This is a genomic window from Phytobacter palmae (assembly GCF_039409775.1).
Classification (GTDB): Bacteria; Pseudomonadota; Gammaproteobacteria; order Enterobacterales; family Enterobacteriaceae; genus Phytobacter; species Phytobacter palmae.
This window is the reverse complement of record NZ_JBCIVJ010000022.1, coordinates 1-51,887: the sequence shown is the minus strand read 5'-3', so window position 1 is coordinate 51,887 and position 51,887 is coordinate 1. Positions and strand designations below refer to the sequence as shown.

49 protein-coding genes and 1 pseudogene are annotated in these 51,887 nt (G+C 51.5%); 30 read left to right on the top strand and 20 right to left on the bottom strand.

Features of this window, described 5'->3' with window-relative positions; translation table 11 throughout:
• The 3 genes and pseudogenes from AAIG39_RS21285 to AAIG39_RS21275 form a co-directional block, all read right to left on the bottom strand.
• Nucleotides 1-593 (bottom strand): hypothetical protein (locus AAIG39_RS21285; RefSeq protein ID WP_425503339.1); only part of this gene is annotated, 593 nt, incomplete at its 3' end.
• Nucleotides 594-1,308: 715 nt separating this feature from the next.
• Nucleotides 1,309-1,473: pseudogene (locus tag AAIG39_RS21280) on the bottom strand (integrase core domain-containing protein); the annotation flags it as partial.
• A gap of 259 nt (nt 1,474-1,732) precedes the next feature.
• The gene (locus tag AAIG39_RS21275) at nt 1,733-2,284 is read right to left on the bottom strand and encodes an NAD(P)H nitroreductase (protein ID WP_090086459.1); all 552 of its coding nucleotides are present in this window, start codon (nt 2,282-2,284) and stop codon (nt 1,733-1,735) included.
• 162 nt (nt 2,285-2,446) lie between these two features.
• Here AAIG39_RS21275 and sppA point away from each other — a divergent pair, with 162 nt between their 5' ends.
• The 3 genes from sppA to pncA all read left to right on the top strand — a co-directional run bounded on the left by sppA (nt 2,447) and on the right by pncA (nt 6,098).
• The gene (gene sppA / locus AAIG39_RS21270; RefSeq protein ID WP_090086457.1) at nt 2,447-4,300 is read left to right on the top strand and encodes a signal peptide peptidase SppA; all 1,854 of its coding nucleotides are present in this window, start codon (nt 2,447-2,449) and stop codon (nt 4,298-4,300) included.
• Nucleotides 4,301-4,429: 129 nt separating this feature from the next.
• Complete coding sequence (ansA, locus tag AAIG39_RS21265) at nt 4,430-5,446, top strand: asparaginase (protein ID WP_090086455.1); 1,017 nt, start codon at nt 4,430-4,432, stop codon at nt 5,444-5,446.
• A 10-nt stretch (nt 5,447-5,456) separates the two neighbouring features.
• Complete coding sequence (gene pncA, locus AAIG39_RS21260; protein ID WP_343194662.1) at nt 5,457-6,098, top strand: bifunctional nicotinamidase/pyrazinamidase; 642 nt, start codon at nt 5,457-5,459, stop codon at nt 6,096-6,098.
• A 75-nt stretch (nt 6,099-6,173) separates the two neighbouring features.
• Here the strand turns inward: pncA and AAIG39_RS21255 are convergent, their stop codons facing one another.
• Both AAIG39_RS21255 and msrB read right to left on the bottom strand, forming a co-directional pair.
• Complete coding sequence (locus tag AAIG39_RS21255; RefSeq protein ID WP_090086451.1) at nt 6,174-6,452, bottom strand: YeaC family protein; 279 nt, start codon at nt 6,450-6,452, stop codon at nt 6,174-6,176.
• A 40-nt stretch (nt 6,453-6,492) separates the two neighbouring features.
• Nucleotides 6,493-6,906: a peptide-methionine (R)-S-oxide reductase MsrB gene (gene msrB / locus AAIG39_RS21250; protein ID WP_090086449.1), complete on the bottom strand. Its 414-nt coding sequence runs from the start codon at nt 6,904-6,906 to the stop codon at nt 6,493-6,495.
• Between the two features lie 342 nt (nt 6,907-7,248).
• Between msrB and gapA the strand changes: the two genes are divergently transcribed.
• Nucleotides 7,249-8,244, top strand: a complete 996-nt coding sequence (gene gapA, locus AAIG39_RS21245; RefSeq protein WP_047369922.1) for a glyceraldehyde-3-phosphate dehydrogenase — start codon at nt 7,249-7,251, stop codon at nt 8,242-8,244.
• A gap of 198 nt (nt 8,245-8,442) precedes the next feature.
• Nucleotides 8,443-9,327, top strand: a complete 885-nt coding sequence (locus tag AAIG39_RS21240; RefSeq protein ID WP_090086447.1) for a D-hexose-6-phosphate mutarotase — start codon at nt 8,443-8,445, stop codon at nt 9,325-9,327.
• A gap of 84 nt (nt 9,328-9,411) precedes the next feature.
• Here AAIG39_RS21240 and AAIG39_RS21235 read toward each other — a convergent pair whose 3' ends face one another.
• On the bottom strand, nt 9,412-10,269 hold the full coding sequence (locus tag AAIG39_RS21235; RefSeq protein ID WP_343194661.1) for an aldo/keto reductase: 858 nt from the start codon (nt 10,267-10,269) through the stop codon (nt 9,412-9,414).
• Nucleotides 10,270-10,360: 91 nt separating this feature from the next.
• Entirely contained in the window at nt 10,361-11,107 is a 747-nt protein-coding gene (locus AAIG39_RS21230; RefSeq protein ID WP_090086444.1) for a MipA/OmpV family protein, read from the bottom strand.
• Nucleotides 11,108-11,540: 433 nt separating this feature from the next.
• On the opposite strand from AAIG39_RS21230, the gene yeaG reads away from it, so the two are divergent.
• The 3 genes from yeaG to AAIG39_RS21215 all read left to right on the top strand — a co-directional run bounded on the left by yeaG (nt 11,541) and on the right by AAIG39_RS21215 (nt 15,759).
• Nucleotides 11,541-13,475 carry a protein kinase YeaG gene (yeaG, locus tag AAIG39_RS21225; RefSeq protein ID WP_085006506.1) on the top strand — a complete coding sequence of 645 codons (1,935 nt, stop codon included), beginning with the start codon at nt 11,541-11,543 and terminating at the stop codon, nt 13,473-13,475.
• A 202-nt stretch (nt 13,476-13,677) separates the two neighbouring features.
• Nucleotides 13,678-14,961: a YeaH/YhbH family protein gene (locus AAIG39_RS21220; protein ID WP_090086443.1), complete on the top strand. Its 1,284-nt coding sequence runs from the start codon at nt 13,678-13,680 to the stop codon at nt 14,959-14,961.
• A 297-nt stretch (nt 14,962-15,258) separates the two neighbouring features.
• Nucleotides 15,259-15,759, top strand: a complete 501-nt coding sequence (locus AAIG39_RS21215) for a YbaK/prolyl-tRNA synthetase associated domain-containing protein (RefSeq protein ID WP_090086441.1) — start codon at nt 15,259-15,261, stop codon at nt 15,757-15,759.
• 28 nt (nt 15,760-15,787) lie between these two features.
• On the opposite strand, the gene yoaI is transcribed toward AAIG39_RS21215, so the two are convergent.
• Nucleotides 15,788-15,898: a small membrane protein YoaI gene (gene yoaI, locus AAIG39_RS21210; protein WP_283776198.1), complete on the bottom strand. Its 111-nt coding sequence runs from the start codon at nt 15,896-15,898 to the stop codon at nt 15,788-15,790.
• A 311-nt stretch (nt 15,899-16,209) separates the two neighbouring features.
• On the opposite strand from yoaI, the gene AAIG39_RS21205 reads away from it, so the two are divergent.
• From AAIG39_RS21205 to AAIG39_RS21195, 3 genes are all read left to right on the top strand, one after another.
• Complete coding sequence (locus AAIG39_RS21205) at nt 16,210-17,544, top strand: glycoside-pentoside-hexuronide (GPH):cation symporter (RefSeq protein ID WP_343194660.1); 1,335 nt, start codon at nt 16,210-16,212, stop codon at nt 17,542-17,544.
• 15 nt (nt 17,545-17,559) lie between these two features.
• Complete coding sequence (locus tag AAIG39_RS21200) at nt 17,560-19,599, top strand: glycoside hydrolase family 31 protein (protein ID WP_343194659.1); 2,040 nt, start codon at nt 17,560-17,562, stop codon at nt 19,597-19,599.
• A 115-nt stretch (nt 19,600-19,714) separates the two neighbouring features.
• Nucleotides 19,715-20,161, top strand: coding sequence for a DUF441 domain-containing protein (locus tag AAIG39_RS21195; protein ID WP_090086435.1), 447 nt, complete (start codon nt 19,715-19,717; stop codon nt 20,159-20,161).
• Here the strand turns inward: AAIG39_RS21195 and AAIG39_RS21190 are convergent.
• From AAIG39_RS21190 to AAIG39_RS21170, 5 genes are all read right to left on the bottom strand, one after another.
• Nucleotides 20,144-20,836: an amino acid ABC transporter permease gene (locus AAIG39_RS21190; protein WP_090086433.1), complete on the bottom strand. Its 693-nt coding sequence runs from the start codon at nt 20,834-20,836 to the stop codon at nt 20,144-20,146. The genes AAIG39_RS21195 and AAIG39_RS21190 overlap by 18 nt on opposite strands.
• Nucleotides 20,826-21,581, bottom strand: coding sequence for an amino acid ABC transporter permease (locus tag AAIG39_RS21185; protein ID WP_090086431.1), 756 nt, complete (start codon nt 21,579-21,581; stop codon nt 20,826-20,828). The genes AAIG39_RS21190 and AAIG39_RS21185 overlap by 11 nt, the downstream gene beginning before the upstream one ends.
• Complete coding sequence (locus AAIG39_RS21180; protein ID WP_090086430.1) at nt 21,581-22,402, bottom strand: amino acid ABC transporter ATP-binding protein; 822 nt, start codon at nt 22,400-22,402, stop codon at nt 21,581-21,583. The genes AAIG39_RS21185 and AAIG39_RS21180 overlap by 1 nt, the downstream gene beginning before the upstream one ends.
• Nucleotide 22,403: 1 nt before the next feature.
• Nucleotides 22,404-23,225 carry an ABC transporter substrate-binding protein gene (locus tag AAIG39_RS21175; RefSeq protein ID WP_090086428.1) on the bottom strand — a complete coding sequence of 274 codons (822 nt, stop codon included), beginning with the start codon at nt 23,223-23,225 and terminating at the stop codon, nt 22,404-22,406.
• Between the two features lie 205 nt (nt 23,226-23,430).
• Nucleotides 23,431-24,216, bottom strand: a complete 786-nt coding sequence (locus AAIG39_RS21170) for an AraC family transcriptional regulator (RefSeq protein ID WP_090086426.1) — start codon at nt 24,214-24,216, stop codon at nt 23,431-23,433.
• Between the two features lie 99 nt (nt 24,217-24,315).
• Between AAIG39_RS21170 and AAIG39_RS21165 the strand changes: the two genes are divergently transcribed.
• Nucleotides 24,316-25,503: a CynX/NimT family MFS transporter gene (locus tag AAIG39_RS21165; RefSeq protein WP_343194658.1), complete on the top strand. Its 1,188-nt coding sequence runs from the start codon at nt 24,316-24,318 to the stop codon at nt 25,501-25,503.
• Between the two features lie 33 nt (nt 25,504-25,536).
• On the opposite strand, the gene AAIG39_RS21160 is transcribed toward AAIG39_RS21165, so the two are convergent.
• Nucleotides 25,537-26,244 (bottom strand): CTP synthase C-terminal region-related (seleno)protein, encoded by a 708-nt coding sequence (locus AAIG39_RS21160; RefSeq protein ID WP_343194657.1) that lies wholly within the window; start codon nt 26,242-26,244, stop codon nt 25,537-25,539.
• A 306-nt stretch (nt 26,245-26,550) separates the two neighbouring features.
• On the opposite strand from AAIG39_RS21160, the gene AAIG39_RS21155 reads away from it, so the two are divergent.
• Nucleotides 26,551-26,907 carry a DUF488 domain-containing protein gene (locus tag AAIG39_RS21155; RefSeq protein WP_249573159.1) on the top strand — a complete coding sequence of 119 codons (357 nt, stop codon included), beginning with the start codon at nt 26,551-26,553 and terminating at the stop codon, nt 26,905-26,907.
• On the opposite strand, the gene AAIG39_RS21150 is transcribed toward AAIG39_RS21155, so the two are convergent.
• Both AAIG39_RS21150 and AAIG39_RS21145 read right to left on the bottom strand, forming a co-directional pair.
• Nucleotides 26,897-27,202 carry a hypothetical protein gene (locus AAIG39_RS21150; protein WP_343194656.1) on the bottom strand — a complete coding sequence of 102 codons (306 nt, stop codon included), beginning with the start codon at nt 27,200-27,202 and terminating at the stop codon, nt 26,897-26,899. The genes AAIG39_RS21155 and AAIG39_RS21150 overlap by 11 nt on opposite strands.
• Nucleotides 27,203-27,277: 75 nt before the next feature.
• Nucleotides 27,278-27,520 carry a putative hemolysin gene (locus tag AAIG39_RS21145; RefSeq protein WP_343194655.1) on the bottom strand — a complete coding sequence of 81 codons (243 nt, stop codon included), beginning with the start codon at nt 27,518-27,520 and terminating at the stop codon, nt 27,278-27,280.
• Nucleotides 27,521-27,835: 315 nt separating this feature from the next.
• On the opposite strand from AAIG39_RS21145, the gene AAIG39_RS21140 reads away from it, so the two are divergent.
• The 3 genes from AAIG39_RS21140 to AAIG39_RS21135 all read left to right on the top strand — a co-directional run bounded on the left by AAIG39_RS21140 (nt 27,836) and on the right by AAIG39_RS21135 (nt 30,967).
• Nucleotides 27,836-28,864 (top strand): GGDEF domain-containing protein, encoded by a 1,029-nt coding sequence (locus tag AAIG39_RS21140; RefSeq protein WP_343194654.1) that lies wholly within the window; start codon nt 27,836-27,838, stop codon nt 28,862-28,864.
• Between the two features lie 100 nt (nt 28,865-28,964).
• Nucleotides 28,965-29,039 carry a protein YoaJ gene (yoaJ, locus tag AAIG39_RS25750; protein ID WP_107222887.1) on the top strand — a complete coding sequence of 25 codons (75 nt, stop codon included), beginning with the start codon at nt 28,965-28,967 and terminating at the stop codon, nt 29,037-29,039.
• 104 nt (nt 29,040-29,143) lie between these two features.
• Nucleotides 29,144-30,967, top strand: coding sequence for a sensor domain-containing phosphodiesterase (locus tag AAIG39_RS21135; protein ID WP_343194653.1), 1,824 nt, complete (start codon nt 29,144-29,146; stop codon nt 30,965-30,967).
• Between the two features lie 818 nt (nt 30,968-31,785).
• On the opposite strand, the gene AAIG39_RS21130 is transcribed toward AAIG39_RS21135, so the two are convergent.
• The 3 genes from AAIG39_RS21130 to icd form a co-directional block, all read right to left on the bottom strand.
• A complete protein-coding gene (locus AAIG39_RS21130) occupies nt 31,786-32,046 on the bottom strand; it encodes a hypothetical protein (protein ID WP_090086413.1) in 261 nt (86 codons plus the stop codon).
• 842 nt (nt 32,047-32,888) lie between these two features.
• Nucleotides 32,889-33,140: a hypothetical protein gene (locus AAIG39_RS21125; protein WP_090086411.1), complete on the bottom strand. Its 252-nt coding sequence runs from the start codon at nt 33,138-33,140 to the stop codon at nt 32,889-32,891.
• A gap of 576 nt (nt 33,141-33,716) precedes the next feature.
• On the bottom strand, nt 33,717-34,967 hold the full coding sequence (icd, locus tag AAIG39_RS21120; RefSeq protein WP_041851685.1) for an NADP-dependent isocitrate dehydrogenase: 1,251 nt from the start codon (nt 34,965-34,967) through the stop codon (nt 33,717-33,719).
• A 116-nt stretch (nt 34,968-35,083) separates the two neighbouring features.
• Here icd and rluE point away from each other — a divergent pair, with 116 nt between their 5' ends.
• The 10 genes from rluE to AAIG39_RS21070 all read left to right on the top strand — a co-directional run bounded on the left by rluE (nt 35,084) and on the right by AAIG39_RS21070 (nt 46,356).
• A complete protein-coding gene (gene rluE / locus AAIG39_RS21115) occupies nt 35,084-35,734 on the top strand; it encodes a 23S rRNA pseudouridine(2457) synthase RluE (RefSeq protein ID WP_090087858.1) in 651 nt (216 codons plus the stop codon).
• 70 nt (nt 35,735-35,804) lie between these two features.
• On the top strand, nt 35,805-36,731 hold the full coding sequence (locus tag AAIG39_RS21110) for a hypothetical protein (protein ID WP_343194652.1): 927 nt from the start codon (nt 35,805-35,807) through the stop codon (nt 36,729-36,731).
• A 22-nt stretch (nt 36,732-36,753) separates the two neighbouring features.
• Entirely contained in the window at nt 36,754-37,203 is a 450-nt protein-coding gene (locus AAIG39_RS21105; protein WP_090087860.1) for an NUDIX hydrolase, read from the top strand.
• A gap of 331 nt (nt 37,204-37,534) precedes the next feature.
• Nucleotides 37,535-39,487: a methyl-accepting chemotaxis protein gene (locus AAIG39_RS21100; protein WP_343194664.1), complete on the top strand. Its 1,953-nt coding sequence runs from the start codon at nt 37,535-37,537 to the stop codon at nt 39,485-39,487.
• Between the two features lie 187 nt (nt 39,488-39,674).
• Nucleotides 39,675-40,817 (top strand): tRNA 2-thiouridine(34) synthase MnmA, encoded by a 1,143-nt coding sequence (mnmA, locus tag AAIG39_RS21095; protein ID WP_343194663.1) that lies wholly within the window; start codon nt 39,675-39,677, stop codon nt 40,815-40,817.
• A gap of 35 nt (nt 40,818-40,852) precedes the next feature.
• Entirely contained in the window at nt 40,853-41,482 is a 630-nt protein-coding gene (gene hflD / locus AAIG39_RS21090; protein WP_041851690.1) for a high frequency lysogenization protein HflD, read from the top strand.
• A 19-nt stretch (nt 41,483-41,501) separates the two neighbouring features.
• Nucleotides 41,502-42,872: an adenylosuccinate lyase gene (gene purB, locus AAIG39_RS21085; protein WP_041851691.1), complete on the top strand. Its 1,371-nt coding sequence runs from the start codon at nt 41,502-41,504 to the stop codon at nt 42,870-42,872.
• Nucleotides 42,873-43,009: 137 nt separating this feature from the next.
• Complete coding sequence (gene phoP / locus AAIG39_RS21080) at nt 43,010-43,684, top strand: two-component system response regulator PhoP (protein ID WP_041851692.1); 675 nt, start codon at nt 43,010-43,012, stop codon at nt 43,682-43,684.
• On the top strand, nt 43,681-45,144 hold the full coding sequence (phoQ, locus tag AAIG39_RS21075; RefSeq protein ID WP_249572194.1) for a two-component system sensor histidine kinase PhoQ: 1,464 nt from the start codon (nt 43,681-43,683) through the stop codon (nt 45,142-45,144). Before phoP ends, phoQ begins: the two co-directional genes overlap by 4 nt.
• Before the next feature lie 90 nt (nt 45,145-45,234).
• Nucleotides 45,235-46,356 (top strand): ribosomal protein uL16 3-hydroxylase, encoded by a 1,122-nt coding sequence (locus tag AAIG39_RS21070; protein ID WP_090087865.1) that lies wholly within the window; start codon nt 45,235-45,237, stop codon nt 46,354-46,356.
• Nucleotides 46,357-46,422: 66 nt separating this feature from the next.
• Here the strand turns inward: AAIG39_RS21070 and pepT are convergent, their stop codons facing one another.
• Entirely contained in the window at nt 46,423-47,649 is a 1,227-nt protein-coding gene (pepT, locus tag AAIG39_RS21065; protein ID WP_249572193.1) for a peptidase T, read from the bottom strand.
• 257 nt (nt 47,650-47,906) lie between these two features.
• On the opposite strand from pepT, the gene potA reads away from it, so the two are divergent.
• The 4 genes from potA to potD are packed head-to-tail and all read left to right on the top strand — an operon-like array spanning nt 47,907 to nt 51,751.
• A complete protein-coding gene (gene potA / locus AAIG39_RS21060; protein WP_249572202.1) occupies nt 47,907-49,058 on the top strand; it encodes a spermidine/putrescine ABC transporter ATP-binding protein PotA in 1,152 nt (383 codons plus the stop codon).
• Nucleotides 49,042-49,899, top strand: coding sequence for a spermidine/putrescine ABC transporter permease PotB (gene potB / locus AAIG39_RS21055; protein ID WP_090087870.1), 858 nt, complete (start codon nt 49,042-49,044; stop codon nt 49,897-49,899). The genes potA and potB overlap by 17 nt, the downstream gene beginning before the upstream one ends.
• Nucleotides 49,896-50,687: a spermidine/putrescine ABC transporter permease PotC gene (gene potC, locus AAIG39_RS21050; RefSeq protein ID WP_090087871.1), complete on the top strand. Its 792-nt coding sequence runs from the start codon at nt 49,896-49,898 to the stop codon at nt 50,685-50,687. Before potB ends, potC begins: the two co-directional genes overlap by 4 nt.
• Nucleotides 50,688-50,704: 17 nt before the next feature.
• Nucleotides 50,705-51,751 (top strand): spermidine/putrescine ABC transporter substrate-binding protein PotD, encoded by a 1,047-nt coding sequence (gene potD / locus AAIG39_RS21045; protein WP_249572191.1) that lies wholly within the window; start codon nt 50,705-50,707, stop codon nt 51,749-51,751.
• Nucleotides 51,752-51,887 lie beyond the last annotated feature (136 nt).

Below are 51,887 nucleotides of genomic sequence, written 5' to 3'. Positions count from 1 at the left end.
TTATTCTGAGCAGTAACAGCTTCGATAGCATGATTGGGCGCATCTAAATGAACGCTACGGTCGACACTGGGGGTAGCAGTGGCTGTAGCGTGAGGAATAGCCTGATGAGTACCATCCAGATGCGTAGCGGGTGCAATCTGGTGAGTCGGGTTGCCTGCCGGGTTTGACTCTTTCGTGATCCCAGGAGTCATTGACCATGCATTGTTAGGATTATCAAGGTGTTGACTACGATCAATGGATGGCGTAGCAGTTGCTGATGGAGCATTCATGCGAGCCTCAGCACGACGATCATCAATTTCTTTCTGAATATCCGCTTTAGTTGCAGCTTCCATTTCAGATTCATGTTGCTGTACAGCAGCACGCTGATCGGCATAAGCCTGAGCACGACGCTGAGAGGCATTATTAAGATCATGCTCTTCTACCGAACCCGCTACACCAGCGCCTTTCTGATATGCCGATGAATTGTAATGCGCCTGTGCCTGCGAGACCTCAGCCTCAGCGATAGCAACATTTCTATTAGCCTGATCAATAGTCATTGCATGAGCAGTAGATATTGAAGAAAAAATGATTAAAGAAAGAATTGTACGTTTCATTTAAATACCTAATCTATGAGTTTCAAATTAAATAGAGGGGTAATGACCAGCCCACCCTAAATATTTTCCAGGGTTAACTTGCAATGGTTTTATTAAGCAATCAGTCTTTTTTCACATCGATAATTAACACTGTTTCTATAATAGATATAAGGTTAGCTTTGCGTGCGATCGTTCACAAATGAAAATATTTCATAGAGAAATTGCTTTTAAGTTAATCAATATCATTTTATTTATAAATGTTTATATTTTTCATGTGGTTATAAGAATTTTAGTTCAGGTTTCATTCGAAATGCCAGTATTTCAGAAAAACACTACTTGCTTGATTTTCCTGGATTATCCAGGAGCTCAACAAAATGTGCTACTTATCAAAACTGTGTACAAAGCAGACTTAATTTTCTTCATGAAATTGATGCAACGGGCGTGGTATGCGGGGTTACGCATGCTGTGAAGTGTTTTGTCATGCTTAGAGCAGAAAAGAGGCATTGGTGGGAGCGTTACGACAAATCTTATGCTTAATCTCCTTCTTCATTCACCAGAATTCACATGGCAAATTTCTATATAGTTACTGTATTTCAAAACCCTCCGTCAGAGCAGGCCGAATCAAATTATCAGCATCATTAATTAAATCTTCTGACCTGCCTCCGCTATTCGAGACAACTGTCAGTGAGTAATAACTGTTGTTGCCTGATTTTCCATTTCACCACCGTGCCGCACACTATGATGGCGCCTGATAATTCAGTGCTGAATATGACAGACACTCGTTATAATCCAGCCGCCAGGCATACTTCGCGAAAGCGACCGTTAAAACTTTAAATCAATCGTTCTGCACTGGCGTGCCCGGCTGGATTAGACGCAGCTCCACGCCAGGCGCGCCCGGCCAGACTGATGCCATTAACATAGCAATGTCTGACTGATGGCGTTCACATCATCTGTTGATAAGCGGCATCTTTGCCGTCAGGAATGGACTGGCTGTTAATGGCTTCCTGTCCCGACCCTGAATATTCAGGATGTAGTTCTTTAGACCGACAACGCTTGCCAGGACAATCCGGCTATGGCTACATCCAAAACGTTGCATGATAAGCGTGACTGTCCGAATTGTGGCGACTCGCTCACAATCCAGACAGCTTTACCAGTCAGTATCAGAAATAACGAACGAAAGGCTCGGTATCCGGCGTGCTAATAGTCGTGGAGGCTTTTAGTTGCGGAGTGCCAAGGTATAAGAAACCTACTACCTTATCCTGCACGCGGCAGTCCAGTGCGTCGCGCACAACCGGACTGTCAGTCAATGGACCGGTGCGCCAGATCCCATTGAAGCCCTGAGCCAGGGCCGCCATCTGCATCGCCATCACGGCGCAGCCTGCCGAGAGCAGTTGCTCCCACTGCGGCACTTTCGGGCTCTCTTCACATTTCGCCACCACGGCGATAATCATCGGCGCACGCGATGGCGATGTGCGTGCTTTTTCTACCGCTTTTTCGTCCAGCCCGGCGCTGCGAGCGCCCTGCTCAAGCACCCTGCCAAAGCGGGAAAGGCCCTCACCTTCAATAATGAAAAATTGCCACGGCTGTAGCGTGCCGTGGTCCGGCGCACGCATCCCCGCGCGAATAATATTGTCCAGTTGTTCGCCTGTCGGTGCCGGTTCAGCCAACCGGGAAGCGCTACGGCGGTTGACGAGCAGTTCAAGTGCATCCATTAGTTAAACTCCTGTATTGAAATTTGTTCCTAAAATTAACACGTGCGTAGATTTTGTTACAGCGCCGGCAGCGATTCCTGCTGACAACAGGAGCCAGGCTAATTAGGATAACCACACTTGCCGCGCAGGGCAGTGGCAAACGTTACTAACCAGGGAGAATACATGCGAACCCTTTGGCGTTTTATTGCCGTTTTTTTTAAGTGGACATGGCGATTGCTGAATTTCATCCGCAATCTGGTGCTCAATTTGTTCTTTATTTTATTGGTACTGGTCGGCGTTGGCCTGTGGATGCAGTTTAGCGACAGCAAAGCAGAACATGCCAGCCGGGGTGCGTTATTGATGGATATTACCGGCGTGGTCGTGGATAAACCCTCCGCCAGCAACCGACTCGGCGCGCTGGGCCGCCAGTTCTTTGGCGCAAGCTCCGACCGCCTGCAGGAAAACTCGCTTTTCGATATCGTCGACACCATTCGTCAGGCGCAATCAGACCGGAATATCACCGGGATCGTGCTGGATTTGAAAAACTTTGCCGGGGCTGACCAGCCTTCTATGCAGTATATCGGTAAAGCACTGCGCGAGTTCCGCGACAGCGGTAAGCCGGTCTATGCAGTAGGTGATAACTACAGCCAGGGGCAGTATTACCTCGCAAGCTTTGCCAATAAGATTTGGCTCTCGCCGCAAGGGGTGGTAGATCTGCATGGCTTCGCGACCAACGGCTTGTATTACAAATCCCTCCTCGACAAGCTGAAAGTCAGCACCCATGTGTTCCGCGTAGGTACTTATAAATCCGCCGTTGAACCTTTCATCCGCGACGATATGTCTCCGGCCGCGCGCGATGCGGATAGCCGCTGGGTGGGCGAACTCTGGCAGAATTATCTCAACACCATTGCCGCAAACCGTCAGGTTACCGCGCAACAGATATTCCCTGGTGCGCAAGGCGTACTGGACGGGCTGCGTAAGGTCGATGGCGATACGGCGAAATACGCGCTGGATAACAAACTGGTGGATGAGCTGGGCTCAAGCGCCGATGCGGAAAAAGCACTTACCAAACAGTTTGGCTGGGATGACAAAGAGAAAAATTTCCGCGCCATCAGCTATTACGATTATCAGCTGAAAAAACCGAGCGATATTGGCGACGCCGTAGCCGTGGTCTTTGCGAACGGCGCGATCATGGATGGTGATGAAACCCCGGGGAACGTGGGTGGCGATACCACCGCTTCGCAGATCCGCGATGCGCGTCTTGATCCTAAAGTGAAAGCCATTGTTCTGCGCGTTAACAGTCCCGGCGGCAGCGTAAGCGCCTCGGAAGTGATTCGCTCTGAACTGGCCGCCGCCCGCGCGGCAGGCAAACCAGTCGTGGTATCCATGGGCGGTATGGCGGCATCCGGCGGTTACTGGATCTCAACGCCAGCGAACTACATCGTGGCGAATGCCAGCACACTGACCGGGTCGATTGGTATTTTCGGCGTCATCAATACGCTGGAGAACAGTCTGGACAGTATTGGCGTGCATACCGACGGCGTGGCAACGTCGCCGCTGGCGGATGTCAGCATGACCAAAGCACTGCCTCCGGAAGTTCAGCAGATGATGCAACTCAGCATCGAGAACGGCTACAAGCGCTTTATTACGCTGGTTGCACAGTCGCGTAACAGCACGCCGGAGCAGATTGATAAAATCGCACAAGGTCACGTCTGGACCGGTCAGGACGCAAAAGCCAACGGGCTGGTCGACGGGCTGGGTGATTTCGACGATGCGCTGAGCAAAGCGGCTGAGCTGGCGAAACTCAAACAGTGGCATGTGGACTGGTATCAGGATGAACCGTCATTTTTCGATCGCGTCATGGACAGCATGTCAGGTTCCGTACGCGCGATGTTGCCGCAGGCATTACAGGCTTATCTACCCGCGCCGCTGGCTAATGCGGCGGTTCAGGTCAAAGCTGAAACAGATAAACTGGCAGCGTTTAACGATCCACAAAATCGTTACGCATTTTGCCTGACCTGCGCCAACATTCGCTAACGAACTGGACGTTTTGTATTCAGGCGGAGATCAGCATCACGCTGGCTCCGCCTTTTCTTTGCGCTTTCGCTGCATCATTCATTCACTGCGTATATACTCCCCCCACTCTGTGACAACACATTTTCTATCATGCAAAAGAAATCGATTTATGTTGCCTACACTGGCGGTACCATTGGTATGCAACGTTCCGAACATGGCTATGTCCCCGTCTCAGGACATCTGCAACGTCAACTGGCGTTAATGCCTGAATTCCATCGCCCGGAAATGCCTGACTTCACCATCCACGAATATGATCCGTTGATGGACTCCTCCGATATGACGCCTGAAGACTGGCAGCATATCGCTGACGATATCAAAGCCCATTACAACGATTACGATGGTTTTGTCATCCTGCACGGCACCGACACCATGGCATACACCGCCTCTGCACTGTCGTTTATGCTGGAAAACCTGAGTAAACCGGTTATCGTGACTGGCTCACAAATTCCGCTGGCTGAGCTTCGTTCCGACGGGCAGATCAACTTGCTCAATTCGCTGTACGTAGCGGCTAACTTCCCGATTAACGAAGTGACGTTGTTTTTTAACAACCGCCTCTATCGCGGTAACCGCACAACTAAAGCGCATGCTGACGGTTTTGACGCCTTTGCCTCGCCGAATCTGTCGCCGCTACTGGAAGCGGGAATTCATATTCGTCGCCTCAATACGCCGCCCGCGCCGCACGGTAACGGTGAGCTGGTTGTCCACCCGATCACCCCGCAGCCGATCGGTGTAGTGACGATTTATCCTGGCATCTCGGCAGACGTGGTAAGAAATTTCCTGCGCCAGCCCGTAAAAGCGCTGATCCTGCGCTCATACGGTGTTGGCAATGCGCCACAAAACGGTGAGTTTCTCAAAGAGTTAGAGGAAGCCAGTGCACGCGGCATTGTCGTGGTTAACCTGACGCAGTGTATGTCGGGCAAGGTCAATATGGGTGGTTACGCCACCGGTAATGCACTGGCACACGCAGGCGTGATTGGCGGTGCGGATATGACGGTAGAGGCTACGCTGACTAAACTGCATTATCTGTTGAGCCAGGATCTGGACGCCGCGGCGATTCGCAGCGCCATGACGCAGAACCTGCGCGGCGAGCTAACCGCTGACGAATAAGGAAAACCCGATGAAACAACGCGCTTTGCTGCTGGTCGACCTGCAAAATGATTTCTGTGCAGGTGGTGCCCTGGCTGTGGCGGAAGGCGACAGTACGGTAGATGTGGCGAATATGCTGATTGACTGGTGCCAGGCGCGCGGTGGGCCGGTGCTGGCGACGCAGGACTGGCATCCGGCTAACCACGGCAGTTTCGCCAGTCAGCATCAGGTTGAGCCCTTTTCGCAAGGTGTGCTTGATGGCCTGGCGCAAACCTTCTGGCCGGATCATTGCGTACAGCATAGTGAAGGGGCGGCATTGCATCCCCTGTTGAAAACCTCAGCAATCGATGCCGTGTTTCACAAAGGGCAAAATCCGGCTATCGATAGCTACAGCGCTTTTTTTGATAACGGGCATCGGCAGAAAACCGAACTCGATGACTGGTTGCGTCAGCATGACATTGCTGAGCTAACCATCATGGGGCTCGCCACCGATTATTGCGTGAAATTTACCGTGCTGGATGCGCTGAAACTCGGCTATCGCGTCAACGTCATTACTGATGGCTGTCGCGGAGTGAATATCAGTGCGCAGGACAGCGCCCACGCTTTTATGGAAATGGCTGCCGCAGGCGCAACACTCTATACGCTGGCTGACTGGCAGGAAACGCAGCGGTAATGCTTTTCCAGCTTTTCGACTTAACCCCGGCTATCGTGCGAACAATCGTGGCCGGGGGCTTGCGAATCACTGCACTTACTGAACTTTCAGCGTCGCAATCGACTTCGGCGCAATACCAAAGTCTTCTTTCAGTTGCTGCTTGCTCTTCATCACCATCTGACCCTGCGTATCAATGGTCATGTGTTGCGCGTCGGTGTTATGGCGTGCCTGCCATAACATGACCAGTTGCAGACTGTTCTCTTTTTGTTCCGCCGTCAGGGCAACACCGTCGGGCCACTTGCCCAGTTCAACAGCGGTAACCAGACGCTGGTAGATGTCCGGTGTCATGCTGTTAATGACTTGTTCGAAATCCATGCTAAATTAACTCCAGTGGAATAATAGCTGAATCGATTCCTCAGCCCTGAGTCCGATCACCGTTTTCATCGTCGGTAAAACTCAAAGAGGCGGAATTCACGCAGTAACGTTCACCGGTCGGTTGTGGGCCATCAGGGAAAACATGTCCCAGATGCGCGTCACAATTACCGCAACGAATTTCAACGCGCTGCATGCCGTGTGAGTAATCGTTTAAATAACGAATGGACTCTTCGCTTACCGGCTCGAAAAAACTCGGCCAGCCGCACCCTGAATCATATTTGGTCTGCGAATGAAACAGAGGAGCGTCGCATACCAGACAGTGATAAACGCCTTCACGCTTGTTGTGTAAAAGACGGCCTGTAAAAGGCGGTTCGGTACCGTGATCCTGTGTCACGTAGAACTGCATCTCTGTCAGATTTTTTTTCAGGTCATCCTGGGATGATTTCGTCGTCATATGCTCACATCTCGCGGTAAGAATTCGTACAACCTCACTTCGATTCTAACAAAACATTAACAATGAAGTGATAACTTTTGATCTAAACTTACTTGCTGCGAATTCCCGGGCGGTTAATTGTGATCACTCTCACATTTTTATCCTGCATGACCTTTAAAATTCGGGGCGGCGTCCCCATAAGGGGAGCATGCTCATAGGAAGAGTGAGACGAGTCAGTCGAGCAAAGGTTATGCGGAGGATTGATTTGTCGCAATGATTGACACGATTCCGCTTGACGCTGCGTAAGGTTTTTGTAATTTTACAGCCAACCTTTTATTCACTAACAAATAGCTGGTGGAATATATGACTATCAAAGTAGGTATCAACGGTTTTGGCCGTATCGGTCGCATTGTTTTCCGTGCTGCTCAGGAACGTTCTGACATCGAAATCGTTGGTATCAACGATCTGTTAGACGCAGAATACATGGCTTACATGCTGAAATATGACTCTACTCACGGCCGTTTCAACGGTACCGTAGAAGTCAAAGACGGCCATCTGGTTGTTAACGGCAAAACCATCCGTGTTACTGCTGAAAAAGATCCGGCTAACCTGAAATGGAACGAAATCGGTGTTGACGTTGTAGCAGAAGCTACCGGTATCTTCCTGACCGACGAAACCGCTCGTAAACACATCACCGCGGGTGCGAAAAAAGTTGTTCTGACTGGTCCTTCCAAAGACAACACCCCGATGTTCGTTCGTGGCGCTAACTTCGAAACTTATGCTGGCCAGGACATCGTTTCTAACGCATCCTGCACCACCAACTGCCTGGCACCGCTGGCAAAAGTTATCAACGACAACTTCGGCATCATCGAAGGTCTGATGACTACTGTTCACGCAACTACCGCTACTCAGAAAACCGTTGATGGCCCGTCTCATAAAGACTGGCGCGGCGGCCGTGGCGCAGCACAGAACATCATCCCGTCCTCTACCGGTGCAGCTAAAGCTGTAGGTAAAGTACTGCCAGAACTGAATGGCAAACTGACTGGTATGGCGTTCCGCGTTCCGACTCCGAACGTATCTGTTGTTGACCTGACCGTTCGTCTGGAAAAAGCAGCGTCCTACGAAGAAATCAAGAAAGCAATCAAAGCGGCTTCTGAAGGCGCAATGAAAGGCGTTCTGGGTTACACCGAAGATGACGTTGTATCTACCGATTTCAACGGCGAAGTTTGCACTTCCGTGTTCGATGCTAAAGCTGGTATCGCACTGAACGACAACTTCGTGAAACTGGTATCCTGGTACGACAACGAAACCGGCTACTCTAACAAAGTTCTGGACCTGATCGCTCACATCTCCAAATAAGTTGGGATGAGTAATTGATCTATAAAGGCGACTTCGGTCGCCTTTTTTTATGTTTCGCGTCATCCTGAAAGTTGCTTCCTCACTGGCGCTGCTCACGGATACTGGCCACAGAAACTTCTGTGCTCCCGGCTCAAGACAGGCTTGCCGTCCTGATGCAGCTTTCATGATTTTGTGTTTCGCTAAACGAAGGATTGCACCATGATAAACAAAATTTTTGCTCTCCCGGTTGTTGAACAAATTACCTCCGCCCTCTCTCGCCGCCTGATGGACGAACTGGAGGTTATCGTTATCGATCATCCACAAGTGAAAGCCTCTTTTGCTTTACAGGGGGCACATCTGCTCTCCTGGAAACCCCAGGGTGAAGACGAAGCGCTGTGGCTGAGCGGCAATACTCCGTTCAAAAACGGCGTGGCGCTGCGCGGCGGCGTACCGATCTGCTGGCCATGGTTTGGTCCCGCAGCACAGCAGGGTCTGCCTGCTCACGGTTTCGCCCGTAACCTGCCATGGACACTGAAAGCGCATAATGAAGACGACAATGGCGTTGTGCTGACATTTGAGCTGCACAGCAGCGAAGCATCCCGTAAATACTGGCCGCATGATTTCACGCTGTTCGCTCGCTATAAATTGGGTAAAACGTGTGAAATTGAACTGGAAGCGCACGGAGATTTCGAAACCACCTCAGCACTGCATACCTATTTCAACGTTGGCGATATCCATGCGGTGAAAGTCAGCGGCCTGGGCGATCGTTTTATTGATAAAGTGAACAACGCGCAAGAAGATGCATTAACTGATGGTGTACAGACGTTCCCGGATCGTACCGATCGCGTCTATCTGAACCCGGAAGCCTGCAGCGTGATTCATGACAGTGCACTGAACCGCACCATTGAAGTGATCCACCACCATCATACTAACGTTGTCGCATGGAACCCGGGTCCGGCACTCTCCGCCAGCATGACCGATATGCCGGATGATGGTTATAAAACATTTGTCTGTGTAGAGTCTGCCTGCGCGACCGCACCGCAAAAAACGACTGAAGAAAAACCGTCCCGTCTGGCGCAGACGATTCGCGTGGTTAAACGCTGATGGTGATAGCCCGGGTAAGTAGCGTGCCCGGGCTACCGAATTTTCATCGTTACACGATTTGTAACCCGGGCAACGTGCGGCGTGTTACACCACATCCAGGGGTGTTTTACGGCCTGGAGCCGGAAATGCATTATTCAGACGCATCAGATCCTCTGCGCTCAGGGTGATGTTCAACGCAGCGGCATTTTCCTGCGCATGCGCCACAGTGGCTGCCTTTGGAATAGCCATCACCCCCTTGTGACTGATAACCCATGCCAGCAAAATTTGCGCCGCCGTCGCATTATGGGCATGCGCAATATCGGTCACCGCGCTGTTATTCAGTAACCCATCCCGCAGGCGCCCGGCCTGCGCCAGCGGGCAGTAAGCCATCACCGGCATCTGTTGTTGCTGGCACCAGGGCAGCAGATCATATTCGATACCACGCGAGCCCAGATGATAGAGCACCTGATCGGTCGCACAGGCTTTGCCCCCCTGCACCTGCCAGAGTTCCTGCATATCGGCATAATCAAGATTCGATACTCCCCAGCGGCGAATTTTGCCCTGCGCCATGAGAGTTTCCATCACCTCCACCGTTTCGGCCAGCGAGAAATTTCCGCGCCAGTGCAGCAGATAAAGATCCAGATAATCGGTTTTCAGACGGCGCAAACTCGCTTCACAGGCCGCAATGGCTTTTTCACCACCTGCATTCCACGGATACACTTTCGAAACCAGATAGATTTTGTCGCGCAATCCCCCCTGGAGTGCCGCACCAACGACCTCTTCCGCCCCACCGTCTGCGTACATTTCCGCCGTATCGATGAGCCTGAGACCTGCATCAATGCCCGCCCGTAGTGCATCCACCTCTTTACTGCGCTTACGGTCATTCTCACCCATATACCAGGTGCCCTGACCAATAGCAGGCAGCGTCACTTCGCCCGCGAAGACTACATTTTTCTCAGCCATATCATCCTCCTGCGTCAAATGCACCACCATAAAGCAAAACAGGGCCAATGGCCCTGTTTTGATGCACGGATTGCACTATAAAAAAGCACAATTAAAAACGATACGTTACCCCTGTGGATAACAATCCAGACCAGGATTTATCCACCATCGGACTGTCTTTGATTTCATCAGACAGATGGGTGAAGCGCCCGGTGCCGTAAACGCTCCAGTTATCTGTCAGACGATAGCTGGCGGTAAGTTCAAGGTAAGGACTCCAGCCATTGTCCGGATCGTAACTATTAAGGCCGCTGCGACGTGATTCCGCGCGAGATACACCATAATAGTACTCGTTTTGATTGTCGCTGTTCCATTCAACACCGATACCCGGCGTCAGCGTCAGTCCACCATTGGTATAGCGATACAGCCAGGCCAGATCCCATGTCACACCATTACTGTTATCGAGCACATCACCTGCCAGAGACGTGCGCAGAAAACCATATTCGGTGTTATGAATATAAGAAAGCCCCGCCACTGCGGTTGACTTACGTTTATTCAACTGACGCAGTTGATTATTGTCACTGTCACCCGGCTTAAAGTGCCATGGCGAATAGGCGGCAAAGATGGAGAGTTGATCGGCCTGATCATTCCACAGGTAATAGCCACCGCCTAAACCACGAAACCAGAAGTCATCGCTTTCATAGGTGATAACCGGAATCGGATAGGTTTTATTGTCGTACTGTTTATACGGAGACTCTACCACGCCCACGCCTGCACCCAGGGAGAAGTTGCTTTCGGCACTGGCAGTAAATGTAGAAGAAGCGATCAGCACGCCCAGTGCCAGGAGTTTGAGTTTCATCACAGTCCATTAATTCCTGTAGTCAATAATCGGCGGAGTGAAGTTTAACCGTCCAGGACAGTCATCCCAAATTTTTTTACTTAATCATTACAAAACTAAACCCTATAGCCTGTGGTCTGTATATGACAGGGGGCTTACTGTTTTATGAAGCCGCTGTGATTTGATAGTGGAAGGCTTATCACAAAAGAAAGCATTTATGGATGAGTTATTGATATGTCATTGAAATTAGTTTCAGGCGGCATGCAAGTTTTGCAAATGCCATCTACGCTTAAATTAAGAAGATGATTTAACGAACCCGCATTTTGTTAATGACATGCAACCTGGCATGAGGGTTGCTGTATGACTCTTAGCGTCGTTCAGTTAACGCTTCCGGGAGCCTCTACTATTCATATGAACGGCTCTTTACCTGTGCTAAAAAACGAAAGGACGGCATGCCATGAATATATTCGATCACTACCGCCAGCGCTATGAAGCTGCCAAGGACGAAGAGTTCACACTGCAGGAATTTCTTACCATCTGTCGGCAAGACCGCAGTGCCTACGCTAACGCGGCAGAAAGGCTACTGATGGCCATTGGTGAGCCAGTGATGGTGGATACTGCCCAGGAGCCACGGCTTTCCCGTCTCTTTTCGAACCGGGTTATTGGACGTTACCCGGCCTTTGAAGAGTTCTATGGCATGGAAGAAGCAATCGAGCAAATTGTCTCTTATCTCAAACACGCCGCCCAGGGCCTGGAAGAGAAGAAACAGATCCTTTATTTGCTCGGCCCGGTCGGTGGCGGTAAGTCTTCGCTCGCCGAACGTCTGAAATCATTAATGCAGCGGGTACCGATCTACGTACTAAGCGCTAATGGCGAACGTAGCCCGGTAAACGACCATCCGCTGTGCCTGTTTAATCCGCAGGAAGACGCGCAGATTCTGGAAAAGGAATACAACGTTCCGCGTCGCTACCTCGGCACCATCATGTCGCCATGGGCGGCTAAACGCCTGCATGATTTCGGCGGTGACATTACGAAATTCCGCGTGGTCAAAGTCTGGCCATCCGTACTTGAACAAATCGCCATCGCTAAAACAGAACCTGGCGATGAGAACAACCAGGACATCTCTGCACTGGTAGGTAAAGTGGATATCCGTAAACTGGAAAACCACGCCCAGAACGATCCTGATGCTTATGGCTATTCCGGCGCACTGTGCCGTGCTAACCAGGGCATTATGGAATTCGTTGAGATGTTCAAAGCGCCCATTAAAGTACTGCACCCGCTGCTAACCGCCACACAGGAGGGTAACTACAACGGGACCGAGGGGATTTCTGCCCTGCCCTTTAATGGCATCATTCTTGCGCACTCAAACGAATCAGAGTGGGTTACGTTCCGTAATAACAAAAACAATGAGGCGTTCCTTGACCGCGTCTATATCGTCAAAGTGCCTTATTGCTTGCGGATCTCCGAAGAGATCAAAATTTACGAAAAACTGCTTAACCACAGTGAGCTGACCAGCGCACCCTGTGCTCCAGGTACGCTGGAAACGCTGGCCCGCTTCTCGATTTTGTCGCGCCTGAAAGAGCCGGAAAACTCCAGCATCTACTCAAAAATGCGTGTCTACGATGGTGAAAGCCTGAAAGATACGGACCCGAAAGCGAAGTCCTACCAGGAGTACCGTGATTACGCCGGGGTGGATGAAGGGATGAACGGTCTGTCGACACGTTTTGCGTTCAAGATCCTCTCCCGCGTGTTTAACTTCGACCATGCGGAAGTGGCGGCGAACCCGGTTCATCTGTTTTACGTACTGGAACAGCAGATTGAGCGCGAACAGTTCCCACAAGAACAGGCGGAGCGCTACCTGGAGTTCCTCAAAGGCTACCTGATCCCGAAATACGCCGAATTTATTGGCAAAGAGATCCAGACTGCTTACCTGGAATCCTACTCTGAATATGGACAGAACATTTTCGATCGTTATGTCACCTACGCAGATTTCTGGATTCAGGATCAGGAGTACCGCGATCCGGATACCGGTCAGCTGTTTGACCGTGAATCACTGAATGCAGAACTGGAAAAAATTGAAAAACCGGCCGGGATCAGTAACCCGAAAGATTTCCGTAACGAGATAGTCAACTTCGTGCTGCGTGCCCGTGCTAACAATAGTGGCCGTAACCCGAACTGGACCAGCTACGAAAAACTGCGCACGGTTATCGAGAAAAAAATGTTCTCGAATACCGAAGAGTTACTGCCTGTTATTTCGTTTAACGCCAAAACCTCAACCGACGAGCAGAAAAAACACGATGACTTTGTCGATCGTATGATGGAGAAAGGATATACCCGCAAACAGGTTCGCCTGCTGTGCGAATGGTATCTGCGTGTACGTAAATCATCATAATGCCAAAATGGCCCGGCAGCGCAGCGCTGACCGGGCCTGAACAATCTGTGCGTATTCTCGTTTTTCGTGGCGCAGGAAAGTGGCAAGCGAGCGACTCCCGGCAGGCTGACGTGGGTCAGTGCATCGGGTGAATGAAAGCAGTCAAAACCTGCGGCGCAAAGTACGAAGAATAGAGTTGGCAAATGCAGTACGGGAGGGACTTATGACCTGGTTCATAGACCGGCGTCTTAACGGTAAAAACAAGAGCACGGTTAACCGCCAGCGATTTTTACGCCGTTATAAAGCGCAAATAAAACAGTCGATCTCCGAGGCCATCAATAAACGCTCGGTCACCGACGTGGAGAATGGCGAATCCGTCTCCATCCCGAACGAGGACATCAGCGAACCGATGTTTCATCAGGGTCGCGGCGGCCTGCGCCATCGCGTGCATCCGGGTAACGATCATTTTGTGCAAAACGACCGCATCGAACGCCCTCAGGGTGGCGGTGGCGGTGGTGGCAGCGGTCAGGGCGAAGCCAGCGCTGACGGCGAAGGCCAGGATGAATTTGTTTTCCAGATTTCGAAAGATGAGTACCTCGATCTTCTGTTCGAGGATTTGGCGCTGCCAAATCTGAAAAAGAACCAACAGCGTCAGCTTAATGAATTTAAGACCCACCGTGCCGGTTACACGGCGAACGGTGTTCCCGCCAATATCAGTGTCGTGCGTTCACTACAGAACTCACTGGCACGTCGTACCGCGATGACAGCAGGCAAACGTCGTCAGCTTCGTGAACTGGAAAGCAGTCTGGACATTGTCGAGAGAAGCGAACCGGCCCAGTTGCTTGAAGAAGAGCGTCTGCGCAAGGAAATTGCCGAACTGCGGGCGAAAATCGAACGTGTGCCCTTTATCGACACCTTCGATTTACGCTATAAAAATTATGAAAAACGCCCGGAGCCATCAAGCCAGGCGGTGATGTTCTGTCTGATGGACGTATCCGGTTCAATGGACCAGGCGACAAAAGATATGGCTAAACGCTTTTATATCCTGCTCTATCTGTTTCTGAGCAGAACCTATAAAAACGTAGAGGTCGTCTATATTCGTCATCACACTCAGGCGAAAGAGGTCGATGAACATGAATTTTTCTATTCGCAGGAGACTGGCGGTACGATTGTTTCCAGTGCGCTGAAACTGATGGATGAAGTGGTCAAAGAGCGTTATGACCCGGCACAGTGGAATATTTATGCGGCTCAGGCATCGGATGGCGATAACTGGGCCGATGACTCGCCGTTATGCCACGAAATTCTGGCGAAGAAAATTCTGCCAGTGGTGCGTTATTACAGCTATATCGAGATAACACGCCGCGCGCACCAGACATTATGGCGCGAATATGAACATCTGCAGACCATGTTTGATAACTTCGCCATTCAGCATATCCGCGATCAGGAAGATATCTACCCGGTATTCCGCGAGCTTTTTCATAAGCAGAATGCCACATCAGGCAGTTAGCAATATTGAAAGCCAGCGCCCCGCGCTGGCTTTTTTCTCCTCGCCGCAAACGGGCAAATTACGGTACAAAAATGCAGCTATTCGCCCTCTTACATCGCGGCGAATATGGCATATTACTCACCAGACAAACTCGATTCTTACTTCGTTCCTTGCGAGCGTCGTTTTTTTAACAGTACACATAAAGCGTTACAGTCGTGCTTGTACTTCAGGCCGCCTTATACAGGCGGCCTTTTTTATTTTCATCTCTGCGTGGCTGGACTATTCTTGGCGGGTGCTTATCACCGTTAAGGAGGAACGATGTCCGAAATTGCCAGTCGAAATATCCACCACTATCTGCTTGAAATACTGGAGCAGCACCAGGCGCGTTATCGTCTGGTTGAACACGAAGCCTCCGGCAAATGTGAGGCAGTGAGCGAGATTCGTGGTACTGCGCTCGGTCAGGGGGCTAAAGCACTGGTATGTAAAATCAAAGGCAACGGCGTGAAGATGCATGTGCTGGCGATCCTTGCGGCCGATCAGCAGGCTGATTTGTCCCGGCTTGCGCAATACTTTGGCGGGAATAAGGCGTCGCTGGCGAGTCCGGTAGAGGTGGATGATTTGACAGCCTGCGTCTTCGGCGCTATTCCGCCGTTCAGTTTTCATCCATCGTTAAAATTAGTGGCAGATCCCCTTCTTTTTGACCGCTACGAAGAGATTGCCTTCAACGCAGGGCTACTTGAAAAGTCTGTCATTCTCAACACACAGGATTACTTACGTATCGCGCGTCCTGAGCTGGTTGAGTTCCGTCGCGAGAATTAACTGCCATGCGGGCTTCCTGCCCGTATGCTCAGGGCCAGCCCGCTTTTTCCAGCGCAAGAACGGAAACCACCAGCACCACCATAATGGCGAGAAATGACGATGCAATGATAACGCCATCTGTCAGCATAAAATCGTTCATGTGTAACCTGCCTTTTTATGCCCGGTTTCCTTATTCATAATGTTACCGGGTGACAATTCGATGACAGTTTTGGGTTATTCAGATGAATTTCCCGGCGCTGAAACGATTCCTGCCGTTTGCTTATCAACACGTTAAAAAGATAAGGTAAAAAAATCGTTTTTCATTGTCTGATCAATAAATTGTTACCGGTATCACGAAAAGCAGTTTCCGTAATTCCAATGACAAATCTCGCAATTGTTATAAATACGATATTACAACACCCTTATTCTGTAGCGCCCCCTGAAATAACCTTACAAACCCAGGTGAATACAATGAATTTAACGATCACCCGTAAAGAGAAAATCAGTTATGGACTCGGTGATATGGCCAGTCATGTTGGGCTGGATAATGTCATTATATTTCTGACATTTTATTACACCGATGTTGTTGGTTTACCCGCCGCGTTTGTTGGCACAATGTTTTTATTGGCCCGTACCGCTGATGCCATTATTGATCCGGCGATGGGTTACCTTGCTGACCGTACAAATTCACGCTGGGGGAAATTCCGCCCATGGATGTTGTGGCTGGCATTACCTTTTGGGGTCAGTTGCCTGCTAACCTATGCCGTACCTGAATCTTTAACACTAACCGGTAAAATGGTGTTCGCGACGATCACCTATACCTTTATGATGTTGATGTATACCGCGATCAATATTCCTTATTGTTCAATGGGCGCGGTCATTACCCCTAATAACGAAGATCGTATTTCGCTACAGTCGTATCGTTTCTTTTTAGCCACCCTTGGCGGTGCAATGTCGACATTTTTTATGATGCCGCTGGCGCAATATCTCGGCGGTGAGGATAAATTATCCGGCTATCGCTGGGCGATGGCGATAATGGCCAGCACCGCCGTTATCATGTTCTGGATCTGCTTTGCCAATACGCGTGAGAGAATTAAAGCACCTGCCACCCATAACAATTACCTCAGCGAATTACGCGACTTGTTACGAAACGATCAGTGGCGCGTTGTCTCTGTGCTGGTGATTACCAATATTGGCTTTGGGGTTATTCGCCTTGGCGCAATGATGTATTTCGTCACCTATTATTTGGGCAGCGCCAGCTATTTTATGTGGATGCTTGGCGCACATATTCTGGGTAAAGCCGCTGGTAGCGCGCTGGCAAAACGTCTGACCCGCAATTTCAGCAAAGTACAAATGTTCGGTTACTGTGCCGTGCTTGCCGGAGTACTGAGTATTGCCCTCTTCTTCGCGCCAAAATCGATCTACGTTCTGGTGCCGCTGACCTTCGTGGTATCGACTCTCTACCAGGCCACTACCACGCTAATGTGGGTCATGATGGCAGACGTCGCCGACTATGGTGAATGGCTGCAGGGTAAACGCATGGATGGCGTGATTTTCTCAACCTTCCTTGCAGTCCTGAAACTCGGCATGGCCATCAGCGGCGCCATTGTCGGCTGGACGCTGGGGCTGAGCGGCTATGTCGCCAACGCCCCACAGCAGACGTCGCTTGCCATGTACTGCATTGTTGCCCTCTTTACTGTCGTACCGGGGCTTCTGTCACTGGCCGCCTTCGCCACCCTGCGCTGGTACAAGCTCGATGATAACACGATGAAATCAATCAACCTTGCCCGTCACAGTCTCTCGTAAAAGGATGTCTTACCCATGAGTGAACTTATTCAACACACTGACAGTATTGAATGGCGTTTCGAGCGTCAGCTCCTGCGCGTTGAGGCCTGGGGAGAGCACAGCCTGCGCGTGCGTGCCACCTGCGCCCCGGCATTTAGCGACAATCTGCACGCGCTGTTGCCGCCACAGGCCTGTGAGCCGCAGATAACCGCAGGCGCGGAACAGCTGACGCTGCGCAACGGTAATATCACCGCAGTGCTTAATCTGAAAGGCCAACTGGCGTTTTACAATCAACGCGGCGAATTACTGCTTGAAGAGATGTGGCGACAACGCTCTACCGTCGGTATCGGTGCCAGTGAAAAAAGCCAGGATAAATACATCAGCGCCCTGAAACTTGATGGTCGCGAGTTTAAACCGCTACCAGGCGGCAAGTATCAGCTTACTGTCCGTTTTGAATCGCGCCCGGATGAACGCATTTACGGCATGGGGCAATATCAACAGCCATGGCTGGATCTGAAAGGCTGTATGCTGGAACTCGCGCAGCGTAACTCGCAGGCCTGCGTCCCTTTTATGCAGTCAAGCCTCGGCTATGGCCTGTTATGGAACAACCCGGCGATTGGCGAAGCGAACTTCGCAAAAAACCAGATCACCTGGCTTGCCCGCGTTACTCAGGAGATGGATTACTGGATAACCGCAGCGGACAGTGTTCAGCATCTTACCCGTCAGTACGCTAAAGCGACCGGTACGCCACCGCCTGCGCCGTCATTCACCAGCGGGCTCTGGCAGTGCAAATTACGCTATCGCACCCAGCAGGAGGTACTGGAGGTCGCCCGTGAGTACCACCGTCTCCATCTGCCTGTCGCAGTGATGGTGATTGATTTCTTCCACTGGCCTAATCAGGGGACATGGTGTTTTGATCCTATGGACTGGCCGGATCCGAAGGCGATGGTGGATGAGCTGAAATCAATGGGCATTGAGCTAATGGTCTCCGTCTGGCCAACCGTTGAGGCACGCAGCCCGTTCTTCCCGGTAATGAAAGCCAAAGGTTTACTGGTCACCAGCGATCGCGGCGTACAGGTTAATCTCGATTTTATGGGCAACACCACCTTCTTTGACGCCACCCATCCCCAGGCCCGTGAATTTGTCTGGGAGACGGTGAAGAAAAACTATTACGATCTGGGCATTAAGTTGTTCTGGCTTGATGAAGCCGAACCGGAGTACCGCGCCTACGATTTTGATAACTACCGCTATCATGCCGGGCCGGTGCTGGAGGTGGGAAATCAGTATCCACGCGATTTCGCCCAGGGCTTTTATGACGGCCTGCAGGCCTGCGGAGAGCGCGATATCGTTAACCTGGTGCGCTGCTCCTGGGCGGGCAGCCAGCGTTTTGGCGTACTGGCGTGGTCCGGCGATGTGCACTCTTCCTTCCATGCATTTCGCAACCAGCTGGCAGCCGGGTTAAATATGGGGCTGGCGGGAATACCCTGGTGGACAACAGATATTGGCGGTTTCCAGGGCGGGAATGTCAACGATCCGTCTTTCCATGAACTGCTGATCCGCTGGTTCCAGTGGGCGGTCTTTTGCCCGGTACTGCGTATGCACGGCTATCGTGAACCGCAAATCCAGCCCCCGGAAAGCTACCGTAACGGTATCCCGCAATGCAACAGCGGTTCTCCCAACGAGCTATGGAGCTACGGTGAAGAGAACTACGCTATCATGCAGCACTGGTTGTCCGTACGTGAAAAACTGCGCCCCTATGTGGATGCCCTGTTCGCTAATGCCCACCAGCATGGCGATCCGTTGATGCGTCCGCTGTTCTGGCATTACCCGGATGAGCCACAAAGCTGGCAGGTGGAAGACCAGTATCTGTTTGGCGAGGACATTCTGGTGGCGCCGATTCTGCACGCGGGGCAACGCCAACGTGAAGTCTGGTTGCCTGGCCATCATGGCTGGGTGGATCTGCAGGGTGAACGTTATCAGGGCCAGCAGCGCATTACCGTTAACGCGGGGCTGGAGACGATCCCGGTATTTATTCGCGAAGGGAGCAACACCACCGCGCTTTTATCCACTGTTTGATGTAAACGCCTGAAAACGCGTGTTTCGTTATAAAAAGCCTGCTTAACAATCCGCATCCGCGTAAGGTAATGTAAGCAGGCTTATTTTTTCACTGGCAAGGAACGAAACACTCTCCATGTTCGATACAACGCTTTTTATCCTTATTGGCCTTGTGGCGCTGAGCTTCTTTAGCCACAACACTACCGTCGCGGTTGCCGTTATGGTGTTGATCATTATTCGTATTACACCGCTCAATACTTACTTTCCGTGGGTCGAAAAACAGGGTTTAACCCTCGGCATTGTCATTCTGACCATTGGCGTCATGGCGCCCATCGCCAGCGGATCATTGCCGCCATCAACGCTGATTAGCTCTTTTCTGAACTGGAAATCATTGATAGCCATTGCGGTGGGCGTGTTTGTCTCCTGGCTGGGAGGGCGTGGGGTGACGCTGATGAGTGCGCAGCCGTCTCTGGTCGCCGGGCTTCTGGTGGGAACCGTATTGGGTGTGGCCCTGTTCCGGGGCGTACCGGTAGGGCCACTTATTGCGGCAGGTCTGGTTTCGCTGTTAATTGGTCGGCAGTAAATGCCTCCTCTGCCAGTATTTCACCCCAAGCTCCAGGAAAGTACAGAGCAGGTAATAGACCAGCCCGGTGAAGATAAACAGAGCCGCCGGGTAAACCTGCACCCGGTTATTCACCTGCCCGGCCACCGTGGTCAGTTCCGGCACATTGACGATAAACGCCAGTGAGGTGTCTTTCAGCAGGGCGATAAGCAAACCAATATAAGATGGAATGGCATTACGTAACGCCTGCGGCAGCAGCACCAGGCGCAGGATGTCCAGGCTGGCAAATCCGCTGCTTATCGCCGCCTCATATTGCCCCTTCGGTAACGCGTTAAGCGCCGCCAGCGTCGAGTACATCACCGATGCCGAGGTAAACCACGCCAGCGCCAGGGTAACGGTCACCGCCCCTGGCAAATCGGTTCCGGTCAGCCACGGCAGCAAAAACCACAGCCAGAAGATGACAAAAATTAGCGGGATCCCGCGAATCAACTCTGCCCACAGAAAGAGCAGCTTGCGCGGCCAGCCTGCAAAACGCCACGCACAACAGGCGAGCAATACACCGCCAGGAAAAGCCAGCACGGCGGCCCCCAGGGTCATCAACACCGACAACAGTACGCCGCCCGGTTCGCCCTGCGCGGCACGCCCTGACAGCAAATAGCCGAGGTTATCGGTAATTACGGTAATATTATCGATCACGGTGCGCCTCCTTGCGGGCCATCGCTCGCCATCCGCGCGGCAGGTTAAAAAGCAGACTCATCACCAGCCCCAACGCCAGATACAGCACGCTCCCCACCGTAAAGGCTTCCAGCGCATGGGCGTTAAAGCTTTCAATTTGCCGTGTCTGGTAGGTGAGTTCAGCAAAGCCAATACCTGTTGCCAGCGACGAGAGTTTCATCAGGTTCAGGTATTGTCCCACCACCGGCTGCCAGGCGTTCTCCAGCCCCTGAGGCAGAAGCACCCAACGAAACAGCGCCAGATCGCTAAACCCCTGCGATTTTGCCGCTTCGATTTGCCCGCGCGGAACCGCATGTAATCCGGCCTGGATCTCTTCGACCAGAAACGCTGCGGTGAATAACCCCAACGCCCAGGCCGAAGAGAGAAATTCCGGGGTAAACCACCAGACATCCCCAGGCAGAATGCTAAAGGCGTGATCATCATTGACGTATTGACGAAACGCCAGGGGCAGTACGTTCCATGCGGCGAAATACCAGAACAGGAGTTGCACCAGCAATGGCGTATTGCGAAAAAGCGAAACCCACCCCGCCACTACCGCTCGCCCCACTCTTCCGCCAGCCAGACGCAGGGCCAGCAGAAACACCGTCATGGCGGTCGCAAGGATAACCCCTGTCACCGTGACCCAGATGGTGGTAAGAAAACCCGACATGAGCCATTGTGCGGGTTGGCCGGTAAGGACGCCCGCCCAGTCAAGATGAATCCCCATCACAGCTCCTTGCCGTCAGCATGGAGCGGATTGAGCACTTTTTGCAGGAAGCGCCGGGCGCGCGGATGCTGCGGCGCGGTGAAAAACGCCTCTGGTGTGGCCTGCTCAAGGATTTCGCCCCCGTCGATAAAAATCACCCGATCTGCAATTTCACGGGCAAATTGCATCTCGTGGGTCACGACAATCAAGGTGATTCCGCTGTGAGCAAGCGATTTCATTACCTGCAACACTTCGCCAATCATCTCCGGATCGAGTGCTGACGTGGGCTCATCGAAGAGGATGATATGCGGCTCTGCCGCCAGCGTGCGGGCGATGGCCACCCGCTGCTGCTGACCGCCGGAAAGCTGTGCAGGGTAATGGTTGGCTTTGTCGCGTAGTCCGACACGCTCCAGCAGTTCCAGGGCGATTTTTTTCGCTTCTGCCGCCGACTTGCCATGGATACGGGTTAACGCCAGGGTGATATTTTCCAGCGCATTCAGGTGCGCATACAGGTTGAATTGCTGGAACACGAAACCGACCTGACGGCGCAGATTGCGCAATTCGCGCCCCTTAAGCTGGCTGGTCGGTTTTCCGTCCACCAGAATCTCGCCGCTGGTCAGCGTTTCCAGTTGATTAATAAGTCGGATCAGCGTCGATTTGCCAGAGCCGGAAGGCCCGCAGACGGCAATGACTTCCCCTGAGGCAACCTGCAAATCAATAGCGTTTAACACCCGGTGGTCGCCATAGCTTTTACTGGCCTTGCGAAACTCCACCGTTCCTTTTTGCACGGGAAAAGCCTCCGGGGCCTGCGCCACGGAGGTAGAAAAGAGACCTGCCAGCATATTACTTCGCTTCTATTTTAAAGCTGCGTGGAGCCGGGGCCTTGGTTTGCGGACCAAACCAGACGTCGTAGATTTTTGCCGCTTCGCCGCTCTGCTCCAGATTAACGAGCTCATCGTTAACCGCTTTCAGCAGCGCGGTTTCGCCTTTGGTCACGCCCACGCCAATCTCTTCTTTAGAAAGCAAGTCCGGCAGGATTTTAAATTTAGCTTTATCCGGCGCTTCCGCCAGCAGCCCCGCCAGGATGGTGCTGTCCTGGGTGATCGCCTGCACGTTGCCGTTACGCAGCGCGGTCAGCGCCAGGGGGATGTCGTCATAGGCCAGCACGCGGGCCTGCGGGAAGCGCTGATGCAGCGCCTGCTCGCCGGTGGTGCCTTTCACCGCACCGATACGCGCTTTGCTGTAACTATCCAGTTTATCGGATGCGCTGGCGGGCACCAGGAATTGCTGTCCGGTAACAAAATAGGGGGTCGAAAAATCAATAACCTGCGCACGTTCCGGGGTAATGGTGATATCTGCAACAATCAAATCCACTTTACCGGACTGCAACAGCGGAATACGGTTTGCCGGGTTAGTGGCGACCAGTTCAAGTTTTACGCCCAGGCTTTTTGCCAGCGCTTTAGCGAAATCAACATCATAACCAACGATTTCGTGGCTCTGCGGGTCGATGGCGCCAAACGGCGGGTTCGCATCAAAGGTTGCGACTTTCACTACGCCTGCGGCTTTAATGTCGGCCAGTTTGTCTGCATGAGCGGCAAATGAGAAAGTCGAAAGCAATGCCAGTGCGGTCAGCGCACCGATTTTTTTGGAAGATGTGGTTGCCATGCTAATCCTTACGCCCTGTTATTAGTAAAATTTCAGGGCTAAAGTCACATAACCGTAATCATCAGACAAATATCAAAAAGTGCATTTATTATCTAAAAAAGTTATTAAAAATACTTTCGCCATATGAATCACTTATCATTAATGTCCCGACAGAGAAAACACGCATAAACCATACAACCTAAAGGGAATTGACAGCAGAAAATAATCATATGTTCCCGGATGTTGCAAGGTAACGCCCCGGTGTCTGCCCTAACCCCTTCTTAAACATGGTAATAAAGGCTGTGGTCGAATCATAACCCAGCGCCTGTGCGACATTTTGTACCGACTCGCCGCTTATCAGTAAACGCAGGGAAAGAATCAACAGCATCTGATGCCGCCAGCGGCGAAAGCTCAGTCCCGTCTCCTTTACCACCAGCCGCGCCAGGTTGCGTTCACTCATCGCAAATTCCTGCGCCCATTGCCCCAGCGTCTGCCACCGGGCAGGAGCCTGCTCCATGGTTTCGACCATCTGACGAATTTTATGGTGCGGGGAAACGGGAAGTTGCAGCTGCATTTGTGGTTGACGGGGCAGTTCATCAAACAGAACCTGAACCAGCCGTTGGGTTGCCGGTTGCTGGCGTTCGCGATGGTTACGCGCAGCAAGCGTCAGAATCAGTTCGCGCACCAGTGGGGAGATTTTTAGCGTGCAACACTGTGTCGGCATTTCAACCCGATCGGGTTCAACAAACAAAAAGCACAACTTCGCCCCCGGCGTCGCGAGGTTACTGTGGGCAACCAGACCCGGCAGCCACACGGCGTGATGAGGTGGCACCATCCAACGGGCATTTTCCACTTCACTGGTAATTGCCCCGCTCAGGGCCAGAATTAACTGTCCTTTGCGGTGACGGTGCTGTGGGATCCGCTGCTCATCAGCCTCGACAGTGATACTAAACGCCAGAGCCGCCTCTTGTTGACTGTCAGGGTTAAAGCCATCGAGGCCGAGACCGTGCATAAAGTTGTCCGAATTTAGCGATAAAGTGTCATTTTAGCTTGATTCCATCAGGGCGAAAAAGGGGTATGGTGTGGTTCTGCTTTTTTTCCTGAGAATACAATGACCACTGCGATTTCTTCACGGGGCAAACAAGGGGTGCTGCTTATTGCGGGGATCCTGATGATTGCCACTACCCTGCGCGTCACCTTTACCGGGGCCGCACCACTGCTTGATTCCATTCGCACCGATTATGGCTTAACCACCGCGCAGACCGGGATGCTCACCACCCTGCCGCTGCTGGCCTTTGCACTTGTTTCCCCCCTGGCCGCAGGGATTGCCCGGCATCTGGGTATGGAGCGCAGCCTTTTTGCCGCAATGCTGCTGATATGCGCGGGTATCGCCATACGCTCTCTGCCCGCACCGGTACTGCTTTTTATTGGCACCGCCATTATTGGTTGCGGTATCGCACTGGGGAATGTGCTGTTACCAGGTATCATTAAACGCGATTACGCAGGTCAGATCGCTAAACTGACCGGCGCCTATTCTCTGACTATGGGGGCCGCAGCGGCGTTTGGTTCCGCACTGGTTGTTCCACTCTCGCTGATGGGCGCAGGATGGCACGGCGCGCTGCTGATGCTCATGGTCTTCCCGCTTGTGGCAATGCTATTGTGGCTACCGCAGTTGCGTTTCGCAAAACCCGCCGACTTATCAGGCAGCCCGCAGGTACAAAGTCGGGGGATCTGGCGTTCACCACTGGCCTGGCAGGTAACGCTTTTTTTAGGCATTAACTCGCTGATTTACTATGTAGTGATTGGCTGGTTACCGGCCATTCTTCTCAGCCATGGCTATAGTGAGTCCGGTGCAGGTTCTTTGCACGGCCTGCTCCAGCTCGCCACGGCATCGCCCGGCATTCTGGTTCCGCTCATTGTGCACCGTCTGCGTGACCAGCGTGCGCTGGCCGTACTGTTTGCCCTGCTGTGCGCGGTGAGTGCCGCCGGTTTCTGGCTCTGGCCGAATCAGGCAGTTATCTGGACGCTGGTGTTTGGTTTTGGATCCGGCGGCACCATGATCCTCGGTCTGACCTTCATTGGCCTGCGCGCCCGCTCCGCACATCAGGCCGCTGCCCTGTCAGGAATGGCGCAATCTGTAGGTTATCTGCTGGCGGCCTGTGGCCCTCCATTGATGGGGAAAATCCACGATGCCAGCGGCTCCTGGCAAATCCCGCTTATCGCCTGCGCGATATTGTCGGTACTGATGGCGCTCTTTGGCGCCTGTGCCGGGCGCGATCGCGAGATGGCGGCTGAATAATAAAACAGGCCTGTGCGGCCTGTTTTTCTGTCCTCAATCTTTTGCGGCTTTCAACATCGCCTGTACCAGTGGTACAGGTCGTCCGGCAAGGGCATTACGCTCGTGCTGGAACAGGGTAGCGACAAAGAACGGATGGTTGGTCAGTTCGACTGCGCGAATTTCTCCCTCTTCATCCCAGCCAGTTATCCGCATATCGCTTTTCTCCAGCTCGGCTGCAAAATCAGGCGAGATCCCATAGTTACAGTGGTAGCCTTCGCTGATTTTCTCCTGTCCATAAGCGCGGGCGATCAGCGTATTCGGGCGTAATTCAATGTCCGCCACCTGCTCGACCAGCGAGCAACTTAGCGGAACAATCACCATCCGCCCGGCGCTGTCGGTTTCCTGATGAGTAGCATCACTTACGCCCATTACGTGGCGGGCATACTCAATAATGGCATGCTGGAAACCAGCGCAGGTGCCGAGAAACGGTATCGCATTTTCCCGCGCATACTGAATGGCAATAAAGGCCCCCTCAGGATTTTTATACGGACTTGCCGGAACAACCCAGATTGCATCATAGCCAACCAGGTCATCGCTACATTTGATCTCAGAGGTCGCCAGCCAGTCGTAATCTGCGGTAATCTCAAGAACGGCGGCGGCATCGTCGATCGCCAGTGGAATGGCCTGGTGCGCGACAACGTCGTGATTGTAATCACCCACAAGGGCAATTCGCAGGGTATCTTTAACGGGAATATGGGTCATGAAGGGGTCCCTATGTCAGAGCAATTAACGAATAACATAAGGAACCTCACATTAGCGATCTTTCGCCCACATCACAACACATTAAAAATGGCAGGGCACATTTTGCCGTATTCCGATGAAAACGGAGCTTAAGGCGACAGATGTGTCGAAGCTGCGGAAAAAATGGGCAGTAAAATTCTGGTCAGCGCCTGCCTGCCAGGGGGCGACGCTCGCAATAACGGCAGTAAAAAGGCGTCATTGCAGCATGTGCTGACGCGCTGGCGGCACGTTCACCAGCACAAACAGGTGATGGAGAAAAAACCAGAGATGATTCAATGTAAACGCGTCTATGATGCGCCCTCCGGGCAGGATGGCTATCGGGTTCTGGTTGATCGCCTGTGGCCGCGCGGCGTTAAAAAAACCGACCTGAACTACGACGAGTGGTGTAAGGATTTAGCTCCATCGAGCGAATTACGTAAAGCATTTCACGCTGATGTGCTGGATTTTGCCGCGTTTCGGGAGGCCTACCTTGCTGAGCTTGCGGATAAGCGAGAGACAGGACTGCCGCTTAAAGCGAAGAGTAAAAGCGGTGTTCTCACCCTGCTCTATGCCGCCAAAGACACCAGGCAAAATCATGCGCTGGTGCTGGCACAATGGCTGGAATCGCTATCAATCAGCAAATAACCTGCCTGCGATGATGTTCGGGCAGACTGTCCGGGTCGAGTGGCATCAGGTGCTCGGCGCGAACAAAGGCAAAACCCTGTTGCCCGTCGAAAGCCCGTATATCACCGGTGACCAGCCACAACGCACGATGCGCATTTTGCGGCATGCGCGTCATCACGCCATTGACCGGATTCAGAAACACCTCACCAGGCTGGCAAAGCCCAAATAATTCTACTGATTTACCGATATTACAGCGCCCGGCAGGCGTTTGTGCGCCAATGACCATCGCCAGGCTACCCGGTCGTAACTGAAACATAATTCTCTCGCGTACACATGCATCATGGAAAATAAGATTATTCTTAACCAAGTTTACCCTGATGCAGGTAACGTGTCACGAGCGAGATTGAGGGTGATCGCGTCGCCACAGTTCCCATTCGTCCATGACTTCACCGCCAAGCAATTTACACTCGGTACGCACCCCCTGCGGACTTTGCACGGGCACGCGTTGTCCGCCCGTCTGCAGACAATACACCGCTGCCGGATTGGCTTTCCCCACAACAGGCGGACGAGACGTAGCTGGTTTCGTGGAGCATGCCGTTAATGCACAAATAAGAAAGAAAAAAACATTACGCATCAAATTATCCATATTGAAATAATAAGCCATAAATTTAGCTTAATGCGTTACGTCGGACATCTCCATGATTTCTCCATTCTTACGCCACTCTTTGCAGATATATTTGGCTGGTTCTCACCCATGACCAGAGAACATCATTCCGTAATCAATGAGTTTTTGCCCCGTCTCATCAACGGGGCTTTTTTTACGTCATCTTCTGACCGCCCGTTTAATGATGCCGATATATGAATTGTTTAAGCCATGCTTTAATATGGCGGCCTAAATTTTCAGCATCAGGTGCATACGGCGCGCAGTGCACAGGAGTTAAAGAGCGTAATGTCCGATTTCATTTTGGCCCGAGTTTCCGAAACACTCTATAAAGATCAATCCCTTGAAAGCCTGGTACGGCAACTCCTTGAAATGCTGGAGATGGTCACTGAAATGGAATCGACGTACCTCACCAAAATCGACGGCGACGGCCGTTTTCAGCATATCCAGTATGCGCGAAACAGCAAACAGCTTGATATTCCTGAGGGTTTTTCGCTGCCATGGGGCGACAGTCTGTGCAAGCGTGCGCTTGATGATGGCTGTTTCTTTAGCAATGACGTGGCAACCCATTGGGCAGATTGCGAAGCGGCGCAATCGCTAGGTATCACCAGTTATTTAAGCACACCTGTACATCTGGCGGATGGCTCGCTGTATGGCACGCTTTGCGCTGCCAGCACTGGCACCCGCGCCCTGAGCGTCCGCGGCGAACAAGTTTTACATCTGTTCGCCGGATTGATTGCGCGCTCCATCGAAAAAGACCAGCTTGTGGAACAACTGCAAGCCGCTAACGCGGCACTTATCGCTCATTCTTATACTGACCCATTGACCGGCCTGCCTAACCGTCGGGCTATCTTTGATAACCTGACAACGCTGTTTTCGCTTGGCAGAAACCTTAATATTCAGATAATTATTGCCTTTATTGACCTCGACAACTTTAAGACAATAAATGATGAACTTGGCCATGAATCAGGCGATCAATTTCTTATTCAGATTGGTCATCGTCTTCTTAATGGTTGCGAGAAAGATGACGTTGTAGGACGTCTCGGCGGCGATGAATTTTTAATTGCCTGCCCTGGCGGGCCACGCGATCAAACTCAGTCCGAAAGATTATCTTCACTTAAGCAAAATTTGCATAAATGTCTCTCTGGAGAATATCGACTGGGTTCTGTACGTATATTTTACCCTGGCGCCAGTATCGGTGTCGTTGAAATTAATCCCGACAATGTTGATGCTGACAGTGCATTGCGCATCGCCGACCAGGCTATGTATCAGGATAAAAACGGAAAATACAAGAAGCCATTTTTACGTCTCAATTAATTCGCTTCTGTCCGCTTTTTTGCTTGAGAATTGTCTTATTTTCTTCTATTTAATTATTATCTGTATCGCTGGCAAATGATGCCAGCTCAGGAGCTAGTTCGTGAGAAAGTCAACAATCATTATGCTCATTGTGGCTGTTGTTGCCGTGGCTGGTACTCAACTCGGCTGGTGGTAAATGGTGGGCTAACCTTAAACAGTCATAACAGATGTCATCCTGACCAGTGATGTTGTCGATAGAGCATAACCTAACAGCCTCATTTATCTGAGCAGGAGCTCGCAATGTTCACCGGACTTAAAAAAAGCGAAAGCAAACGGCTGGCGGCGTTGGAATTATTGCGTAAAGAGGATAAAACCCGCGACGCAGCCCTGACAGAGTATGCCTGCCTTGCCTGTGAGGTGATGAATGTCGAAGGCTGCTTTATTACCGTATTTGATGATGACTACCAATATATCAAATATGTTAAAAATGTACCGCTGGAGCATTTCAAAGTTCCGATTGAAAAAACGATGTGCCAGTATTCGCGCGATAGCGGACAGACCATTGTCTGTCCTGACGCCCGGCTGGATAATCGCTTTTCTCATCAGCCGCTGGTGCAAAACGGCGATATTCTGTTTTATGCTTCTGCGCCGATGATGACGCAAGAAGGTATGGTTCTTGGCACGCTATGTGTCAGTAGTTCCAGTATCTTCACCCCGACGCAGCAACAGATAGAAAATTTTAATCGCATCGCAGAGCTTTCCGCAGCATACCTCGAAGCGCGATATTCTATTGGCCGCGTCGATACGCTCACGGGGCTTCCCAACCGTCAGTTTTTGCTGCGAGAAATGGAGCAGAAAACGCTGGTAAAAGATCCCGGCACCTACGGTCTGGTGATATTTGACTGTATTGATATGCCTCGCGCCTACGAGCTTATCCGTTATCTTGGATTACATGCCGTGGATAATATGCTGCGCAGCTTTATTCCGCTGTTGCGTATGCGCCTGCGGTTAAAAGATAGTGTTCTTTTATATTCTTTCGCCCCCGCCCGTTTTGCGATACTGGTTGAATTAGAACAGGCATTGACGCTTGTTAAACGTGCAGAAACACTGCCGGGAATGCAGGCGCAAATGGCGCAAAATATTGATATTACTCTTACTATTCATACCGGCTACGTCAAATTCTCGCCCCGGGAAGATGATGCCCATGAAATTGTCCGCCAGGCAATCAGCGCCCTGCATGAATCTATCCGCCAGGATATTCCGGCCCTGCAATTTAATCCCATCCTTGATCATAAAAGAAATAAAGACTTTAAACTCTTGTATGACTTAAGTGAGGCGATTAAATCGACCAGTCAGCTGTACCTGGTTTTTCAACCGAAGGTATCGTTACGCTCTGGAAAAACAGAAGGAGTGGAGGCGTTGCTGCGCTGGCGACATCCACAGCTGGGGAATATTTCTCCCGCAACTATCGTTGCGCTGGCGGAAAAAACCAGCCTGATGTCGAAAATTACTCAGTGGGTCATTAAAAAAGTCATCGCGCAGCTGATATCCTGGCGTAGCCAGGGTATTACCCTGCCGGTTTCCATTAACGTGACAGTCAGTGATTTTTCTCGTCCCGGCTTTGCAGATGAACTGGAAAGCAACGTACTGGATGCAGGCTTGTATCCGGCAGATATTCGCATTGAGTGTCTGGAGACTGAAAAAGTCCTGGAGAGTGAAGCCGCTCTTGAAGAGCTCGATCGCCTGAAATTGCTTGGCTTCCAGATCCTGTTAGACGACTTTGGCGCCGGTTATAGCAATATCAGTTATCTGCGCCGCATTCCCATAGATGTAATTAAACTGGATCGCTCACTGGTAAGCCAGATTACGACTGACAGCGGTAGTCGCATCATTGCCCGCAACGTCATCATGATGCTTAAAGAACTCCATTACGTAGTGCTGGCCGAAGGGGTTGAGGATCATGAGACCGCGCAAATGCTTACTGAGTTTGGCTGTGATGAGGCGCAAGGCTATTATTTTTCACGCCCCATCCCACCAGAAGATGTTATGTCCTGGCTTGCCGACTGTAAGCCCTATCGTGTGTTAGGACGGATTAACAACGACCAGCATCAATACGGCTCATGATTTACGCCCAGGCGCCCTTTCCTGCGAGGGCGCCCGTTAAACCCTAACCAATAAAGCCCGACATTAATAACCCGATCATCAATTTTCTCAATCCATAACGAGAAAAAAATGCATTGGTAAATTTCGCTTAGGAAAGTTATAAAGTAAACATGTGAAGCAAATACAATTTAACATTCTTTACCGTATTCACGGACAGTTTTGATGTCGAAACTGTCCTTTTTCTTTTTTATTTTTGCAAATCGGAAAAGTTGTTTTATTTTTTGATGCCTCATTATTACGAACCAACGAAAACAGTGAGTTACGCCTGTAAATCGCAGTTAACCTCTCTCTCTTTTGATTAAGTATGCATTCTGATTTTACTTTTATTGATTTTTCCTGAAGCACAACATACTTTTCACAGATTAAATAATCATTAGCAGGCTTCGTATTATCAAAAACGATTATCTGCGTCGGTTAATTAATTTTTGGAAGCTCTCACACAATTTCCGTGGTGCTGCCAGGTCTGACTGGCGGAGAGTGGATATATGTTAATACTGACTGTATGCATTCTTACCCTTAACACATTCAGATTCCTGGTCACCTGAATAGCGATTCGGGACAGCGATAACAATGACTCATTTTCTCATCTACCGGGAAAGATCATCCGCCCTGCCGTTAGCGCAGATTAACTCATCTGTGGGATGTTCTTATTTACATCTCTTATCATTAATACCCGGCATGGCTGACGTGACGGCTCTGCCTGAGGAAGTGCATCGCTGTCCCGTCAGCTAAATTGTTTTGCGGGCAAATCAGCCTCTCACCGCGCAATAACGCGTAACTCAGTGGGCTTTTTGAATCATCTGGATTGTTGCCTCTTCGGACAATCCATGCCCCTGAATTTGAACATCCAGAGAGACATCCTGGGTTTCATTATGAAAGGTTTGATCGCCCTCACCATGCAGGAACCCAATGATGATATCCCCTCTTTCGATATCGTTTCCTGTAAGCAGTTTTACGACAGTGTGATTGCCGAATTCATCGCGAATGATGACATAACCAATCCGGTGTTCATGATGAAGGACGACCCCGCGCTGATGCATCTGAATACTCCTTTAAGCTATTTGTTAGAGAAAGAATAGTCGAAAGTGGCAGGCTTTTACGTGAAGCAGCGCATTTTCACGATAGATAACAGTGGCTAAAAGTCCGGAAGTAATGCGTGGTGATAAAAATCGGATGAGTACTTGAAATACTTGCAGGCTGGCGTATTCAAATCTGTTTTGACCACAAGCATCTGACGAATTAAACCAGCAGGAAAGATTCTAAGGCGTGTCGTTTCGGGTTAGTTTTATCGCCTCAGTAACAGGATCATGTGTCGCCTTACGTTACCGCATTACTTTATGGCGTTGAGGATATGTTGATAATTTATACATCGCACTAAGATAATATTGCAGAGACATTAACCTGTTTGTGAAGGTGCACGGGATGGATAAAAATCATATTCGCTGGATAAGTATAGGGTTCATGACAATTTGTCTGGTCAACGGGATGATGGATCTCGTTTCGCACCACAGAAGATTTATTGCGATTTTCATGATTGTCGGCAGTCTCATCGCTATTGCATCAACATTGAGAATTATTTTTAACCAAAAATAAGTTATCCAGGCAGATAAAAGACTCCCAAAGAGCACCGACTGTAATAAACATCAGGTTGCCCCATTTTTAGCTAATTTAATGGCGATGCCATGTGCTCCCTTCTTATCAATATATCCAGGGCGCTCTGAAAGATAACGGGGTATCGTTAAAGGGTTTTCGTTCTTTTACACCTCATCCAGAAAGGCGGGATCGTGTAGCGATACATATCTACGCAAGCCATTGAGCCGATAAAATCCTGTGATTTCGCATCAACTTACACAGGACTTTTCTGCTGCTTCGCTGAACTTTTTTAAAGGAAGGATGCCACCCCCGCCAGGCCAACAAAAAGCAGGCTGTCCGAATAATCTTTTAACTCTTTAAGGTATTCATCATCATTTTGTTTCATCATTGCAATAGCATCCTTAGCGCTTTCTGCTTCGACCTCAAAATGATGTTTTTTGTAACCCTTGCGTTTAAGAAGCTCTTTTGCCTCTTCATTTACGCTGCTTTTGGTAAAAACTCTTGCCCCAGACTCGTTGTAATAAAAAACATATACACTCACAGTAAACCTCCATGAATAGTAGAGTGACTTCCGTTACTAAATTAGCACCTTCACTTAGGCCAGGGAACTCGTAGTAATAAATATAACGATGACTCTCCTGCGACCTGTTCACATTGTTTGCGCCAGTTCACCTGGAAGAGTTATGCAAATCATGCAGAACTTATCACGGTGCCAGTCCAGAACTCCGCGCAAGTAAACGTAACGCAATTCATTCTTTCGCTGTTTTTTCTGCTGCTATGCTGATCCCTTGACAGAGATCTTCCTGTTTTGCAGAGCAAAAACACGACGCCTGATTCTGGAATTTTTCCAGATTGTTGGTATCACTCCGCCGGGCATGAGTATTATTTTTTATAGCGAACATTTATCGGTAGTGGCGGTTATGAAGCGACTGTGGTGGCTTGTTTTGCGCGCTACATGGGCCGCGCGTCGAGTATTTCGAGGCAATTCAAAGGGTCAATGGCGATGTGCTGGCCATTTTAATCACTGCGGCCAGGGAACGATTCTGGAAGAATTTTTCTGCGCCCATAAAAAACGGGAACCAATCGGCTCCCGTTCTTCGTAAACCCAGAAACTGGATTACATGTTCGCGATAATCGCGTCGCCAAACTCTGAACATTTCAGCAGTTTAGCGCCTTCCATCAGACGTTCGAAATCGTAGGTCACGGTTTTGGCAGCGATAGCGCCTTCCATGCCTTTCACGATCAGGTCTGCGGCTTCAAACCACTGCATGTGACGCAGCATCATCTCAGCGGAGAGAATAACGGAGCCCGGGTTTACTTTGTCCTGGCCTGCGTATTTTGGTGCAGTGCCGTGGGTTGCTTCGAACAGGGCGCACTCGTCACCGATGTTCGCGCCAGGGGCGATACCGATACCGCCAACCTGGGCTGCCAGGGCGTCGGAGATATAGTCACCGTTCAGGTTCATACAAGCGATGACGTCGTATTCGGCCGGACGCAGCAGGATCTGCTGCAGGAACGCATCGGCGATAACATCTTTAATGATGATCTCTTTGCCGGTGTTCGGGTTTTTGATTTTCTGCCACGGACCGCCGTCGATCAGCTCACCGCCGAACTCTTCGCGAATCAGCTGGTAGCCCCAGTCTTTGAACGCGCCCTCGGTGAACTTCATGATATTGCCTTTGTGCACCAGGGTCAGAGAGTCACGATCGTTGGTAATCGCGTATTCAATGGCCGCACGTACCAGGCGTTTGGTACCTTCTTCTGAGCACGGCTTGATACCGATACCGCAATGTTCCGGGAAGCGAATTTTCTTCACGCCCATCTCTTCACGCAGGAATTTAATCACTTTTTCTGCGTCAGCAGAATCCGCTTTCCATTCGATACCGGCGTAAATGTCTTCGGAGTTTTCACGGAAGATGACCATGTCGGTCAGTTCCGGGTGTTTAACCGGGCTCGGCGTGCCCTGGTAGTAACGTACCGGGCGCAGGCACACATACAGATCCAGTTCCTGACGCAGAGCAACGTTCAGAGAACGGATACCACCGCCAACCGGCGTAGTCAGCGGGCCTTTAATAGCAACGCGGTATTCACGAATCAGATCGAGGGTTTCAGCTGGCAGCCAGACATCCTGGCCATAAATCTGGGTAGACTTCTCACCGGTGTAAATTTCCATCCAGGAAATTTTACGCTCGCCTTTATAGGCTTTTTCCACAGCGGCATCGACCACTTTCAGCATCGCCGGGGTAACGTCGACACCGATACCGTCACCTTCAATGAACGGGATAATCGGGTTATTCGGAACGTTCAGCTTGCCGTTTTGCAGGGTGATCTTCTTACCTTCCGCCGGAACAACTACTTTGCTTTCCATTCACCTCTCCTTCGAGCGCTTCTGGTTGTTACTGATTTTTGTTAATGAATTGTAATTAGCCTGTCAATACTACCTGATAGTTGGGTTCCATGAAAGGCAATCATGTTTCAGTTATAATGCGGCAATTGATAACCACTGAAAATACCATGAAGAAAACTTCTTTTAGAAATCACCACCTTGAGCGATTCAGCTCACGACAAGCTACTAAGCCACGACGCGAAAACCAGCCAAAGCGGGTGATTTTGTTTAATAAACCCTATGATGTTTTGCCACAGTTCACCGATGAGGCCGGACGCAGTACGCTTAAAGATTATATACCTGTTCAGAATGTATACGCGGCGGGGCGTCTGGATCGCGACAGTGAAGGTTTACTGGTGTTGACCAACGACGGTGGATTACAGGCAAAACTGACGCAGCCGGGTAAACGTACCGGGAAGATCTATTTTGTCCAGGTTGAAGGAGAGCCCGGTGAAGAGGCGCTGACAGCATTGCGCGACGGTGTCACTCTTAATGACGGCCCTACTCTTCCTGCTGGCATTGAACGTGTTGCCGAACCAGAGTGGTTGTGGCCGCGTAATCCCCCCATTCGTGAGCGGAAATCCATTCCCACCAGTTGGCTTAAAATCACGCTTTACGAAGGCCGCAACCGCCAGGTTCGACGCATGACCGCCCATGTAGGCTTTCCGACTCTCCGGCTTATCCGCTATGCGCTGGGTGAATATACGCTTGACGGGCTGCTCAATGGCCAATGGCGGGAAGTGAAATAAAGGTATTGTTTATCCTGAACAATTCCGGAAACTACTGTTAACTATTTGTTGTCATGGATGAGGAAAAGATATGTTCTTACGTGTTGCGACTTTTTTGCTGCTCTGCGCTGTTTCGTCATCATGCTTTGCTGATGAAACTTGCGAGACCATCGGCGGGAGAGCCGCAGGCGAAGCAGACTATCTCTTCGGCGTTGCAAAAGTGACCAGCCCTGAACGGTTGCACTTTTATTCTGCCCCCGGCTCGGAATGCCAGCTTCCCGCTTTTTTAGTCAATGGCGACACCGTTGAAATCCTGCGAAGCTCTGTTTTATACGGTAAATCAGGCGGAGTGTCCCAAACCCATCCCTTTCGCTATGTACGCTACCGGGATGCCAGCGGAGCATTCGTCACAGGCTGGGTAACAGCCGATCAGCTGACCTCAGAGCCACCTCCATTACCCGTCAGCCATGAATGCCAGGCGTGGGCAAATGAGGCCCTGCGTTCGCGTGAGCGAGAAGCCCCTTCTGCCAGCAACAGATTCCGCGTTCAGGGTCAGGCACGAGCGTGGTTTTACACTATGCCCAATGAGAAGTGCCGTAGCCCATCGGTATTCCTGGTGCCGGGCGATAGTGTTTCCGCTCAGGAACAGTCCGAGGATGATTTTCTTGAGGTGACCTGGTACGGTCCCGATCATCGCATCATTCGCGGCTGGCTTAAAAAATCACAGCTTGCGTCCATCGACGAAGGCGATCGCTATCGCGACGACATTAACCCTCTCTCTGTCGATAAAGCCACGCGTATTGCCACGCTTTCCCTGCGTACTGACTATCACTGCGTGTTTTATGAAAGCTGGAACGCGCAAAAAGAGATTCAGATTATCGTCCGCGAAGATCATCAGTCGGCTCTGTGCCGTGGCAGTGCTGATAGCGAGACGTCTCCACCGGTGGCCTATATTAGTATCAACAAGCAGAGTGGCGAGATCACCTGGCCAGATATGGCCGATGGCTTCGATGAATAAATGAGATAATAAAGAGGAAAGTATGTTTAAACCTCATGTCACCGTCGCCTGCGTCGTCCATGCGCAGGGTAAGTTTTTGGTCGTAGAAGAGACAATTAGCGGCAAAGCACTATGGAATCAGCCTGCCGGACACCTGGAAGCCAATGAAACGTTAGTGCAGGCTGCAAAGCGTGAGCTGTGGGAAGAGACCGGTATTCACGCCATGCCCGATGCATTTATTCGCATGCATCAATGGATTGCGCCGGATAAAACCCCCTTTCTGCGTTTTCTGTTTGCTGTCGATCTGCAGGAGGTCTGTGCCACCCAACCGCACGACAGTGATATTGACCGCTGCCTGTGGGTCAGCGCTGACGAGATCCTGGCCGCGACGAACTTGCGCTCCCCGCTGGTCGCAGAAAGTATTCGCAGCTGGCAAACTGGCACGCGGTTCCCGCTATCAATAATTGGCGAATTTAACTGGCCCTTTAAATAAGCGCCCGTTCCGATAAAAGCCGTGCCAGCGCGGCTTTTGCGTTCATACCTGTCGTAACCAGGCTCAGTACCTGCTAATTACTACCAAAGCGAAATAATTAACTGCAACTTAACATACTGCAAGTGACACTACACTCCGTATATTCCTTCGCACTCTACGCCCATCGCTGATTATTCCTGCTACTGAAGAGGCGTTTTGTGCATTTTTACGCCAAACAGACCACATAGTTAACAATTAAAGATCAAAAAACATACGCCGATAGACATCCTGAAAGGCAATCCCGATGTGCGGAATTGTAATAATGCTACACGTTGAAATCAGAGGTACGGTGATGGCAAGAAAGTATGTTCAAAAAAAGATGAGTACCCGCGCGCAGATGTTGCTCACAGGCGCCTTAACCATCACTCTCGGCTTTGTTGCAACCATTGGCGTGCTGAGCTGGCAGTCCAGCAACGAGCAAAAATCATTAGCAGAACAGTACTTGCACCAGATTGCTCAGAGCGAAGCCCTCAAAATTCAGCAAGATCTTAACTACGCGCGCGATGTTGCGCACAACCTCGGCCATGGCCTGATTGCCTTACCGCAAGCCGGGATCACAGATCGTAAAGTCGCCGATAAAATGATGGAATCGGCCCTGCGTGATAATCCGGATTACCTTTCCATCTCGGTGATTTTTGAAGAAAACGCGTTTGACGGGAAAGACGCGGATTTTGCAGATAAGCCAGACCAGGCGCCAAAGGGCCGTTATGCCTTCTTCGTTGATCGCGATCAGTCAGGCAATTTCAAGATGCACCCCCTGCTCTCTTATCTGACGCCAGGCCAGGGTGATTATTATCTGGTGCCGCAAAAATCCCAGAAAGACACACTGATTGAACCTTATAGCTACGCTTACAACGGCGTGCCGACGCTGTTGACCTCCGTGGCGGCCCCGGTGGTCAGTCAGGGCAAACTGCAAGCCGTGATCACCTCGGATATCTCTCTTGCCTCATTGCAGGAAAAAGTAAATCAAATTAAGCCGTGGGAAGGTGGCGGCTACGCCGTGCTGCTGTCGACGGCGGGCAAAGTGATTTCTTACCCTGACAAGAAAATGACCAGTAAACCCTTTCCGGGCAACACGAATAATTTCTCTTCACAGGTGGTGGAACAACCTGATGCCATCCTCGGGGAAAATGCTCTGGTAACCTGGCAACCGGTCTCTATCGGTAACAGTACCGACAAATGGTATCTGGGCGTCGTCGCCCCGGTCAATCAGGTGATGGCTGCGGCCAACCGTCAGTTGATGAACGCCATCATTCTGATGGTGCTGAGCATCCTGCTGGTTAGCGCCTTGCTGGGTATCGTCTTTAGCCGCAAGGTACTGAAACCGATTGGCGGCGAACCGCTGGAAGCCGCTACCATCGCGCTGGCCGTCGCAGACGGCAAGCTGGATAACGAGATTAATGTTAAATCCGGTGATCGCCATAGCCTGTTCTTCGCGCTGCAGACCATGCAGGCACAACTGCGCCAGATAGTCGGGCAGATCAAAGATGCCAGTGATTCCGTGCGTCAGGGCGCGGGGGAGATTGTCAGCGGCAACATTAACCTCTCTTCGCGCACAGAGCAGCAAGCCGCAGCGCTGGAGCAAACTGCCGCCAGCATGGAGCAATTCAGTGCGACGGTGAAACATAACGCCACCAACGCACACCAGGCGACGGCCCTGACGGCGAATGCAACGCAGATAGCCAGCCGGGGTGAAGCGCTGGTCGGCCAGGTGGTCAAAACCATGTCGCAGATTGATGACAGCTCGAAGAAAATCAGCGACATCACCACCATGATCAACAGTATCGCCTTCCAGACCAATATCCTGGCACTTAACGCCGCTGTCGAAGCAGCGCGCGCCGGCGAACAGGGACGCGGTTTTGCCGTGGTGGCTTCCGAAGTACGTAATCTCGCACAGCGTAGCGCCAATGCGGTTAAAGAGATTGCCGCGCTGATTGAAGAGTCAAGCCAGCGTGTCGAGAACGGCGTTCAACTGGTAAATGATGCCGGGAAGACAATGCAGGAAATGACCCAGGCGGTTAATTCCGTACAAACCATCATTAACGAGATTGTTGTCGCCTCTGATGAGCAGGCCAAAGGCATTAGCCAGGTGACGATTGCGGTTAACGAGATGGATGGCGTCACCCAGCAGAACGCCTCGCTGGTGCAAGAGATGGCGGCGGCGGCCAGTTCTCTGGAAGAACAGGCTCAGCAGCTTGCGCAGAGCGTGGAGCAGTTCAGCATCGACGATAAGCGTGCCGCCTGATATAACGCCACTAAACGTCTGTTTTCAATCCAACCCCAGCCACGCTGGGGTTTATCGTTCTGTGCCTCATTTCTCACGTACAGATACATCCCAGGGCTTACGACAAGAGAGGTCAGCGGTAATTTCCCCCCTACTTGTTGCGGATTGGTAATATGCAGGGGTGCCTGCGCGGCGAGTGCGTGATAGAATACGCCGCCTTGAAGTTCAATGTCGTGAGTATTCTATGTCTGATAGCCCAAAAAAAGTGATCGTCGGCATGTCCGGCGGTGTCGATTCTTCCGTATCTGCCTGGCTGTTACTGCAACAGGGTTATAAGGTGGAAGGCCTGTTCATGAAGAACTGGGAAGAGGACGATGGCGAAGAATACTGTACCGCGGCGGCCGATCTGGCTGATGCCCAGGCCGTGTGTGACAAACTCGGTATTGAACTGCACACCGTAAATTTTGCCGCAGAATACTGGGATAACGTGTTTGAACACTTCCTGGCGGAATATAAAGCCGGACGCACGCCCAACCCGGATATTCTGTGCAACAAAGAGATCAAATTTAAAGCCTTCCTCGAATTTGCCGCCGAAGACCTGGGCGCCGACTATATTGCGACCGGCCACTATGTGCGCCGTGCTGATGTCGATGGCAAAAGCCGTTTGCTTCGTGGTCTGGATGGCAACAAAGATCAGAGTTATTTCCTTTATACCCTTGGCCATGAGCAGATCGCTCAAAGCCTGTTCCCGGTCGGTGAACTGGAAAAACCTGAAGTGCGCAAAATCGCCGAAGATTTGGGGCTTGTCACGGCCAAGAAAAAAGACTCTACCGGCATCTGTTTTATTGGTGAGCGCAAATTCCGCGAATTTTTGGGCCGCTACCTGCCTGCCCAGCCGGGCAAAATCCTCACCGTTGACGGCGAAGAGATTGGCGAACATCAGGGTCTGATGTACCACACGCTGGGTCAACGCAAAGGTCTGGGGATTGGCGGTACTAAAGAAGGCACCGAAGATCCATGGTACGTAGTTGATAAAGATGTGGAAAACAATATCCTGGTGGTCGCGCAGGGACACGATCACCCACGTCTGATGTCCGTTGGACTGATTGCCCAGCAACTGCACTGGGTTAATCGCGAACCGCTGGTCGGTACGCTGCGCTGCACCGTGAAAACCCGTTATCGCCAGACCGATATTCCATGCACCATTACCGCGCTCGATGAAGACCGCATTGAGGTTCGTTTCGACGAGCCGGTGGCTGCGGTAACCCCAGGCCAGTCTGCTGTTTTCTATAGCGGCGAGGTGTGCCTCGGCGGCGGTATTATCGAGCAGCGTATCGCGCTGCCGGTTTAATCGATGAGACTGAGATAGCGAATCAAGGAGCGAGTGTGGCCAAGAATTACTACGACATCACCCTGGCGCTGGCAGGTATTTGCCAGTCCGCCCGTCTGGTGCAGCAACTGGCGCATCAGGGACATTGCGACGCCGACGCGCTCCATGTTTCTCTCAATAGCGTCATCGACCTCAACCCCGACTCCACCCTGAGCGTTTTTGGGGGTAGTGAAGCTAACCTGCGCACCGGGCTGGAAACGCTGCTTGGCGTGCTTAATGCCAGCAGTCGTCAGGGGCTGAATGCCGAATTGACCCGCTATACTCTTAGCCTGATGGTGCTGGAACGCAAGCTGGCGGGCCACAAAGACGCGATGAATACGCTCGGTGACCGTATCGCGGGTTTGCAGCGCCAGCTTGAACATTTTGATCTCCAGTCGGAGACGCTGCTCAGCGCCATGGCCGGTATCTATGTCGATGTGATTAGCCCGCTCGGTCCGCGTATTCAGGTAACTGGTTCGCCTGCGGTTCTTCAAAGCCCGCAGGTCCAGGCGAAAGTTCGCGCCACACTGCTCGCCGGCATTCGTGCCGCTGTACTGTGGCATCAGGTTGGCGGTGGCCGCCTGCAGTTAATGTTTTCCCGTAATCGCCTGACAACTCAGGCCAAACAAATTCTCGCTCATTGTTAACCTCCCGGAGTTCTGAACTATGGAATTATCCTCACTGACCGCCGTTTCCCCTGTCGATGGACGCTACGGCGATAAAGTCAGCGCGCTGCGCGGGATCTTCAGCGAATTCGGTTTGCTGAAATTTCGTGTACAAGTCGAAGTACGCTGGTTACAAAAGCTGGCGTCACATGCAGCGATCAAGGAAGTTCCTGCTTTTGCTGACGACGCAAACGGTTTCCTCGATAAAATCGTCGCTGACTTCAATGAAGAAGATGCGGCACGTATCAAAACTATCGAACGCACCACTAACCATGACGTGAAAGCGGTCGAATATTTTCTGAAAGAAAAAGTGGCGGATATCGCCCAGTTACATGCGGTCTCTGAATTTATCCACTTTGCCTGTACCTCAGAAGATATTAATAACCTCTCCCACGCATTGATGCTGAAAACCGCGCGCGATGAGGTCATCCTGCCCTACTGGCGTCAGGTTATTGATGCGGTGAAAGACCTGGCCGTCCAGTATCGCGATATTCCCCTGCTTTCCCGTACTCACGGGCAGCCGGCTACGCCGTCTACCATGGGTAAAGAGATGGCCAACGTGGCATACCGTATGGAACGCCAGTATCGCCAGCTGAATCAGGTGGAAATCCTCGGCAAAATCAACGGTGCGGTGGGTAACTATAACGCCCACATCGCCGCCTACCCGGAAGTGGACTGGCACCAGTTCAGTGAAGAGTTTGTGACCTCTCTGGGCATCCAGTGGAACCCGTACACCACGCAGATCGAGCCGCATGATTACATTGCGGAGCTGTTTGACTGCATGGCACGCTTTAACACCATCCTGATCGATTTCGATCGCGACGTGTGGGGTTACATCGCCCTGAACCACTTCAAACAGAAAACTATCGCTGGCGAAATTGGCTCTTCCACCATGCCGCATAAGGTGAACCCGATTGACTTCGAAAATTCCGAAGGCAACCTCGGCCTGTCCAATGCCGTCTTGCAACACCTGGCAAGCAAACTGCCGGTTTCCCGCTGGCAGCGCGACCTGACCGACTCCACCGTACTGCGTAACCTGGGTGTGGGCGTGGGTTATGCGCTGATTGCCTACCAGGCAACACTGAAAGGTGTGAGCAAGCTGGAGGTGAACCGCGACCGTCTGCTGGATGAGCTGGATCATAACTGGGAAGTCCTGGCTGAGCCGATTCAGACCGTTATGCGTCGCTACGGTATCGAAAAACCGTACGAGAAGCTCAAAGAGCTGACCCGTGGTAAACGTGTGGATGCCGAAGGCATGAAACAGTTTATCGATAGCCTTGCACTGCCGGAAGACGAGAAAGTTCGTCTGAAAGCGATGACCCCGGCAAATTACATTGGCCGCGCCATCACCATGGTTGATGAACTGAAATAATCCCCTCCTGCCGACTTTTGCCCTCTTTTCATCGGGAAAGAGGGCTTCCTTCCTCTCGGTTTAACAAATGTTTATCCCTGCCGCCAGAGAATCAGCGTTACACTATTCGTATTGAAAATATAAGGAGAGTTAAGACGATGCGCGTACTCGTTGTGGAGGACAATGCCCTGTTGCGTCACCACCTGAAAGTTCAGCTTCAGGAACTGGGTCATCAGGTCGATGCCGCGGAAGATGCAAAGGAAGCAGACTACTTTCTGAATGAACACGTGCCCGATATCGCCATTGTCGATCTCGGTCTGCCTGATGAAGACGGATTATCGCTGATTCGCCGCTGGCGCAGTCATGAGGTCTCTCTGCCCGTTTTGGTCCTGACCGCCCGGGAAGGCTGGCAGGATAAAGTCGAAGTGCTGAGCGCGGGTGCTGATGATTACGTCACTAAACCCTTCCATATTGAGGAAGTAGTGGCACGCATTCAGGCATTAATGCGCCGTAACAGCGGGCTGGCCTCGCAGGTCATCTCCATGCCGCCCTTTCAGGTGGACCTCTCTCGGCGGGAAATGTCGATCAGCAGCGAAGTCGTTAAACTGACGGCGTTTGAATACACCATTATGGAGACCCTGATTCGCAACAGCGGCAAAGTGGTCAGCAAAGACTCCCTGATGCTCCAGCTCTATCCCGATGCCGAACTGCGCGAAAGCCACACGATTGATGTCCTGATGGGGCGCTTGCGTAAAAAAATCCAGGCACTCTATCCCGCAGAGGTGATCACCACGGTACGTGGCCAGGGTTATCTCTTCGAACTGCCCAAATGAGACGTGTAATGCGGCATCTTCTGCCGCTCTCGCTACGGGTTCGTTTCCTTCTGGCGACCGCCGCCGTTGTGCTGGTGCTGTCTCTCGCCTATGGGATGGTCGCACTGATAGGCTACAGCGTCAGTTTTGATAAAACCACGTTCCGTCTGCTGCGCGGCGAAAGTAACCTGTTCTATACCCTTGCCCGCTGGGAAAACAACACGCTAAGTGTCGATCTGCCGAACAGCCTCAATTTACAAAGCCCGACTATCACCCTGATTTATGATAAAGAGGGCAAACTTATCTGGGCGCAACGGGATATCCCATGGCTGGCAAAACGCGTTGACCCATCCTGGCTCCAGGCCGATGGATTTCATGAAATCGAAGCGGATGTGGACGACTCCAGCACGCTGGTGGATAACAATGAGTCGGTGGTGGAACAGTTCAACGCAATTCGGGAAGATGACAACACCTCGGAAATGACCCACTCGGTGGCGGTCAACGTCTATCCGGCCACCGCGCGAATGCCGCAGCTCACCATTGTCGTTATCGACACTGTTCCCATTGAACTCAAGCGCTCCTGGATGGTGTGGAGTTGGTTCATTTATGTGCTGGCGGCAAACCTGTTGCTGGTTATCCCACTGCTATGGATGGCCGCCTGGTGGAGCTTACGCCCTATAGAGGAGCTGGCGAAAGAGGTACGCGAGCTGGAAGAACATCACCGTGAGAATCTGAATCCGGCCACCACGCGCGAACTTACAAGTCTGGTGCGTAACCTCAACCGCCTGCTGAAAAGCGAGCGCGAGCGCTACGACAAATACCGGACTACCCTCACCGATCTGACACACAGCCTGAAAACACCGTTGGCAGTGCTGCAAAGTACGCTGCGTTCGTTACGCAGTGAAAAACTGAGCGTAAGCGACGCCGAACCGGTCATGCTGGAACAGATAAGCCGCATTTCTCAGCAAATTGGTTATTATCTGCATCGCGCCAGTATGCGCGGTAGCAGTGGGCTGCTGAGTCGTGAACTTCACCCGGTCGCTCCGCTTCTTGATAGTCTGACCTCGGCGTTGAACAAAGTGTATCAACGTAAAGGGGTGAATATCAGCCTCGATATCTCACCGGAGATTAGCTTTGTCGGTGAAAAAAACGACTTTATGGAAGTGATTGGCAACCTGCTGGATAACGCCTGTAAATATTGCCTCGAATTTGTCGAAGTGTCGGCAAGGCAGACCGATGAGAGCGTGCATATCATTATCGAAGATGATGGTCCGGGGATCCCCTTATCCAAACGTGAGGTGGTTTTTGATCGCGGTCAGCGTGCCGACACGCTCCGTCCGGGCCAGGGAGTGGGATTATCCGTTGCCCGTGAAATCGTTGAGCAATACGATGGACAGATCCTGACGGGCGAAAGTTTACTCGGTGGAGCAAAAATGGAGGCCATCTTCGGCCGTCAGCAACCGATAAGCGGCGATAATTAACGCATTCAGGCAAAATAAGCTGGCCTGTTCCACGCAGGCCGTCCACCATCCGTTATACTCCGACTCAAACTAACGTTTGGGGAAACAGACATGGACTATAACATCAACCTTAACTGGCCGGATTTTATCGAGCGCTACTGGCAAAAACGCCCGGTAGTGCTCAAGCGCGGCTTTGCACAATTTATCGATCCCATTTCCCCTGACGAACTGGCCGGTCTGGCTATGGAAGATGAAGTCGACAGCCGCCTGGTAAGCCATCTTGATGGCAAATGGGAAGTCAGCCACGGGCCGTTTGAAAGCTATGACCATCTGGGCGAGAGTAACTGGTCGCTACTGGTGCAGGCGGTGAACAACTGGCATGAACCGACTGCGGCGCTGATGCGTCCGTTCCGCGCCCTGCCCGACTGGCGCACCGACGATGTGATGATTTCGTTTTCCGTGCCCGGTGGCGGCGTTGGCCCCCATCTCGATCAATACGATGTGTTTATCATTCAGGGTACCGGCCGTCGCCGCTGGCGTGTGGGTGAAAAGACGACAATGAAGCAACACTGTCCACATCCTGACCTGTTGCAGGTCGATCCCTTCGAGGCCATTATCGATGAAGAGATGGAGCCGGGCGATATCCTTTATATTCCGCCAGGATTCCCGCATGAGGGCTACTCGCTGGAAAACTCCATGAACTATTCCGTCGGCTACCGAGCCCCCAGCGGACGCGAATTGATCAGCGGGTTTGCCGATTATGTGTTGCAGCGCGAACTGGGCAGCCAGCGTTATACCGACCCGGATGTGCCGTCACGCGAACACCCGGCAGATGTCCTGCCGCAAGAACTGGATGGCCTGCGCCAGATGATGCTGGATCTGATCAATCAGCCAGAACATTTCAATGAGTGGATCGGCGAGTTTATTACCCAGTCGCGTCACGAACTGGATGTCACCCCACCGGAGCCGCCATACCAGCCTGATGAAATTTACGATGCGCTGAAACAGGGAGATAAGCTGGTGCGTTTAGGCGGACTGCGTGTATTGCGTATCGCGGGCGAAGTTTTCGTTAACGGCGAGCGCATTAATTCCCCGCATCGACCGGCACTCGACGCGCTGGCAAATCATATCGTTCTGAATGAGAGCGCCTTTGGCGATGCGCTCGAAGACCCGTCATTCCTTGCGATGCTCGCCGCGCTGGTCAACAGCGGATACTGGTTCTTCGAAGACTAAGCCACAAAAATGCCGGGCAACATCACGTTTGCCCGGCCTGTCTGTCACGCTCGCAGGAATAAGACTTTATTCCTGTTTCGCTGTCAGCTCGGCGATACGCACGATCACCTGTACCGCTTTTTCCATCCCTTCCAGCGTTACAAATTCATGTTTGCCATGATAGTTATAACCGCCGGTAAACAGGTTAGGACACGGCAGCCCCATAAATGACAATTGTGCACCATCGGTGCCGCCGCGAATCGCTTTCATCTGTGGTTCGATATCGCAGTCGCGCATGGCCTGACAGGCAATATCAATAATATGCGGATGATCGACAATCTTCTCGCGCATATTGTAATAACTGTCTTCAATCACCAGTTCGATGTAGCAGTCCGGGTGCAGGCCTTTCCCGACTTTTTTGGCAATTTCCATTATCTTGCGCTTACGCGCCTCAAACGCTTTACGGTCAAAATCGCGAACGATGTAATGCATCTCCGCGCGTTCAACGGTGCCTTTGATGCTGGTAAGGTGGTAAAAACCTTCATAACCTTCGGTATTTTCCGGGCTCTCGTCGGCAGGCACCAGCGCATGAATGCGGCTGGCCAGCGACAGCGCATTCACCATCACCCCTTTTGCGGTTCCCGGATGGACGTTATTGCCAACAATTTTGATCGTGACCGAAGCGGCGTTGAAGTTTTCGAACTCCAGTTCACCCACCCCACCACCGTCAACAGTGTATGCCCATTTCGCGCCAAACGCCTCGACGTCAAAATGCTTCGCCCCTTTACCGACCTCTTCATCCGGGGTGAAAGCTACATGAATATCACCATGCGGGATTTTTTTCTGTTTCAGCACCGCCATCGCGGTCATGATTTCCGCCACACCGGCTTTGTCATCGGCACCCAGCAGGGTTTTACCGTCTGTGGTAATGAGCGTCTGCCCCAATAACTGGTGCAGCACCGGGAACATGACGGGTGAGAGTATTTCATCGCCGATACCCAATGCGATATCGCCGCCACGGTAGTTTTCGATGATTTGCGGATTCACATTTTTACCGCTGCAATCGGGGGAGGTATCAACATGAGAGATAAAGCCAATAGCGGGCACCGGCCTGTCAACAGTAGAGGGCAGCGTAGCCATCACTGTACCTTTCTCGCTCAGTGTGACATTTTCCAGCCCCATCTCTTCAAGCTGCTGCTGGAGTAAGCGCAAGAGCTTCCATTGCCCGTCGGTACTCGGCACCTGACGGACACCCGGCTTCGACTGCGTATCCAGCGCAACATACTGTAAAAAACGCTCTAATAATTTATCCATACAGCCACCCTCGCTAAACGTGACAACATTATTAATAAGCCCGAAAAGACAAATATTGCGTCAGGTCACTTTTATCCCGTAAACGAGGATATTTTCATTTTTGTTTTGTTCACTTAAACGTAGCTGACAAAATCAACTTTTGGCCGCGTAAATAGATCAATGATTGGCGATTTCAGTGCTTTGCCGTAGAATGCCAGGCCTTCATCAATGTGTCAGACCCTAAGGTGGTTAATCACAAACCCCGCATCAGGAGCGTTATCCGATGCGTTGACAAGGGACAGAGTAAAAAATTGAATACACAACCGCGTTCGCCCACTCCGCTGGTGCAACTGGTCGACCTTTGTAAAGGTTTTGATGGTAAAACGGTCATTTCTGACTTTAACCTGACCATCAATAACGGCGAATTCCTCACCCTCCTCGGCCCATCCGGCTGCGGCAAAACCACCGTACTTCGCCTGATTGCCGGGCTGGAAAGCGTTGATGCGGGTCATATCAAACTCGACGATCGGGATATCACCGACGTGCCGGCGGAACATCGCCATGTTAATACCGTCTTTCAAAGCTACGCGCTTTTTCCCCATATGACCGTTTTTGAAAACGTGGCATTTGGTCTGCGGATGCAAAAAACGCCTGTAGCAGAGATTACCCCGCGCGTCACTGATGCCCTGCGAATGGTGCAACTTGAAGCGTTCGCCCGGCGCAAACCGCACCAGCTTTCCGGTGGTCAACAGCAGCGTGTTGCTATTGCCCGCGCCGTGGTCAACAAGCCGCGCCTGCTCTTACTGGATGAATCGCTCTCCGCGCTCGATTATAAGCTGCGCAAGCAGATGCAAAACGAATTAAAGGCGTTACAGCGTAAACTTGATATTACCTTCGTCTTCGTGACTCATGACCAGGAAGAAGCCCTGACTATGTCAGACAGGATCGTGGTGATGCGTGAGGGCAAAATAGAACAAGACGGTACGCCGCGGGAAATTTACGAAGAGCCGAAGAACCTCTTCGTCGCAAGCTTCATTGGTGAGATCAATATCTTCAGTGCCACCGTCATTGAGCGTCTCGATGCGCAGCGTGTGCGCGCCGCCGTCGAAGGACGCGAATGCACAATTTACGTCAGCTTCCCGGTCGAAAAGGGCCAGTTGCTAAACGTAATGCTGCGCCCGGAAGATTTGCGTGTCGAAGAGATCAATGATGTCGCGCAGGCAGAAGGGTTGGTAGGTTACGTGCGTGAGCGTAATTATAAAGGGATGACGCTGGAGTCAGTGGTAGAGCTGGAAAACGGCAAAATGGTGCTGGTCAGCGAGTTCTTCAATGAAGATGACCCCGATTTTGACCACTCTTTGAATCAAAAAATGGCGATTAGCTGGGTGGAAAGCTGGGAGGTCGTACTGGCTGATGAAGAGCACAAGTAAATTCCAGAATGTGGTGATTGCCACTATCGTCGGTTGGCTTGTGCTGTTTGTCTTTCTGCCCAACCTGATGATTATTGCGACCAGTTTTTTGACCCGTGACGATGCCCACTTCGTGACGATGGTTTTCTCGCTGGATAGCTATGCCCGTCTGCTGGACCCTCTCTATTTTGATGTGCTGCTGCACTCGCTGAATATGGCGGTAATAGCTACCCTTGCCTGCCTGGCGCTGGGGTATCCCTTCGCCTGGTTTCTGGCAAAACTACCGGCAAGAGTGCGCCCGTTATTGCTGTTTTTACTGATTGTTCCGTTCTGGACCAACTCGCTGATTCGTATCTATGGCCTGAAAATTTTCCTCAGCACCAAAGGTTATCTGAATACTTTTTTGCTCTGGCTGGGGGTAATTGATGAGCCGCTGCGCGTGATGTTCACCCCGGTGGCGGTCATTATCGGGCTGGTCTATATCCTGCTGCCGTTTATGGTCATGCCCCTCTACTCCAGTATTGAAAAACTCGATAAAGCTTTGCTGGAAGCGGCGAAAGATTTGGGTGCCAGTAAGCTACAGACGTTTTGGCGCATTATTATTCCGCTGACCATGCCAGGCATTATCGCTGGTTGTCTGCTGGTGTTGCTCCCCGCGATGGGGCTGTTTTACGTCTCAGACCTGATGGGCGGTGCCAAAAATCTGCTGATTGGCAATGTGATCAAAAACCAGTTTCTCAATATTCGCGACTGGCCTTTTGGCGCGGCCACCAGCATCACACTGACCATTGTGATGGGTCTGCTGTTGCTGATTTACTGGCGCGCCTCGCGCCTGCTGAACAAAAGGGTGGAACTGGAATGATCGGTCGGCTGCTGCGCGGCGGTTTTATGACCGCCATTTACGCGTACCTTTATATTCCCATCATCATTCTGATTGTGAACTCGTTTAACAGCTCGCGATTCGGGATTAACTGGCAAGGTTTTACCACCGAGTGGTACAGCCTGCTGATGAATAATGACAGTCTGTTACAGGCGGCACAGCACTCTCTCACGATGGCGGTATTCTCCGCCACGTTCGCCACACTTATCGGTTCGCTGACCGCCGTGGCGCTCTACCGTTATCGCTTTCGCGGCAAACCTTTTGTCAGTGGCATGCTGTTCGTGGTGATGATGTCGCCAGATATCGTAATGGCCATCTCCTTGCTGGTGCTGTTTATGCTGCTGGGTATTCAACTGGGGTTCTGGTCGCTGCTGTTCTCACACATTACTTTCTGCCTGCCGTTCGTGGTCGTAACGGTCTATTCACGCCTGAACGGGTTTGATGTGCGGATGCTGGAAGCGGCAAAAGATCTGGGTGCCAGCGAACTGGTGATCCTGCGCAAAATCATTCTGCCGCTGGCGATGCCTGCCGTGGCGGCGGGATGGCTGTTGAGCTTCACCCTGTCGATGGATGATGTAGTGGTCTCATCCTTCGTTACCGGACCGGGGTATGAAATTCTGCCGTTGAAAATCTATTCAATGGTGAAAGTCGGCGTCTCACCTGAGGTGAACGCGCTGGCAACGATTCTGCTTGTTCTGTCGCTGGTGATGGTTGTCGCCAGCCAGTTAATTGCACGTGATAAAACCAAAAGTCCGGCGCGCCGGGCATAACCTCAGGGGACGTTAAAATGAAAACATGGTCACGCCACCTGCTTGCGGCGGGTGCTCTGGCACTGAGCATCAATACCGCTCACGCGGATGACAGCAAGACGCTCTATTTCTACAACTGGACGGAATATGTGCCGCCGGGTCTGCTGGAACAGTTCACCAAAGAGACGGGCATCAAGGTTATCTATTCAACCTATGAATCGAATGAAACCATGTATGCCAAGCTTAAAACCTATAAAGAGGGTGCCTATGATCTGGTCGTGCCCTCCACCTACTTTGTCGACAAAATGCGTAAAGAGGGCATGATCCAGAAGATCGATAAATCGCAGTTGACCAACTTCCATAATCTCGACCCGGAGATGCTAAATAAGCCATTTGACCCGAATAACGACTACTCCATTCCGTATATCTGGGGGGCGACCGCCATTGGCATTAACAGCGAAGAGATTGACCCCAGGACGGTGACCCGTTGGGCGGACCTCTGGAAGCCTGAGTATAAAAGCAGCCTGCTGCTTACTGACGACGCGCGCGAAGTCTTCCAGGTGGCGCTGCGTAAACTGGGACTTTCCGGTAATACGACCGATCCTAAAGAGATTGAAGCAGCGTACAAAGAGCTGCAAAAACTGATGCCTAACGTGGCGGCGTTTAATTCCGATAACCCGGCGAACCCGTATATGGAAGGCGAAGTAAATCTCGGTATGGTGTGGAACGGTTCCGCGTATGTCGCCCGCCAGGCGGGCACGCCGCTGCAGATAATCTGGCCTGAGGAAGGCGGTATCTTCTGGATGGATAGCCTTGCTATTCCAGCCAATGCCAAAAACAAAGCGGGGGCTCTTAAGCTTATCAACTTCCTGTTACGCCCGGAAATTGCAAAGCAGGTAGCGGAAACCATTGGCTATCCGACGCCAAACCTCGCTGCCCGTAAGCTGCTTAGCCCGGAAGTGGCCAACGATAAATCACTCTACCCGGATGCCGAAACCATCAGTAAAGGCGAATGGCAAAACGATGTCGGTAGCGCCAGCGTCATTTACGAAGAGTATTACCAGAAGCTCAAAGCGGGTCGTTAATGCCTGTAACAGGCGGGACATCCGTTCTGCCAGCATCTCAGCCATAAAAAAGGCCGCATCTCTGCGGCCCTTTTGTTGTCACCCTTAAACCACCTCCTGGGGAGGTGGTGATTGATCCTGTAAGGCTATAGCCTGA

Bases quoted from the DNA above. Each gene is read 5' to 3' on its own strand.
- AAIG39_RS21110 (WP_343194652.1), top strand. From the start codon at position 35,805: ATGTTCTTACGTGTTGCGACTTTTTTGCTGCTCTGCGCTGTTTCGTCA.
- AAIG39_RS21215 (WP_090086441.1), top strand. From the start codon at position 15,259: ATGTCCGAAATTGCCAGTCGAAATATCCACCACTATCTGCTTGAAATA.
- icd (WP_041851685.1), bottom strand. From the start codon at position 34,967: ATGGAAAGCAAAGTAGTTGTTCCGGCGGAAGGTAAGAAGATCACCCTG.
- AAIG39_RS21185 (WP_090086431.1), bottom strand. From the start codon at position 21,581: ATGGGGATTCATCTTGACTGGGCGGGCGTCCTTACCGGCCAACCCGCA.
- AAIG39_RS21160 (WP_343194657.1), bottom strand. From the start codon at position 26,244: ATGACCCATATTCCCGTTAAAGATACCCTGCGAATTGCCCTTGTGGGT.
- AAIG39_RS21170 (WP_090086426.1), bottom strand. From the start codon at position 24,216: ATGCACGGTCTCGGCCTCGATGGCTTTAACCCTGACAGTCAACAAGAG.
- AAIG39_RS21205 (WP_343194660.1), top strand. From the start codon at position 16,210: ATGAATTTAACGATCACCCGTAAAGAGAAAATCAGTTATGGACTCGGT.
- potC (WP_090087871.1), top strand. From the start codon at position 49,896: ATGATCGGTCGGCTGCTGCGCGGCGGTTTTATGACCGCCATTTACGCG.
- AAIG39_RS21100 (WP_343194664.1), top strand. From the start codon at position 37,535: ATGGCAAGAAAGTATGTTCAAAAAAAGATGAGTACCCGCGCGCAGATG.
- AAIG39_RS21070 (WP_090087865.1), top strand. From the start codon at position 45,235: ATGGACTATAACATCAACCTTAACTGGCCGGATTTTATCGAGCGCTAC.
- AAIG39_RS21140 (WP_343194654.1), top strand. From the start codon at position 27,836: ATGTCCGATTTCATTTTGGCCCGAGTTTCCGAAACACTCTATAAAGAT.
- yeaG (WP_085006506.1), top strand. From the start codon at position 11,541: ATGAATATATTCGATCACTACCGCCAGCGCTATGAAGCTGCCAAGGAC.
- AAIG39_RS21240 (WP_090086447.1), top strand. From the start codon at position 8,443: ATGATAAACAAAATTTTTGCTCTCCCGGTTGTTGAACAAATTACCTCC.
- AAIG39_RS21150 (WP_343194656.1), bottom strand. From the start codon at position 27,202: ATGTTTCAGTTACGACCGGGTAGCCTGGCGATGGTCATTGGCGCACAA.
- gapA (WP_047369922.1), top strand. From the start codon at position 7,249: ATGACTATCAAAGTAGGTATCAACGGTTTTGGCCGTATCGGTCGCATT.
- purB (WP_041851691.1), top strand. From the start codon at position 41,502: ATGGAATTATCCTCACTGACCGCCGTTTCCCCTGTCGATGGACGCTAC.
- yoaI (WP_283776198.1), bottom strand. From the start codon at position 15,898: ATGAACGATTTTATGCTGACAGATGGCGTTATCATTGCATCGTCATTT.
- AAIG39_RS21145 (WP_343194655.1), bottom strand. From the start codon at position 27,520: ATGCGTAATGTTTTTTTCTTTCTTATTTGTGCATTAACGGCATGCTCC.
- rluE (WP_090087858.1), top strand. From the start codon at position 35,084: ATGCGGCAATTGATAACCACTGAAAATACCATGAAGAAAACTTCTTTT.
- AAIG39_RS21130 (WP_090086413.1), bottom strand. From the start codon at position 32,046: ATGCATCAGCGCGGGGTCGTCCTTCATCATGAACACCGGATTGGTTAT.
- pncA (WP_343194662.1), top strand. From the start codon at position 5,457: ATGAAACAACGCGCTTTGCTGCTGGTCGACCTGCAAAATGATTTCTGT.
- AAIG39_RS21105 (WP_090087860.1), top strand. From the start codon at position 36,754: ATGTTTAAACCTCATGTCACCGTCGCCTGCGTCGTCCATGCGCAGGGT.
- phoP (WP_041851692.1), top strand. From the start codon at position 43,010: ATGCGCGTACTCGTTGTGGAGGACAATGCCCTGTTGCGTCACCACCTG.
- potB (WP_090087870.1), top strand. From the start codon at position 49,042: ATGAAGAGCACAAGTAAATTCCAGAATGTGGTGATTGCCACTATCGTC.
- AAIG39_RS21135 (WP_343194653.1), top strand. From the start codon at position 29,144: ATGTTCACCGGACTTAAAAAAAGCGAAAGCAAACGGCTGGCGGCGTTG.
- sppA (WP_090086457.1), top strand. From the start codon at position 2,447: ATGCGAACCCTTTGGCGTTTTATTGCCGTTTTTTTTAAGTGGACATGG.
- potD (WP_249572191.1), top strand. From the start codon at position 50,705: ATGAAAACATGGTCACGCCACCTGCTTGCGGCGGGTGCTCTGGCACTG.
- AAIG39_RS21255 (WP_090086451.1), bottom strand. From the start codon at position 6,452: ATGGATTTCGAACAAGTCATTAACAGCATGACACCGGACATCTACCAG.
- AAIG39_RS21275 (WP_090086459.1), bottom strand. From the start codon at position 2,284: ATGGATGCACTTGAACTGCTCGTCAACCGCCGTAGCGCTTCCCGGTTG.
- AAIG39_RS21175 (WP_090086428.1), bottom strand. From the start codon at position 23,225: ATGGCAACCACATCTTCCAAAAAAATCGGTGCGCTGACCGCACTGGCA.
- AAIG39_RS21235 (WP_343194661.1), bottom strand. From the start codon at position 10,269: ATGGCTGAGAAAAATGTAGTCTTCGCGGGCGAAGTGACGCTGCCTGCT.
- AAIG39_RS21200 (WP_343194659.1), top strand. From the start codon at position 17,560: ATGAGTGAACTTATTCAACACACTGACAGTATTGAATGGCGTTTCGAG.
- msrB (WP_090086449.1), bottom strand. From the start codon at position 6,906: ATGACGACGAAATCATCCCAGGATGACCTGAAAAAAAATCTGACAGAG.
- AAIG39_RS21195 (WP_090086435.1), top strand. From the start codon at position 19,715: ATGTTCGATACAACGCTTTTTATCCTTATTGGCCTTGTGGCGCTGAGC.
- AAIG39_RS21220 (WP_090086443.1), top strand. From the start codon at position 13,678: ATGACCTGGTTCATAGACCGGCGTCTTAACGGTAAAAACAAGAGCACG.
- AAIG39_RS21155 (WP_249573159.1), top strand. From the start codon at position 26,551: ATGATTCAATGTAAACGCGTCTATGATGCGCCCTCCGGGCAGGATGGC.
- AAIG39_RS21165 (WP_343194658.1), top strand. From the start codon at position 24,316: ATGACCACTGCGATTTCTTCACGGGGCAAACAAGGGGTGCTGCTTATT.
- pepT (WP_249572193.1), bottom strand. From the start codon at position 47,649: ATGGATAAATTATTAGAGCGTTTTTTACAGTATGTTGCGCTGGATACG.
- AAIG39_RS21180 (WP_090086430.1), bottom strand. From the start codon at position 22,402: ATGCTGGCAGGTCTCTTTTCTACCTCCGTGGCGCAGGCCCCGGAGGCT.
- ansA (WP_090086455.1), top strand. From the start codon at position 4,430: ATGCAAAAGAAATCGATTTATGTTGCCTACACTGGCGGTACCATTGGT.
- phoQ (WP_249572194.1), top strand. From the start codon at position 43,681: ATGAGACGTGTAATGCGGCATCTTCTGCCGCTCTCGCTACGGGTTCGT.